This window comes from Micromonospora sp. URMC 106 (assembly GCF_051386395.1).
Lineage (GTDB): Bacteria > Actinomycetota > Actinomycetes > Mycobacteriales > Micromonosporaceae > Micromonospora.
Genome location: NZ_JBPQTP010000046.1, coordinates 1 through 48,619 on the forward strand (window position 1 = coordinate 1; position 48,619 = coordinate 48,619).

General features: G+C 73.6%; 33 protein-coding genes, 2 tRNA genes and 3 pseudogenes. 8 read left to right on the top strand and 30 right to left on the bottom strand.

Going from position 1 to position 48,619, the window contains the following annotated elements:
- Positions 1–57: 57 nt before the first annotated feature.
- The 3 genes from ACSNOB_RS16275 to ACSNOB_RS16285 all read right to left on the bottom strand — a co-directional run bounded on the left by ACSNOB_RS16275 (position 58) and on the right by ACSNOB_RS16285 (position 3,993).
- Complete coding sequence (locus tag ACSNOB_RS16275; RefSeq protein ID WP_436687403.1) at positions 58–987, bottom strand: LLM class F420-dependent oxidoreductase; 930 nt, start codon at positions 985–987, stop codon at positions 58–60.
- A gap of 106 nt (positions 988–1,093) precedes the next feature.
- A complete protein-coding gene (locus tag ACSNOB_RS16280; protein WP_393103029.1) occupies positions 1,094–1,756 on the bottom strand; it encodes a response regulator in 663 nt (220 codons plus the stop codon).
- The gene (locus tag ACSNOB_RS16285) at positions 1,753–3,993 is read right to left on the bottom strand and encodes a sensor histidine kinase (protein WP_436687404.1); all 2,241 of its coding nucleotides are present in this window, start codon (positions 3,991–3,993) and stop codon (positions 1,753–1,755) included. Before ACSNOB_RS16285 ends, ACSNOB_RS16280 begins: the two co-directional genes overlap by 4 nt.
- 196 nt (positions 3,994–4,189) lie before the next feature.
- On the opposite strand from ACSNOB_RS16285, the gene ACSNOB_RS16290 reads away from it, so the two are divergent.
- Complete coding sequence (locus tag ACSNOB_RS16290; RefSeq protein ID WP_436687405.1) at positions 4,190–5,359, top strand: acyl-CoA dehydrogenase family protein; 1,170 nt, start codon at positions 4,190–4,192, stop codon at positions 5,357–5,359.
- Between the two features lie 82 nt (positions 5,360–5,441).
- Here the strand turns inward: ACSNOB_RS16290 and ACSNOB_RS16295 are convergent, their stop codons facing one another.
- Positions 5,442–6,479, bottom strand: a complete 1,038-nt coding sequence (locus ACSNOB_RS16295; RefSeq protein WP_436687406.1) for a hypothetical protein — start codon at positions 6,477–6,479, stop codon at positions 5,442–5,444.
- Complete coding sequence (locus ACSNOB_RS16300; protein ID WP_436687407.1) at positions 6,479–6,748, bottom strand: hypothetical protein; 270 nt, start codon at positions 6,746–6,748, stop codon at positions 6,479–6,481. The genes ACSNOB_RS16295 and ACSNOB_RS16300 overlap by 1 nt, the downstream gene beginning before the upstream one ends.
- A gap of 562 nt (positions 6,749–7,310) precedes the next feature.
- Between ACSNOB_RS16300 and ACSNOB_RS16305 the strand changes: the two genes are divergently transcribed.
- Entirely contained in the window at positions 7,311–8,198 is an 888-nt protein-coding gene (locus ACSNOB_RS16305; RefSeq protein ID WP_436687408.1) for a MerR family transcriptional regulator, read from the top strand.
- A gap of 115 nt (positions 8,199–8,313) precedes the next feature.
- Positions 8,314–10,575, top strand: coding sequence for a DUF4153 domain-containing protein (locus tag ACSNOB_RS16310; RefSeq protein WP_436687409.1), 2,262 nt, complete (start codon positions 8,314–8,316; stop codon positions 10,573–10,575).
- A gap of 141 nt (positions 10,576–10,716) precedes the next feature.
- Here ACSNOB_RS16310 and ACSNOB_RS16315 read toward each other — a convergent pair.
- The 5 genes and pseudogenes from ACSNOB_RS16315 to ACSNOB_RS16335 all read right to left on the bottom strand — a co-directional run.
- Positions 10,717–10,863 (bottom strand): annotated as a pseudogene (locus ACSNOB_RS16315) (helix-turn-helix domain-containing protein); the annotation flags it as partial.
- 819 nt (positions 10,864–11,682) lie between these two features.
- Positions 11,683–13,284: a LamG domain-containing protein gene (locus tag ACSNOB_RS16320; protein ID WP_436687410.1), complete on the bottom strand. Its 1,602-nt coding sequence runs from the start codon at positions 13,282–13,284 to the stop codon at positions 11,683–11,685.
- 594 nt (positions 13,285–13,878) lie between these two features.
- Positions 13,879–14,391 carry a hypothetical protein gene (locus ACSNOB_RS16325; protein WP_436687411.1) on the bottom strand — a complete coding sequence of 171 codons (513 nt, stop codon included), beginning with the start codon at positions 14,389–14,391 and terminating at the stop codon, positions 13,879–13,881.
- 213 nt (positions 14,392–14,604) lie between these two features.
- Positions 14,605–15,435, bottom strand: a complete 831-nt coding sequence (locus ACSNOB_RS16330) for a protein phosphatase 2C domain-containing protein (protein ID WP_436687412.1) — start codon at positions 15,433–15,435, stop codon at positions 14,605–14,607.
- Positions 15,435–15,908, bottom strand: coding sequence for a hypothetical protein (locus ACSNOB_RS16335; RefSeq protein ID WP_436687413.1), 474 nt, complete (start codon positions 15,906–15,908; stop codon positions 15,435–15,437). Before ACSNOB_RS16335 ends, ACSNOB_RS16330 begins: the two co-directional genes overlap by 1 nt.
- A gap of 125 nt (positions 15,909–16,033) precedes the next feature.
- Between ACSNOB_RS16335 and ACSNOB_RS16340 the strand changes: the two are divergent.
- Positions 16,034–16,561 (top strand): annotated as a pseudogene (locus ACSNOB_RS16340) (site-specific integrase); the annotation flags it as partial.
- A gap of 14 nt (positions 16,562–16,575) precedes the next feature.
- Here the strand turns inward: ACSNOB_RS16340 and ACSNOB_RS16345 are convergent.
- The 4 genes and pseudogenes from ACSNOB_RS16345 to ACSNOB_RS16360 form a co-directional block, all read right to left on the bottom strand.
- A tRNA-Ile gene (locus tag ACSNOB_RS16345) sits at positions 16,576–16,652 on the bottom strand.
- Between the two features lie 204 nt (positions 16,653–16,856).
- Positions 16,857–17,134 (bottom strand): annotated as a pseudogene (locus ACSNOB_RS16350) (FAD-dependent oxidoreductase); the annotation flags it as partial.
- Positions 17,135–17,147: 13 nt separating this feature from the next.
- A complete protein-coding gene (locus tag ACSNOB_RS16355) occupies positions 17,148–19,268 on the bottom strand; it encodes an MMPL family transporter (protein ID WP_436687414.1) in 2,121 nt (706 codons plus the stop codon).
- 182 nt (positions 19,269–19,450) lie between these two features.
- Positions 19,451–19,523: transfer RNA gene (locus ACSNOB_RS16360), tRNA-Asn, on the bottom strand.
- Positions 19,524–19,793: 270 nt separating this feature from the next.
- On the opposite strand from ACSNOB_RS16360, the gene ACSNOB_RS16365 reads away from it, so the two are divergent.
- The 4 genes from ACSNOB_RS16365 to ACSNOB_RS16380 all read left to right on the top strand — a co-directional run bounded on the left by ACSNOB_RS16365 (position 19,794) and on the right by ACSNOB_RS16380 (position 26,268).
- Complete coding sequence (locus tag ACSNOB_RS16365; RefSeq protein ID WP_436687415.1) at positions 19,794–20,171, top strand: hypothetical protein; 378 nt, start codon at positions 19,794–19,796, stop codon at positions 20,169–20,171.
- A gap of 281 nt (positions 20,172–20,452) precedes the next feature.
- Positions 20,453–23,782, top strand: coding sequence for a ThuA domain-containing protein (locus ACSNOB_RS16370; protein ID WP_436687416.1), 3,330 nt, complete (start codon positions 20,453–20,455; stop codon positions 23,780–23,782).
- A gap of 136 nt (positions 23,783–23,918) precedes the next feature.
- A complete protein-coding gene (locus tag ACSNOB_RS16375) occupies positions 23,919–24,977 on the top strand; it encodes a sugar phosphate isomerase/epimerase family protein (RefSeq protein WP_436687417.1) in 1,059 nt (352 codons plus the stop codon).
- Between the two features lie 106 nt (positions 24,978–25,083).
- Positions 25,084–26,268, top strand: a complete 1,185-nt coding sequence (locus tag ACSNOB_RS16380; RefSeq protein WP_436687418.1) for an ROK family protein — start codon at positions 25,084–25,086, stop codon at positions 26,266–26,268.
- A 36-nt stretch (positions 26,269–26,304) separates the two neighbouring features.
- Here ACSNOB_RS16380 and ACSNOB_RS16385 read toward each other — a convergent pair whose 3' ends face one another.
- The 16 genes from ACSNOB_RS16385 to ACSNOB_RS16460 form a co-directional block, all read right to left on the bottom strand.
- On the bottom strand, positions 26,305–27,312 hold the full coding sequence (locus tag ACSNOB_RS16385; protein ID WP_436687419.1) for a sugar phosphate isomerase/epimerase family protein: 1,008 nt from the start codon (positions 27,310–27,312) through the stop codon (positions 26,305–26,307).
- Between the two features lie 325 nt (positions 27,313–27,637).
- A complete protein-coding gene (locus tag ACSNOB_RS16390; RefSeq protein ID WP_436687420.1) occupies positions 27,638–29,749 on the bottom strand; it encodes a ThuA domain-containing protein in 2,112 nt (703 codons plus the stop codon).
- A 53-nt stretch (positions 29,750–29,802) separates the two neighbouring features.
- Positions 29,803–32,664 carry a PQQ-dependent sugar dehydrogenase gene (locus ACSNOB_RS16395; RefSeq protein WP_436687421.1) on the bottom strand — a complete coding sequence of 954 codons (2,862 nt, stop codon included), beginning with the start codon at positions 32,662–32,664 and terminating at the stop codon, positions 29,803–29,805.
- Between the two features lie 298 nt (positions 32,665–32,962).
- Entirely contained in the window at positions 32,963–34,030 is a 1,068-nt protein-coding gene (locus ACSNOB_RS16400) for a polyprenyl synthetase family protein (RefSeq protein ID WP_436687422.1), read from the bottom strand.
- A complete protein-coding gene (locus ACSNOB_RS16405) occupies positions 34,027–35,445 on the bottom strand; it encodes an alkaline phosphatase family protein (RefSeq protein ID WP_436687423.1) in 1,419 nt (472 codons plus the stop codon). Before ACSNOB_RS16405 ends, ACSNOB_RS16400 begins: the two co-directional genes overlap by 4 nt.
- Before the next feature lie 55 nt (positions 35,446–35,500).
- Positions 35,501–36,703, bottom strand: coding sequence for a metabolite traffic protein EboE (gene eboE, locus ACSNOB_RS16410; RefSeq protein WP_436687424.1), 1,203 nt, complete (start codon positions 36,701–36,703; stop codon positions 35,501–35,503).
- Complete coding sequence (locus tag ACSNOB_RS16415) at positions 36,703–37,569, bottom strand: TatD family hydrolase (protein WP_436687425.1); 867 nt, start codon at positions 37,567–37,569, stop codon at positions 36,703–36,705. The genes eboE and ACSNOB_RS16415 overlap by 1 nt, the downstream gene beginning before the upstream one ends.
- Positions 37,569–38,189: an EboA domain-containing protein gene (locus ACSNOB_RS16420; protein ID WP_436687426.1), complete on the bottom strand. Its 621-nt coding sequence runs from the start codon at positions 38,187–38,189 to the stop codon at positions 37,569–37,571. Before ACSNOB_RS16420 ends, ACSNOB_RS16415 begins: the two co-directional genes overlap by 1 nt.
- A 38-nt stretch (positions 38,190–38,227) precedes the next feature.
- Positions 38,228–39,172: a sugar phosphate isomerase/epimerase family protein gene (locus tag ACSNOB_RS16425; RefSeq protein WP_436687427.1), complete on the bottom strand. Its 945-nt coding sequence runs from the start codon at positions 39,170–39,172 to the stop codon at positions 38,228–38,230.
- The gene (locus ACSNOB_RS16430) at positions 39,169–40,095 is read right to left on the bottom strand and encodes an SCO3242 family prenyltransferase (RefSeq protein ID WP_436687428.1); all 927 of its coding nucleotides are present in this window, start codon (positions 40,093–40,095) and stop codon (positions 39,169–39,171) included. The genes ACSNOB_RS16425 and ACSNOB_RS16430 overlap by 4 nt, the downstream gene beginning before the upstream one ends.
- Positions 40,079–41,242 carry an inositol-3-phosphate synthase gene (locus tag ACSNOB_RS16435; protein ID WP_436687429.1) on the bottom strand — a complete coding sequence of 388 codons (1,164 nt, stop codon included), beginning with the start codon at positions 41,240–41,242 and terminating at the stop codon, positions 40,079–40,081. The genes ACSNOB_RS16430 and ACSNOB_RS16435 overlap by 17 nt, the downstream gene beginning before the upstream one ends.
- Before the next feature lie 479 nt (positions 41,243–41,721).
- Positions 41,722–42,927 carry a Gfo/Idh/MocA family protein gene (locus ACSNOB_RS16440; RefSeq protein ID WP_436687433.1) on the bottom strand — a complete coding sequence of 402 codons (1,206 nt, stop codon included), beginning with the start codon at positions 42,925–42,927 and terminating at the stop codon, positions 41,722–41,724.
- 53 nt (positions 42,928–42,980) lie between these two features.
- Complete coding sequence (locus ACSNOB_RS16445; RefSeq protein WP_393102980.1) at positions 42,981–44,036, bottom strand: substrate-binding domain-containing protein; 1,056 nt, start codon at positions 44,034–44,036, stop codon at positions 42,981–42,983.
- Positions 44,037–44,202: 166 nt separating this feature from the next.
- On the bottom strand, positions 44,203–45,324 hold the full coding sequence (locus ACSNOB_RS16450) for an ABC transporter permease (RefSeq protein WP_436687430.1): 1,122 nt from the start codon (positions 45,322–45,324) through the stop codon (positions 44,203–44,205).
- A gap of 76 nt (positions 45,325–45,400) precedes the next feature.
- Positions 45,401–46,990, bottom strand: coding sequence for a sugar ABC transporter ATP-binding protein (locus tag ACSNOB_RS16455; protein ID WP_436687431.1), 1,590 nt, complete (start codon positions 46,988–46,990; stop codon positions 45,401–45,403).
- Positions 46,991–47,066: 76 nt separating this feature from the next.
- On the bottom strand, positions 47,067–48,245 hold the full coding sequence (locus tag ACSNOB_RS16460) for an ROK family protein (protein WP_436687432.1): 1,179 nt from the start codon (positions 48,243–48,245) through the stop codon (positions 47,067–47,069).
- Positions 48,246–48,619 lie beyond the last annotated feature (374 nt).

Below are 48,619 nucleotides of genomic sequence, written 5' to 3' on the forward strand. Positions count from 1 at the left end.
GGCGGGGCGGGCGGCCGGGTCTGCGCCTGACGTCCCGTCCGGGCCGGCCGCCGCGGCTCAGAGCTGGGGCATCACCTCGGCCGCGACCAGCTCCAGGTGGTCCAGGTCGGCCAGGTCGAGCACCTGGAGGTAGAGCCGCTCGCTACCGATCTCCGCGTACCGGCCGATCTTGTCGACGACCTCGGCGGGGGTGCCGGCGAGGCCGTTGGCGCGCAGCTCGTCGGGCTCCCGGCCGATGGCCGCCGCCCGCCGGGCCACCTCGGCGTCGTCCCGGCCGCAGCAGAGCACCAGGGCGTTGGACCAGCACAGCTCGCCCGGATCCCGGCCGGCCTGGGCGCAGGCGGCCCGGACCCGCCCGAACTGGGCGGCCGAGTCCTCCACCGAGGCGAACGGCAGGTTGAACTCGTCGGCGTAGCGGGCGGCCAGGCGGGGCGTGCGCCTCGGGCCCATGCCGCCGAGCAGGATCGGCGGGCGCGGGTCCTGCACCGGCTTCGGCAGGGCCGGCGAGTCGCTGACCGGGTAGTACGTCCCGGCGAAGTCGAAGGTCCTGCCCGGCGGCGTCGCCCAGAGCCCGGTGATGACCGCGAGCTGTTCCTCCAGCCGGTCGAAGCGCTCCCCCAGCGACGGGAAGGGAATCCCGTACGCGGTGTGCTCCTCGGCGTACCAGCCGGTGCCGATGCCCAGCTCCACCCGGCCGCCGCTCATCTGGTCGACCTGCGCCACGGTGATGGCGAGCGGGCCGGGCAGCCGGAAGGTGGCGGCGGTCATCAGCGTGCCCAGCCGGATGCGCCGGGTGTCCCGCGCCAGGCCGGCGAGGGTGGTCCAGGCGTCCGTCGGGCCGGGGTCGCCGCTCACCGAGCCCATCTTCAGGTAGTGGTCGGAGCGGAAGAAGGCGCCGTAGCCGGCGTCCTCCGCGCAGCGGGCCACGGCGAGCAGGTCGTCGTAGGTCGCGCCCTGCTGGGGTTCGGTGAAGATCCGCAGTTCCATGCCACCGAGCATAGGGAGGCGGCCCGGCCGCCGCCGCGGCTCGCCCCGCCCGCGCCCGGTCGGCCGAGGCGGGGGCGCGGGCGACCCCGCCTCGGCAGGGCCGGCCTCACAACTGGCCGAGGCCGGCCTGCCGGGCACGCTGGATGGCCTGGCCGCGGTCGGCGACCTGGAGCTTGGTGAGCACGTTGGACAGGTGGTTGCGGACGGTCTTCGGGCTGAGCGTCAGCCGCCGCGCGATCACCACGTTGCTCAGCCCCTGCGCGACCAGGTCGAGCACCTCGCGCTCCCGGTCGGTCAGCTCGGGGAAGGGCACCGGGCCGGCGGCGCGCGCCCCGGCCAGGAAGCCCACCGCCCGGGCGGCGACCGCCGGGCCGAGCAGCACCTCGCCGTTGGCCACCGCCCGGACGGCCCGTTCCACCTCCCCCGGCGCGGCCCCCTTGAGCAGGTAGCCGCGGGCCCCGGCGCGCAGCGCCGCGAAGACCGAGTCGTCGTCGTCCAGCATCGTCACCACGAGCACCCCGATCCCGGGGTGCCGGCCGACGATCTCCCGGGTGGCCTCCACCCCGGACCGGCCGCCCAGGTGCAGATCCATGATCATCACGTCCGGGCGCAGCGTGTCGGCCACCCGCAGGGCCGCGTCGGCGTCGGCGGCCTCGCCGACCACCCGCAGGCCGGCGGTGCTCGCGAGCAGGGCGGTCATGCCGAGGCGGAACACCGGGTGGTCGTCGACCACCGCGACCCGGATCGCCCCGTCGTCCGTCCCGGTCACGACGCGACCCCCGCCGCCCGACGCGCGGCCCCGACCTGGAGGTCTCCCCCGCGCCGGTCGTCCCCGACGCCCACGTCGTCGCCCGCCCGGACGGGTGCCGTCCCCACCGGCGGCGACGGCGCGCACCCCGGCGCCGGTGACACGGCCTCCGGTGGCCACGGGGTGTGCTCCGGGGGCGGCCCCGCCGGGGCTGGCAGGGCGCACCGGTCGGCCGGCACCCGGACGGTGACCAGGGTGCCGCCGGCCGGCCCCGGGCCGACCGTGCACGCCCCGTCGACCCCCTCGGCCCGCTCGCGCATCGACAGCATGCCGACACCGGGTGACGCCCCCGGCGGGATGCCGGCCCCGTCGTCGGCGACGGTGACCGTCAGACCCGCGTCGTCCCGGGTCAGCGCGATGCGGCAGGTCCGGGCGGCGGCGTGCCGGTGGGCGTTGCGCAGCGCCTCGGCCACGATGCCGTACACGGCGGTGGCCACCGGCTCGGGCAGCGGCAGCGGGGCCGCCTCGACCTCGACCAGGAGCGGCCCGCCCTCGTACCGCCGGGCCAGCTCGTGCACGGCCGGCACCAGGCCCCGCTCGCCCAGCACCGGCGGCAGCAGGCCCCGGGCCAGGTCGCGGACCTGCTCGACGCTCTGGTCCATCTCCTCGCGCAGCCGGTCCAGCAGCCGGCCGGCCGCGTCCGGGTCGACGGTGAGCAGGTTCCGGGCGGCCTGCACGCCGAGCGCCACCCCGGCCAGCGCCGGCCCGAGGCCGTCGTGCAGGTCCCGGCGCAGCTTGCGTCGCTCGGAGTCGCGGGCCACGGCCAGCCGGGCCCGGGAGGCGGCCAGCGCACCGCTGGTCGCGGCGAGGCTCGCCGCGGAGGAGACCAGCGGCACCAGGTCCAGCAGCGCGGCCCGGGTACGCCCGTCCAGCCGCTCCCCCGCCCGGGCCCACGCGGTGAGGCGGCCCACCTCGCGCTCGCCCCGGCGCAGCGGCAGCACCAGCGGCGCGCCGGGCGGACCGGCCGACTCGGCGCGCGCGGAGCAGCCCTCCGGCCCGTCCACCTCGATGACGCAGGCGCCGAGGCGCAGCAGGTCGGTCAGGCTGCCCGCCACGCCGGTGAGCACGTCGGCCGCGTCCTCGGTCGCGCTGATCCGGTGCCCGACGCGGCGCACCACGCGCAGCGGCTCGGCCGCCGCGCCGTGGATCAGCCGGTCCACCCAGCGCTGCACCCGGAGCCGGCCCGGCTGCACGCCGATCGCGACCAGCGCCGTGACCAGCACCCCGGGCACCGCCGGGGTGGCCGGCAGCAGCGCGTCCAGCACCGAGACCCCCAGCACGTACGCGGCGACCAGCAGGAACGTCATCAGGAACCAGACCAGGGTGCGGCGGACCGCGATCTCGATGCCCCACAGCCGCTGCCGGAGCACCACCGCCAGCACGGCGGCCGGGAAGAACGCCTGCGAGGCGAGCATCGCCACGGGAGCCGCCTCGTCGGGCACCGGCCGGGCCCAGCCCTCCGGGAGGGCCACCGGGGCGAAGCTCAGGGCGAGCAGCAGCGTGCCGACGGCCAGCCAGCCCAGCCCGACCCGCTCGACGGGCCCGCCCCGGCGGCGGCGGGCCGCGACCCCGGCGGCGGTCAGCAGTCCGAGCACGGGGACGGCCACCAGCAGGGCCGGCTGCACCCGCTCGATGAACCCCGCCCACCCCGCGCTGGCGATCCGCAGCGGCGCGCCCGACCCGCTCGCGTCCGGCCCGGGCCAGGTGAGCTGGAACAGCACGTAGCCGGCGACGACCACCGCGCCGGCCAGCACCGCCACCCGGGCGGCCCGCGGCAGTCGCCCCTCCCGGACCAGCCAGGGCAGCACCACGATCAGCGAGAGCATCCCCGGCGCCCAGGCCCAGTGCAGGGCGGAGGTGAGCAGCACCGGGTCCGGCAGCCCGGGATGCACCCGGAGCAGGTCGACGTACTGGGCGCTGAGCGCGCTGAACCCGCCGCCGAGCCCGGTCGCGGCGAGCAGCCAGGCGACCGGATGCCCCCGGCGCAGCAGGATCAGCCAGGCGACCACGCCGTAGACGGCGCAGTCGGTGAAGTCGACCAGGAAGTAGAGCTGGGACAGCCCCCACGGCCGGCGGGCGAGCACCCAGCAGGCGGCGGTCGCGACGAACAGCAGCGCGCACCCGACGAGGACGACCCAGGCCGCGACCGGGTACCGGCGGTCGCCGAGGGTCGTCGTCGCTGGGGGTTGGACCGACATGCCGAGAATCCTGGCAGCCGCGGGGGCAGTTGGTGATCCCCCGACGTTCCAGTGCGAATGTCGGTCCGGCGACAGTCGCCCAGGGCGCGGCCTCGCGCGCCGGGCGGATGTCCCGGGCACCCGGTGCCGGTGTCCCTGGCCCCCGGGTCGCCGGCCGGTCCACCGTGGAGGTGAGCGACGACGCGAGGAGGAACCCATGGAGGACCAGCACCGGGACCGGCTGATCGGGGCGGTGGACGCGCTGCTCCCGGAGGTGTCCCGCCGGGCCGGGGAGATCGAGGCGGCGCGCGGGCTCCCCGCCGACCTGCTCGACGGGCTCCGGGCGGCCGGCTGCTTCCGGATGTTCGTCCCCCGCAGCCACGGCGGGTACGAGGCGGACCTGCGCACCGGGCTGCGGTTGCTGGAGACGCTGGCCCGGGCGGACGGCTCGACCGGGTGGACGGTGATGATCGGCGCGGAGACGCCGCACCTGCTGGCGATGCTGCCCCGCGACCGGTTCGACAAGCTCTACGCCGACGGGCCGGACGTGGTGGTCGCGGGCGGGTTCGCCCCGCAGGGGCGGGCCGAGCTGGCCGACGGCGGCTTCCAGGTCACCGGCCGGTGGGCGTACGCGAGCGGCGTCCGGCACGCCGACTGGATCTTCGGCAACTGCGTGCTGACCGGCGACGGCGAGCCACTGCCCGGGCCGGCGGGGACGCCGCCGGAGGTGCGCTCGATGCTCTTCCCGGCCTCGCGGTTCACCGTGCACGACACCTGGCACGCGCTGGGCCTGCGCGGCACCGGCAGCCACGACGTGGAGGTGGCGTCCGCCTTCTGCCCGGCGGAGGAGAGCTTCGACCTGTTCACCGGCGCGCCCTGCGTGCCGGGGCCGGGCTTCGTGGCGCCGCTGGTCCACTTCGTCCTGCACCTGGGCGCGGTGGCGGTCGGCATCGCGCAGGGCGCGCTGGACGACATGGTCGCGCTGCTCGACGGCGGCCGGCAGCGGCTCTACGCCCGGCAGTCGCTGGCCGACTCGCCCGCCTTCCGCCTCCAGCTCGGCCGCGCCGACCTCGACGTACGCGCGGCCCGGGCGCTGCTGCGGGACCTGGCCGACGACCTCTGGGCGGCCTGCGCCACCGACCCGGCGGCCGTCCCCGGGCTGCACCCGCGCATCTCCGCCGCCCTGCCCTGGGTGACCGAGCGGGCCGCCGCCGCGGTCGACACCTGCTACCGGGCGGCCGGCGGCGGGGCGGCCCGGGACTCGTCCCCGCTCCAGCGGCGCTTCCGGGACATCCACACCTTCAGCCAGCACGCGGCGGCGGCCGAGGGCTGGCTCGGCAACAACGGCGCCCGGGTGCTCGGCCGGCCGGTGGAGCTGGCCTACTGACGCCGGGGACCCGCGCGAGAGGTGCGAGCCACTGTCGAGCGTGCCGGCGGCGCCGGGTCGGGCCCCGACGCCGCCGGAGCGTTCAGACGTACGGCCGGGTGGCGTACGCGGCCCGCAGCGCGGCCAGCCCGGTCGACTTCGGCGACAGCGTGCCCCAGCCGGAGTTGAAGTAGTTGGTCCGCGCGATCCGGGGCCCCCGCTCGGCGTTGAGCTGGGCGATGGCGGCCGGCACGGTGGCGATCCACGCCGCCTGGTCCGGCACCTCGGCCACCCGTACGCCCCACTCGGCGATGATCACCGGTCGGGAGAGCGCGACCGGCCCGAGGTCGGCCACCGCCCAGTCCTTCGTCCGGCGGAACCGGGCCAGCGCCGTGTGGGTGGGGCTGGTCGCGTACGCGTTCCACTGCAGGAAGTCGAGCCTGGCCATCAGCGCCTCCGGGTGGGTGCGCTGGAAGCAGGCCCGGTCGAAGCCGCCCACCCCCACGGAGAAGGTGGTGTCGGCGGGCAACTGGCGGGCCCGGAACCAGTTCACGATGTACGTCATCGCCTGCACCGCGCGGGCGTCCGACTGCGCCCACGTGTAGGTGACGCCGGACTCGGTGGTGCCGAACTCGTGGTCGGTGTCCAGCTCGGAGGCGAGCTGGATGTTCACCCCGAACCCGAGGGTGCGGTACTGGGACAGGGCGCGGGCGAACAGCCCGTCGCAGTGCCCGGCCAGGACCTGGCTGTAGCCGTACGCCCGGGGCCAGCTCGTGCCCGGTCGCTGCTGGATGGTCATCGCGGGCGCCGGGACGGTGTGGGCGACGCCGTCCACGGTGAAGGTCTGCGGCCCGGCGTTGGGCGCGCCGTAGTGCTTCAGCTCCAGCACCATGTTCATCCGCACCCCCGCCCGGCCCAGGGTGACCAGCCACGGTCGCTGGTAGCCGGGGAAGGTGTAGCCGTCGGCGAAGCTGCGGTACTGGGTCAGCGAGCGGAAGTTCCCGCCGGCCATGTCCGCCGTCGGGTCCGCGCCGCCGGAGAGGTAGTAGCCGCCCAGCACGGGCGGGGCGATCGTGTAGTCGGCGGTGGCGGTGGCGGTGCGCCCGCCGTTGTCGCGCACGGTGACGGTGACCCGGGGCATCACGCCACCGCCCGGTAGACGGCGACCGAGCCGTTGTCCGACAACCTGGTCCAGGTGCGGCCGGAGCTGTCGGTGACGGTGACGGTGAGCGGGTCGATGACGGCGGTGACCTTGACCGGGGCGCTGCTGTTGCCCTGCGCGTCGGTGACCACGATCGTGACGGTCACCGGCTTCGTGTCGGCGTCGCCGTAGGTGACCGTCAGGGTCATCTGGTCGCCGGGAGAGTAGGTCGAGGCGTTCAGGGACGCGGTCGCGGTGGGAGCGGCCATGGCCGGCTCCTCTCGTGCTCGGTTGCCGGACCGGGCGGCTCGTGGCCACGGTCGGGGCCCGGCGGGGAGGATGGGTCTGGCGACGACCGGTCCGCCGGCACGCGACGGCGCGGCCGGGGACCGGTTCCGGGGTACGGCTCGTCGGTCGCGCTCGTCTCGGGGTTGCGCGGCTCGACACGGTGTGACGTCGGTGTCGGTGCGGCGCACCGGCCCGGGCGCCCGGATCGGTGGGCTGGCGGAGCGCGGCCTCGCGGTGCGCGGCCGGCCGGCGCTGCGCTACGCCGGGGCCGTCGCGGGGCCGGGCTCGGTGATGGCGGCGTCAGCGGGGACGGTGCTGTCCCCGCCGGGCCCGAGGAATGGGATGTGGCCCGCCATCCTTACGCCTCTCACCTGCTACAACAGTGCGTCGCGGAGGCGGCCGGCGTCCTGTCGGCTACCCGACACCGTCGCGTCGAGCTGGTCGCGTGCCGGCCCGGCCAGGCCCCGCCACCGGCCACCCGGACGAACGGACCCGCGATCGTCACTTGCCTCTGTCCCTGGGGCATACGCCAGACTCGCGCGCATGCACGACCTGATAACCATCGGTGAGTTGTCGCGGCAGACGTCGCTGAGCCAGAAGGCGCTGCGTCTCTACCACGCCCGGGGGCTGCTGCGGCCGGCCCGCACCGACGAGCGCACCGGCTTTCGTTACTACGGTCGCGGGGAGATCGCCCGTTCCCGCCGGATCGCGCTGCTGCGGGCCATCGGCATGCCGCTGGAGCAGGTCGCCCACGTCCTCGACGCCCCTGACGGCCGGAGCGCGGCCGAGCGGGTGGCGAGCTACTGGCGGCGGCGCCAACAGCTGCACCACTCCCACGCGTCGCTCGTGGCACACCTTCAGGAGGAACTCATGACCGGCTCCGGGACCACCTTCCACCTGAGGCACCGCGCCGTCCCGCGGCACAAGGTCGTCAGCATCCACGGCCACGCCGACGCCGCCACGCTGCCCACCTTCGTCCCCGAGGCGTGCGAGGAGTTGTTCGCCCTGCTCCGGGCGGAGGAGCTACCGCTGACCGGACCGCTCTTCGTCGCCTTCCACAGCCTGGTGTCCGAGGACTCGGACGGAGCGGTGGAGGTGTGCGCACCCACCGAGGGCAGCGTGGAGCCCCACGGACGGATCGGTGTCCGGCTCGAGCCGGCCCGCGCGGAGGTCTTCGTGTCGCTACCCTCCGCCCTTGCCACGTACCCCGCTGTCCTCGCCGCCCACGACGCCGTCTCGGGCTGGTTGCAGCGCAACGGGTCGCCCCTGAGCGGGCCGGCCCGGGAGATCTCGTACCCCGGTGCCCGAGATCCCGCCACCGGGGAGCTGACCACGGACGTGGCCTACCCCCACGTCTGCGGCGGCGCCTGCGCCACCCTGCCCACGGCCGCCTGGCCCGACGACCGCTGGACCGAGCGGCAACGGGCCTGAGCCGCCGATCCCGCCGGCGACGCGTCGTGCGGGGCGACTCACGGAGCGTCAGCCGGGCGGCGACGGGATCAGGATCGGTCGTACAGTGTGCGGACCATTCGATCGAGGAGGGTCCGTGACCCAGCCGCCCCCGGTGCCGGGATCCCCGGAGACGACCGGCGTGCCCGCGAGCCCCGGCGGCGAGAGCCTCGGGACCGCGACGCCGTACCTGCTCGTCATGCCGCCCACCGACGGGGCACCGCCCCCCATGGTGTGGCCCGGCCCGGAGGGCGCGCCCGCCTGGGCGATCCCGGTCAGCATCCCGGCGGGCACACGCGGGTACGCCGTGTTCATCCCGTTGCTCCCGTCCGCCGCGCCGACACCACCGGACGCCGCCACCGACCCGGCAACCGCCGCGCCGACGCCGCCGGGCCCGGCCACCGACGTGACGGCCGCCGCGCCGACACCGCCGGGCCCGGCCACCGACCCGACGGCCGCCGCGCCGGCGGGTGCGGGCGCCCGCCCGGCGGCCGTGCCGAGGCAGGCGGACGGGAAGGCCAGCCCGGGCCCGACGGCCACGGCGGACGCGGTGACCGGGCAGGCACCACCGCCCGCCGGGGCGCCACCCGACGCGCGGTCGGCGCAGCCGTCCCCGGCCGGAGCCCCGGCGCCCTCCCCCACCGACGCCGCGCCGCCGTCCGCCGCCGCGCCGCCCGACCCGGGCACGTCGCCACCACCCGCCACCGCGGCGGCACCCGCCGCCCCGCGAACCGTCGCCGCGCCGGCAACCGTCGCCGCGCCGCCGCCGGGCGTCGGTCCCCACCCGGCGCCGTACCTGACGGGCACGCCGGTCACGTCGCCCATGCCGTACCGCGGCTACCAGCCGCCACCGGTCCGGCCCTCGTTCCTCCAGACGCGGTGGCCGGGCCCGAAGGCGGCCCGCGACCGGTCCGTGCCGGCCGCCGTCCTCGCCGGAGCGCTGGGGCTGGCGTGCTTCGTGCCGCTCACCCGCACCGGCATCGGCTGGTTCCTGGGCTGGCTCACCCTGACCGTCGCGGTGGTCGTCGCGGTCCGCCGCACCGGCGCCGACCTGCCGCGCGCCGAACGGTGGGTCCGCGCCGGCTGGGCGGTGGCCGCGCTGGCGCTGCTCTCGGTCCTGGCCTTCCGCAACGCCTGGTGGCTGGTGACGTTCTGCGTCCTCGGCGCGCTCGGCTGCGCGACCCTCGCGATCGTGGGCGGGCGACTCGTACGCTCGATCCTGTTCAGCCTGGTGGCGGCGCCGTTCGCGGCGCTGCGTGGGCTGCCGTGGGTGGGCGGGCACCTCCAGGCCCCCGCGAACCCGGGCCTGGCCCGCCGCGTCGTCGGGTCGGCCGCGGCCACGGTGGCCGCGCTGGTCGTCTTCGGCGCGCTCCTCTCGTCGGCCGACGGCGCCTTCTCCGTGGTGCTCGGCGGGCTCATCCCGGAGGTCAACGCCGGCGCGGGGTTCGCCTGGCTCTTCCTCGCCGCCATCGGTGGGCTGAGCGCGGTCGCCGCCGTCTACACGCTGGCCGCTCCCCCCGACCTGTCGACGGTGGACCGGCCCGGCACGCGCCGCCTCGGCGTCGTGGAGTGGGCACCGTTGATCAGCGCGCTCACGCTGCTGTTCGGCGGTTTCGTGGCGGTGCAGTTCACCGTCCTGTTCGGCGGGGAACGGCACGTGCTGCGCACCGCGGGCCTCAGCTACGCCGAGTACGCGCGCAGCGGGTTCTGGCAGCTCGTCGTCGTCACGATGCTGACGCTGGGGGTGCTCGCCGGCGTGGCCCGGTGGGCGCGGCGGGAGCGACCGGTCGAGCGCCACCTGCTGCGGGTCCTGCTCGGCCTGCTCAGCGCGTTCGGCTTCGTCGTCGTGGTGTCGGCGCTGTCGCGGATGTACACGTACCAGAAGGCCTACAGCTTCACCGGGGAGCGGCTCTTCGTGATGGCGTTCGAGCTGCTGCTCGGCACCGTCTTCCTCATGATCCTGGTGGCCGGGATCCGGTGGCGGGGCGGGTGGATCCCCCGGCTGACCGTGGCGCTCGCCGTGGCGATGCTGCTGAGCCTGGCCGTGCTCAACCCTGAGGACTACGCGGCCCGCCGCAACATCGCCCGCTACGAGCAGACGGGCAAGATCGACGCCTGGTACCTGCGGGCGCTCTCGGCCGACGCGACGCCGGCCCTGGCCGGCCTGCCCGACCCGGTGCGCCGCTGCACGCTGAGCTGGATCGCCGACGACCTCGACGAGCCGGATCCCTGGTACGCCTGGAACCTGGGCCGGGTGCGGGCCCGCGAGGCGCTCGACCGGGCCGGGCCGGGCGCGGTCGGCGGCCGGCGCGACTGCAAGGCCGCCGACCAGTTCGACCTGCCCAAGAGCCGCCGGTGACGGACCCGGTGCCCCCGCCCGGGCGGGGGCACCGGGTCGCACCGGTCACCAGGGCTCGGGGATGTTGACTGCCGCGCAGCGCCGGGTGCCGGGGACCGGCTGGTAGCAGGCGGACGCCTCCAGGTTGCTCGTCAGGTCGGCACGGTAGCGGTCCGCCCACCGCTTCGCCGTGGTCGGACTGACCTGGAACCGCTCAGCTGCCCGCCGCAACGGCCAGCCGTCATCGACCACGCAGTGGGCAAGACGCAGACGGCGCCTTCCGTCAGGGGGTGCGTTAGCGTGTGGCACGAGAACCTCCGGGACGATGTGGAACCTCGACAAGCTCCACCTCACCCGGAGGTCCTCACCTATTTCAAGATCCCGGACGCGTCACCAACGTCCATGGACAGAACAACTAGACCTTCCCCCTGAGCGATCCACTCGATGGCTCCTCAGTCTCGCGTCGCTGGCCCGGTTGCTGTCCCCACGGGGACGACCCGTGACGCGCTCGCACTCCGACCAGCATTACGAAAAAGTCGGCTGACCAGGGGTTCTGCGTGGTGGGGCGGGCGGGACTCGAACCCGCGACCGAGGGATTATGAGATCAAATTGCCCGTCCCGTCGACCTGGGCGCATGGCGGTCTAGCAGCGGAAACGCCTCTCGGCATCTCTCACCACTCCCCACTGCCCGTCGACCTCTTGCGGACTGGATGCGGACTGCTCGCTGCCCCGAGGCGGCGAGTTCGCCCGCCCCTGCCTTGCAAAGATCATGACTGCTGTCGGCCGGCGTCGGTCACTGCCGCTGACCTGCTCGACGTGTCGCCCGCCGTCGCCCTCGGACCGCCTTCGTCAGTGGGCTTGGCTGTACGGATGGCTGTACAGCCACCTGGTGATCCGTAGATTCCCAAGAGCGGGCCACAACCGTTCGGCAAGGTTCGACTCCCCCTGGTCCTTGCGATTTCCGCAACTCGATCGGTCCGGTCTCGTCCGGCTCAGCTCGCCCCGGTGGCTCCCACCTGTGGCTCCCAAACCTGTCCCTGGGGACCCTGGTCGCCGCTGGTCTGGCGCGGAACGCGGCCCAGAGGGAGCCTTCCGCGCCAGGCCCGGCGTGGGTCGTCAAGCGTCGGTTCAGAGAGTCTGCTCGGTGAAGAGGCGCTGCACGTCCGCCTCGCTCAGCACGCCCTGGTACACGCCGAGGTCATCGACCTGTCCGTACAGCCATCCGTCGGGTCCTGCGGGTGTGGTCGACCGGCCGACCAGGAGGGCACCCGGCGCCTGTCGGGGCTGCCAGGCGGCGTTCAGTCCGACTGCCCCGGCCGCCGTCCCGTCCACGTAGAGCCGCGCCTGCCGGTGCGTGGCGTCGAGGACCGCCACGAGGTGGTGCCACTGGCCGACGGCAGTCGCCGGTGCGGTCGCGTAGGTGGTGGCGGAGTCGTCAACCCCGGCGGCCACTGTGAACACCCACTGGCCACCGTTGTTCGGCTCGTAGGCGACGCGGAAGGCGCTACGGTCCACATCGTCCTGCGACAGGACCGTCTGCGCGCCCTGAGCCGGGTCCAGGCGCACCCAGGTCGAGACCGTGAACGACTGGTCGGTGCGGAGCACGGGTCCGTCCTGCCACACCGGGTTCTGCGGCTCGCCCAGGTTGGTCTGGGTGCGGGCGTGCTCCCGGGTCGCCTCGCCGTAGTGCGGGTCAGACGGATCGTCGATCCAGTGGGTGCCGTCGAGCGCGAGGGCGCTGCTGCCCCGGTGGCCGTCGGACGCGATGAAAGCGCCCTGGGTGAGGGCGAGCTGGCGTCCGAAGGCGGTGGAGTCAGGTGCGGAGCAGAGGGTCGGGTCGAGGTTCTCCTCGTAGCACGGGGTCGCCGCCTCGAAGTTCCATCCCCCGACCTGCCATGGCTGCAGCAGACCCGGCTCGTTGAACCCTCCGGAGTCCGGGTCGGAGGCGAGCCAGCCGGTGAAGTCCTTGCCGACCAGCACTCGGTCGTACGCCCGGACGTTGGCCAGGTTGCCCTGCCACCAGGTGGTGTCACCGCGGCCCAGCCGGACCTCGCCGGACGGGTCGTTGACTGCGGTCACGTTGCCCACCGTCGCCTCCGCCACTCCGTCCACCCAGAGGGTGAGCGTCCGTGCGGTGACATCGTGCACGACCGCCAGGTGCGTCCAGAGCCCGATCTGGGGTGCCGACGTCGACCGAGCGATGGACACCTTGCCGCCATTGCCGGTCTTCGACGGCATCTGGACCTGCCACCGGTTGCTGGTCTTGTCATAGCCGACGGAGAGGGTGGCCTGGCCGGCGCTGGCCTTGCTGGCGAAGACCCGGCTGACGGACGTGTCGGTGAGCCGCACCCAGGCAGCGAGAGAGAAGGTCCCGGCGGTGTTCAGGGCCGAGGGTGACGCCGACAGGGACGACGAGGTGCCGTCGAAGGCCGCCGTCTGGCCACCGACAAACCGGGCGTCGTCCTGCCAGGAGATGCCCGAGCCGGTCAGCGGGGTGTCGCCGCCAACCGCTGGCTGCCCATCGGCGAGTCCCTGCGCCTGGGTTATCCCCGGATATGCCTCCAACCCCCACATCGCCGTCGCCGGGGACGGCCGGTCGAGGGTGGTGGCGCGGGGCTTTGCGTCCGCCGTGGTGGCTGCGGCAAGGGGTAGCAGCGCGGCGGTGAAGGCCACGGCCAGGCGCAGTGCGGCCTTGCGGGCAGGGCCGAAGAAGTAAATGTGGTTAGTCATTGCACCTTCCCCCGTGAAGATTGTGGAGAGGAGCGGCTAGGAATGACGATCATCTAGCCGAGTCGCCGGGACAGTGTCACAGGACGGCCGGCGGACCGCTACCCCCTATCGGTGCTGTAGGCCCGACCATAGCGGGTGGCAGCGAAAGCGGATCTCCTCGTCCGGCAGTCGTAGATCTTCCGGCCTCCCCGGACGGGGACAAGGTGGAGCGCCTCACCAGCCGAACGACCTTGGTCCCGTCCGGGGAGGCCGGTAGCCCTTGTGGTGCCCGGCGAGGGGATTCGCCGCCGATCTCTGAGGAGGGTCGGGGTTCGGGGCGGAGCCCCCGAGGTCTTCATGGTCCTGTCGTCCGTCAGTGTGGCCGGCCGGCCCGGCCGATGCCGGCCGGAGGTCGCCAGCAGGCCGGGGCCGGGCCGCCGCGGCCCGCTTGCGGGCCGCCTTGATCTGATAGAGCGCAATTCGGCAACCTGCGACGCGGCGCTATTGTCCTCCGTCGGCTGATGCGCGACACGCGTCCGCCACCTGATCTGCGACACCTCAGCGCGCTGATCGCGGCATGAGCGGGTCCTAGTTACGCCTCGCGGCTGCGAGAGATTAGGTCTGACGGGTCTGACTGATCAGCGCTTGCCTGAGCGCATTGAGGATCCGTCGGCTGAACGGGCTTTCGGCGTCTGGCGTCACCACCGTCACGAGTGACAGGCCAGCGCTGATCAACGTCGCCGAGTGCGGCTCGAATCCGAATCCGGACCGGCCATATGGGTCCTCGTTGACCTGGATCTGAACCGTGGTCTGACCGGCTGGTTGGTAGAGCAACGCGAATGGTCCCTCGTCGTGCTCCATGAGCGAGTAGCCGACCTCGTCCCAACGCTGCTCCATCTGGGCGTCACGGGCGACGAGCACCTCGCCAGTGCCAGCGGGTACATCGTTACGCGAGGTCTGCCAGGGCCGGAACACGCCGTCGGCAACTTCGCTCACCGCAACCAGCATGTCGGGCCACCGGCGATCGAGGACGTCCAGCATCGCCCGGATGCCGGCATCGACGGGTGCGCCGGTCACGATGACCGTGTCGTGCCCTGTAATCATCACGCTCCGCCCGCCGTGGATCATCGTTTACTTCGTCGCTACACGAACGGTGTCAGGTCACTTGCACCTTCGCCCGCAGGCCATGATCTCACCGGGCCTGCGAACAGACATCAGCAGTTCGGCATGACGGGGCGTTGCCTCGGCGGCCATCCTGTCGCCCCTGACTTGCGGGATCTGTCGCACATCACTTGGCGGAGCTGCGTCGCACATCAGCTGTCGGATCACAGCGACGCGGCGCTATGCGTCGAGCAGTTGGGGGCAGTAGGCGGCGGTTGCGTCGTCGTGGGTCTTGCCACGGGGCCAGCGGTCGCCTTGCGGGTCGGAGTCTTCTGCGGCACGGACGCGGCGGATCAGCTCGGCTGGGCCGTGGTCGTGCAGGATCGCCAGTAGGCCGGTCCAGTCGGTGAGTCCGAAGCGGTCGGTAAGGCGGCTTGCTCCGTCGCTGAGCAGTGCTGCGGCTGTCACGTCCTTGATCGGTCGGCGTCCCACGATCGCCTCGTGGGCAGCGCGGGAGTCGGCGGCGGCGACCCAAAATCCGCCGGGCTTGTTGCGGTAGGCGCGGAGGGCTTGGACGTAGTCGCGGCGGGCCTGGTCGTGCTCGGGTGTGCCGTTGAGAAGGTTGTCCATCGCGGCGCGGTAGTGCCGGCCGACGTGTGCCTCGCGGTCGTCGCTGATGACAAGCGGCGCGTCGTTGGCTTGGTCGAGCACGAGCACAGAATCGGCAAGCACCAGGTACTCCAGATGGTCCCGGTTGCGCCGAAGCATGATGACCGTCGCGGACGGCGTGCCGGGCTCGTCAAGCTGGCAGGTGTCCTCATGCAGGGCGGCCGTGTGGCTGATCGCCTCGGCGAGGATGGCGGGCAGCTCTTGGTCGCTGTCGTCAGCGAGGCCGGCGAGCAGTGCGCCCCCGAGGTGGCGGGTGTACCAGGCGACGCCGTGCGAGCAGCGGGAAGTGGTGCCGGACAGGCCGGCGCCGTCGAGCAGGACGACACCGCTGGGCGTCGCCGCGGTGAAGTCCTCGTTGGGTTGGCCGGGCTTGGCTGGGCTGGTCGCCATGGTGACATGCATCAGTTGTCCTCCAGCCGGTGAAGTGGCGTCAGTAGCTCGACCTGGCGCGGCTCGCGGGTGTCGGGGTCGTACTCGGTGCCGACCAGCACGGAGAAGTGCCCAGTCTTGACCTCGTTGTACAGCTCGCCGATCCGGGTGCAGAGCAGCTGGACGACCCCGAGCGAACCGGGCGGGTGGATGCCGGTGAAGACGAGCATTGAGCCCTGCCGGTCCGGTCGCGGTAGGCGGCCGAGGTACGCCACGTCCCAGCTGCGCGGCGGCTCCTGGTCTTGCCCGGAGCGGTACGCGGTGCCGGTCGTGCGGTCAACCAGAGTCCACCGGCCGTCGCTGGCACGCTCGAACTGCAAGGCGGGGTCCTGCGCGAGCACCTGGGCGACGTGCTCAGAGATGCGCGGACCAGAGATGACTACGAGGTTGGGACGGTTGAGGTCGATCTCGCCGCCGATGGGGATGGACTCGAAGGACGGTTCCAAGCCGAGGCTGCGCGCCAGATCGCCAAGTCGCTGGGAGCCCGTCACGTCCTCGATCGCGACAACCGGGCGCGACCTGATCGCCTCCTGCTTCAGCGGGGTAATGATCTGCCGCGCTTCGAGTCCGCCGGGTGGACCTGGTGAAACGCCGTCTGCTGGTGGCGGAGTCGGTGACCGAGGTCAACGGTCGGGCGGTGTTCGGCACGCCGAAGACGCACCACCGGCGGTCGGTGCCGCTCCCCCGGTTCCTGGTCGAGCCGATCGCCGCGCAGATCGCCGGCCGGGCTGGTGACGAGCTGGTGTTCACCTCCCCGGCGGGCGAGGTGCTGCGCAACAACAACTTCCGTCGCCGCGTCTTCGACCGGGCTGCGGAGTCGGTCGGACTTACGGGCCTGACACCCCACGAGCTGCGACACACGGCGGCCAGTCTCGCGGTGGCCGAGGGCGCCAACGTCAAGGCGGTGCAGCGGATGCTCGGGCACGCCTCGGCGGCAATGACGCTGGACGTGTACGCGGACCTCTTCGAGGACGACCTGGACCAGGTGGCGGACCGCCTCGACCGGGCGGCGGGTCGTGCTGCTGCGGACTCAGTGCGGACCGAGGGCGTGGGTCCGAACCTCGATGCGGTGCGTCCGGGTCGTCGGCAGCATGGCTGACCTGGGAGAACGGCTGGTGGGGCGGGCGGGACTCGAACCCGCGACCGAGGGATTATGAGTCCCCTGCTCTAACCGGCTGAGCTACCGCCCCGGCACCGCGCCGGATCCTATCCCGCCCGGTCGATCACCGGCCAGCACGAACCGACGCTTCGCTCATCGGCATCGTCGGTGCGGCAGCACGATGGGCAACGCGAGGATAACAGCGAGCAGTCGTCCCGACGCGCCCGCACCCGCCAGCCGCAGGCGTCGAACGTCGAGTCGGCGCCGTCGGCGGCGGCGCGTAGCGGGGGCAGGATCAGCCGGCGCGCAGCTTCGGTAGGACGGCACCGGCGGCGCGCCGGCCGCTGGCCAGCGCGCCCTGGATCGAGGGGGTGTCCCGGTGGTCGCCGGCCACGAAGAGGCCCTGCCCCAGCGCCACCGGCTTGCGCAGCCGCCCTGCGGCGGCGGCGCGGCCGGCAGCGTGTCCCGGGTCGACACCGTGGTCAGGTGGGTCCAATCCGCCGTGGACCGTCCGTAGAGCCGGGTCAGCTCGGCCCGCACGGTCGCCTCGGGCGGGGCCGACGGGCCGACCACGACCACGTCGGTCTCAACGCGCATGTCGCGCCTCCCGCTCACCGTTCGTCCGGGACAGCCGGCCCGGCCACCAGATCTTCGGGCCGATGTCGTACGACAGGGCGGGCACCAGCAGCGAGCGGACGACCACGGTGTCGAGCAGCACCCCGACCGCGACCGCCACGCCCAGCTCGACCAGCACCACCAGCGGCAGTACGGCGAGCGCGGAGAAGGTCGCGGCGAGCACGACCCCGGCGGAGGTGATCACGCCGCCGGTGACGGCGAGGCCGGTCAGCACGCCGGCGCGGGCGCCCCGCCTGGCCGACTCCTCGCGGACCCGGCTCATCAGGAAGATGTTGTAGTCGATGCCGAGGGCGACCAGGAAGACGAAGGCGAAGAGCGGGAACGAGGCGTCCACGCCGGGGAAGTCGAAGACGTACCGGAAGATCAGCGCGCAGAGGCCGAGGGTGGCGGCGAAGCTGAGCAGCACGGTCGCGATCAGCAGGAGCGGCGCCACGAGCGCCCGCAGCAGCAGGGCCAGGATGACCGCGATCACCACCAGCACAACGGGGATGATCACGTTCCGGTCCCGCGTCGAGGCGTCGGACGTGTCCACGTTGATCGCGGTGAAGCCGCCGACCACGGAGCCCGAACCGGGCACCGCGTGCACCGCCCGCCGCAGCTCGCGGACGGTCCGCTCGGCCCCGTCGCTGTCCGGCGGGTCGGCGAGCGTCGCCTGCAGTTGCACCGTGCCGTCCACGACCTTCGGCGGGGCGTTCGGATCGGGCGGGCCGGTTGGTTCGCCGGTGACCGGCCGCACGGCGGCCACCCCCGGCACGCTTTGGGCGACCTCGGCGACCTGCCGCGCGGTCTGCTGGGTGGTGAAGATGGTGGCCGGGCTGCCGGTGCCGGCCGGGTAGTGCCGGGCGATCACCTCCTGGCCGGCGACCGAGTCGGTGCGCTCGGTGAACAGGTCGGACTGGCCGAGCGTGGTCGCGCCGAGCTGGGTCAGACCCAACGCTAGCGCGGCCAGGGCGAGGGTGGTGAGCATCCAGACGGGCCGGGCCCGCCGGGCGACGAAGCCGGCGATCCGGCTCCAGATGCCGTGCTCGGTGCGCGGGTCGGCCTGGTCGAGCCGGGGCCGGCGCGGCCAGAACGCCCACCGCCCGCCGAGCACGAGCAGGGCGGGCAGGAAGGTGAGCATGACCAGCAGGGTCGCGGCGATGCCGATGGCGGCGACCGGGCCGAGCGCCCGGTTGGAGTTCAGGCTGGACAGCAGCAGGCAGAGCAGGCTGAGGATCACCGTGCCGCCGGAGGCGATGATCGCCGGCGCGGCGCCCTTCCACGCCGCCCGCATCGCGTCCCAGGGGCGCTCGTGCCGGTGCAGTTCCTCGCGGTAGCGGGCGACCAGCAGCAGCGCGTAGTCGGTGCCGGCACCGAAGACGAGCACGGTGAGGATGCCCTGCGCCTGCCCGTTGAGCTTGATGACGTCGGCGTCGGCGAGCAGGTACACGAAGACGGCGGCGAGCGCGAAGGACATCCCGGCGGCGAGCAGCGGGAAGATCCACAGGACCGGGCTGCGGTAGACGACGAGCAGGATGACCAGCACCACGCAGAGCGTGACGATCAGCAGGGTGCCGTCGATGGCGGAGAAGACCTCGATCAGGTCGGCGAGCAGGCCGGCGGGGCCGGCCACGTCCACGGTGAGCCCGTCGCGGTCGCCGCCGGCGAGGTCGCGCAGTTCCCCGACGACCGTGCCGATCCGTTCGCCGTCGGCGTCGTCGATCGGCACCACCACCTGCAGGGCCTGCCCGTCCTCGCTGGGGATCGGCGGCGGCAGCGGCCCGACGACCCCGGGCACCCGGGCGAACCGGGCGGCGTCGGCGGTCGCCCGCTGGGTGTCGGTCGCGGTGATGCCGGTGGCGCGTTCGTAGACCACCAGGGCCGGGGTGGTCTGCCGATCGACGAACCGTCCGGCCAGCTCCTGCGCCCGGGTCGCCTCCGCGTCGGTGGGCAGGAACGAGGCGTTGTCGTTCGTCGCGACCTCGCCGAGCCTGCCGGAGAACGGCCCGGCGACCGCCCCGACGACCAGCCACGCGAGCACGAGCGCCACGGCGGCGAGCGTGATCCTGCCGTGGCCACCTCTTCCGGGCATCCGCACCCACCCCAAGAATCGACGCATCGATCGACGCAGAGGGGAGTTCAGGACGACCCCGTCCATCCTGCCGGTCGGGAGCGCCCGCGGTGGCCGAAACGGGACCGCCCGCGCCCTCGGCCACCGGGCGGATACGACGGCGAACGCCCGCCGGCGGGGCCGACGGGCGTCAGGTGTGGAAGCTCCCCCGTTTGGACTCGAACCAAAAACCTGCCGGTTAACAGCCGGCTGCTCTGCCAATTGAGCTACGGGGGACCGCTGTGCGTCCGGTGCGGATCTCTCCGCGCCGTGCGACGGGGACAAGAGTACAGGACTCAGGGGGGTCGTGGTCCAGGGGGTTACCCCTGCGACCCGTGCCCCGTCGACACGACAATAAACCAGACAAATCGTCATCACGGCACAAGGAGGCATGAGCGGAGAGCAGGATGGGTAGTTAGCTGCGGACAGAGGACACAGGCGCGATTTGGTCGCCACCGGCGGGGTAAGCCGCCGGACGACGGCGCGTCAGGTACGGAAGGAGCCGCCATGCGCGGAAAGATCATGTTTCTTGGCGGGCTGGCTGCGGGATTCGTCCTGGGCGCCCGTGCCGGTCGGGAGAAGTACGAGGAGCTGGTGATCCGGGGCCGCAAGGTGCTCGACCACCCGACCGTCCAGGAGGCGGCCGGTGTCGCGCAGGCCCAGGCGACCCGCCTCTACAGCGAGGGCAAGGACAAGCTCGGCCAGTCGAAGCTGGGCGAGAAGCTGGGCACCAACGGCAACAAGCAGGAGCTGACCGCCGCCGACGACGCGTTCGCCGGCACCCCGGCCACGGTGGGGGCGAAGACGAGCACCGGGTCGTCGTCGGCCACCACCACGCCCCGCAACAAGCCGTCCAGCTCGGGCACGAACGCCAGCACCCTCTGATCGCACCTTCGAGCGGGCCGGTCGCCACCTGGCGGCCGGCCCGTCTGCGTGCGTCCGCAGGGCATCACGACCACACCGCGGCCCGCCCGGTCGCCACTTTCGCCGCGTTGGAACGAAAGTTCGCCCGATCCCGCCAAAACTTCTGCCGCCAACCTCTTCTCTTTGCTCCGAGGCGCAAATATCGTCTCGCGTAGAACCTGGCCAGGCTCTTGGTACTCCCCGCGACCTCCTCAGCGACGTCCCGGCGCTGAGGCGGACCCGCCCGACCAGAGCGAGGTTCGATGCGCAGACCGATCGGCCGAAGGGCCGCCACCTACCTCAGCCTTCTCACCCTCGTCGGCGCGACGCTCGTCGCGACGGCCCAACAACAGCCGGCACCGGCGCTCGCCGCACCGGCACCGACCAGCAACGGCATCGAGTACAAGGTCCTCGTCTTCACCCGGTCCGCCGGTGGCAGCCACACCGCCACCGCCGCCGGCGTCGACGCGATCCGGCAGCTCGGCAACGACCGACGCTTCACCGTCGAGGTCACCGACGACGCCCGCAAGTTCGACGAGGCGCACCTCAAGCAGTTCCGCGCCGTGGTGTTCCTGAACACCTCCGGCGACGTCCTCACCGACGGCCAGCAGGCCGCGTTCGAGCGGTACTACCGCGACGGCGGCGGCTTCGTCGGCGTCCACTCCGCGATCGAGGCGGAGCCCGGCTGGTCCTTCCTGGACAACGTGCTCGGCACCCGCGCCGTGGGCGCCGCGTCGGCGCCGGCCCAGGCCACGATCACCGTCGCCGACCGGGTGCACCCGGCCTCGGCGACGCTGCCGGAGCGCTGGACGCACACCGACCGCTGGTACAACTTCGCGGCCAACGTCCGGGGCGTCTCGCACGTCCTGGCCACCGTCGACGAGAAGACGTACGCCGGCGGGTCGATGGGCTTCGACCACCCGGTCACCTGGTGCAAGGACCACCAGGGCGGCCGGTCCTTCTACACCGGACTCGGCGCGACGCCGGAGAGCTACGGCAGCACCGACCTGCGGGCGCACCTCGGCGGCGCCATCCAGTGGGCGGCCGGCGTGACCACCGGCGACTGCGGCGCCACCGTGCTGGCCAACTACCAGATGGAGGTCATCGGGGCGCAGCCGAACGTCAACGAGCCGATCGGCTTCGACGTGCTGCCCGACGGCCGGGTGATCCAGACCGACCGTCGCGGCGGCGTACGCCTGCACGACCCGGAGAGCAACGAGACCACCGTGCTGGCCCAGATCCCGGTCTACACCCACAGCGAGGACGGCATGTACGGCCCCGCGATCGACCGGGAGTTCGCCACCAACCGGTGGGTCTACCTCTTCTACGCGCCCCCGCTGGACACCCCCACCGGAGGCGCGCCGACCACCAGCACCGACCCGGCGGCCTGGGACCGGTGGAAGGGGTACTTCCAGCTCTCCCGGTACAAGTTCGTCGACGGCGAGACGCCCTCGCTGGACCTGGCCTCGGAGCAGAAGATCCTCCAGGTGCCGGTCGACCGGGGCGCCTGCTGCCACGTGGCCGGCGACATCGCCTTCGACTCGAAGAACAACCTCTGGTTGGTCACCGGCGACGACACCCCGGCCGGCGGCGGCGGGTCCGGCGGCTTCTCGCCGCACAACGACTCGGTGAGCGCCACCGGCGTGTACCAGGCGCCCTTCGTGGACGCCCGGCGCAGCTCCGCCAACACCAACGACCTGCGCGGCAAGGTGCTGCGCATCTCGGTGCGACCGGACGGCAGCTACACGGTGCCGGAGGGCAACCTCTTCCCGGAGGCGCAGGACACCGGCGACCGGACCCGGCCGGAAATCTACGCGATGGGCCTGCGGAACCCGTTCCGGATCACCCTCGACGCCGACGACGTCGCCTACGTCACCGACTACTCCCCCGACTCCTCGACCGCGGCGGTCGGCCGGGGGCCGGCGGGCACCGGACGAATGATGGTGGTCGACAAGCCGGCGAACTACGGCTGGCCGATGTGCGTGCAGCCGAACCTGCCGTACATCGAGATGAACTGGACCACCAGCCCGATCTCCCCGGTCGCGCCCTTCGACTGCGCGGCGCCGCGGAACACCTCGCGGCACAACACCGGCCTGACCGAGCTGCCGGCGGTGGAGAAGTCCGAGCTCTGGTACTCGTTCCAGGCGCCGACGCCGTGCCCGGAGTCCTACCTGTCCACCCCGACGCAGACCTGCCCGGTGCTCTTCCCCGAACTCGGCACCGGCGGCGTCGGGCCGCACGGCGCGGCGAAGTACGACTTCGACCCGGAGCTGAGGTCGGAGACGAAGTTCCCCGCGTACTTCGACGACGCGATCTTCTTCGGCGAGTTCACCCGGGACACGCTCAAGGAGGTCCGGCTCGACGGCCAGGGCGACATCCTGAAGATCAACAACGTGCTGAACTGCGGGCAGGCGCCGACCACGCCCGCGAAGCCGTTCCTCTGCGACAACCCGATGGACATGAAGTGGGGCCCCGACGGCAACTTCTACCTGCTGACGTACGGCGACGGGTTCTTCAACGTCAACCCGGACGCGGCGATGCTCAGGTTCAGCTACGTCAAGGGCCTGCGGGCGCCGAACGCGGTGCTGACGGCGACCCCGACCAACGGGAGGGCGCCGCTGACCGTCGCCTTCTCCAGCGAGGGCTCGAAGGACCCCGACCCGGCGGACTCCATCTCGTTCGCCTGGGACTTCGACGGCAACGGCACGACCGACTCCGTCGACCCGAACCCGACGCACACGTACACCGCCAACGGGGTGTACACCGCGCGCCTGACGGTGACCGACTCCAGCGGCAAGAGCGCGTCGGCCAACACCACGATCACGGTGGGCAACACCGCGCCGACCGTCACCGTCCAGACCCCGATCGAGGGCGGCTTCTTCGACTGGGGCGACGGCATCCCGTGGTCGGTGACCGTCACCGACCCCGAGGACGGGCCGGTGGACTGCGCCAAGGTCGAGGTGACCTTCGTGCTCGGTCACGACCAGCACGGCCACGGCGAGGCCAACCAGTTCGGCTGCTCCGGCGTGCTGCCCACCGAGGCCGACGACGCCTCCCACGGCGGCTACATCTACGGGGTGGTCAGCGCCTCCTACACCGACCGCGGCGCGAACGGGCAACCGGCGCTGACCACGGTGGACCAGCAGATCATCCAGGCCAAGCGACAGGAGGTCGAGTTCGCCGCCGACCAGTCCGGCACCACCGTGGGCACCAGCGCCGACACCGGGGGCGGGCAGCAGCGCGGCAGCCTCGACCCGGGCGACTGGATCGCGGTGAACAACACGGTGAACCTGCGGAACATGCAGTCGGTCACCCTGCGCACCTCCGGCGGCAGCGCGGCGACCGCCGGGCAGCCCCGCTTCGCCGTCCAGTTGCGGCTGGACTCGCCCACCGGCCCGCTGCTGACCACCGCGACGGTCAACGCGACCAGCGGCAACAACGCCTTCACCAGCACCACCGTGCCGATCACCGACCCGGGCGGCAGCCACCGGCTCTACCTGGTCTTCGCCACCGTTCCCGGCGGCCCGGCCAGCGGCTTCGGCAACCTCAACTGGATCGAGTTCGCCGGCCAGGGCATCGGCGTCGCGCCCTAGCCGCCCGTGGTCGGCCGCCGCGCGGCGGCCGGCCACGGCGGATCCGCCGGTGCCGGGCCACCGCCGGTGGCCCGGCACCGGATCCACCACCCACCGCACCGAGAGGCAGCAGCACATGAACGACAGTCAGCACGCAATGAGCCGTCGCCGCATGCTCGGCGCCCTCGCCGGCGTCGCCGGCGCGGCGGCCGTCGGCGCCACCGGACTCGCGACCGCCGCCGGCGCCAACGGCAACGGCAACGGCCTGCTCGTCCCGGCCGGCAAGCGCGGCATCATCCTCTACAGCGTCCGGGACCGGATCGGCGCCGCCCCGGACACCAGCGGAGTGCCGTACGGCTTCGAGCGGGTGCTCGCGCGGCTCGCCGAGATCGGCTACAAGGAGGTGGAGTTCGCCGGCTACAACCAGCACACCTCCATCCTCGGCCGGCAGATCACCGCCGCGGAGATCCGCAAGATCCTGGACGACAACGGGCTGCGGGCCAACGGCTCGCACACCTCCATCCCGAGCGTCCTCAACCCCACCACCCTGGCCGCGTTCGAGCAGCAGCTCGACGTCGCCGAGACGCTGGGCATGACGCACATCGGCACCGGCAGCGACCCGACCGGCAGCAACTACAAGGCCGACTGGGACGCCGCCGCCGAGCGGTGGAACACCCTGGGCGAGCTGGCCGCCGCCCGCGGACTGAAGCTGTACACGCACAACCACGACGCGGCGTACAACTTCCTGCTCGACAGCGGCCCGCTGGACGCCCTGGGCCGGCCGACCCGGTCCTCCGGGGTCCGGAAGCTGGAGTACTTCATCGGGCTCACCGACCCGGCGTACGTGTGGTTCGAGATGGACATCTACTGGGCGCACGTGGCCCGGCACCGGTTCCGCAGCTACACCGACCCGGACGGCGTGACGCGGACCGACGTCTTCGACCCGCTGGCGACGGTGGCGGCCCAGCCGATCCGCTTCCCGCTGTTCCACGCCAAGGACGGCGCGTTCAACCCGGCCAGCAGCGCGGGGTACGAGATGGTGCCGCTCGGCCAGGGCGACATCGACTACGGCGGGTTCTTCGCCAACATGGGTGCGAAGGGCTACCACAACCCGATGTGGGAGCAGGACAACGCGCCGGGCGGCGCCGCCGACCCCGGCCGCTCCCTGCGGTACGCGGAGATCAGTTTCCAGCACATGTCGGGTCTGCGGGGCTGACGGACCCGGCACGCGCCGGGGGCCGCGCCGGGACGACCGGCGCGGCCCCCTCGCGCCACACGGCGGTAACAGCGCCGTGGAAGACTCGGGCCGGGAGGTGGTGGCGATGGTCCTCGTCCGGCCTGAGAACGCGTACCAGGCGCGGCTCGTCCGGCTGCTGCGCGACGACGGCCCCCGCTCGCGCGTGGAACTGGGCGACGCGGTGGGTCTGTCCCGGTCGAAGCTGGCCGCGGAGGTGGACCGGCTGGTCGAGCGGGGCCTGGTCGAGAACGCCGGCCCGGCGGCGTCGCGCGGGGGCCGGCGGTCCTCGCTGCTGCGCGTCGCCGGCGGCCTGCGCTTCGCCGGCGTCGTCGTCGGCACGGACCGGATCACCGTCACGGTGACCGACGGCGAGTTGAGCGTGCTGGCCGAGGTCCACGAGCCGATCGACGTCCGGCTCGGGCCGGAGCCGGTGCTCGGCCGGGCCGTCGAGCTGGTCGGGAAGCTCCAGGCCGAGCTGGGCCTGGCCCAGCTCACCGGGGTCGGCGTGGGCCTGCCGGGGCCGGTCGACTTCCCCGAGGGCATCCCGGTCTCGCCGGCGGCCATGCCGGGCTGGCACCGGTACCCGGTGCGCGAGGCGTTCGCCGCCGAGCTGGGCTGCCCCACCCTGGTCGACAACGACGCGAACGTGATGGCGCTCGGCGAGAAGCACGCCGGGATCGGGCGCACCTTCGACGACTTCCTCTACGTCAAGCTCGGCAGCGCGATCGGCTGCGGGCTGGTGCTCGGCGGCGCGCCCTACCGGGGCGCGACGAGCAGCGCCGGCGACATCGCCCACCTGCCGCTCACCGAGGACGGGCCGAGCTGCGTCTGCGGCGAGACCGGCTGCCTGGAGGCGTACTGCGGCGACAGCGGGCTGGTCGGCGCGGCGCTCGTCGCGGCGCGCGCGGGCCGGTCGACGGCGCTGGCGGGCCGGCTGGCCGAGGCCGGCGCCCTCACCGTGGCCGACGTCGCCGCGGCGGCGGGCGCGGGCGACGCCGCCGTGCAGGCCCTGGCCCGGGAGGCGGCCCGCCGCCTGGGTCAGGTGCTGGTCGGCCTGGTGAGCTTCTTCAACCCGGGCATCGTCATCATCGGGGGCGCCCCGGCCGGGCTGGGCCACACGCTGCTGGCCGAGATCCGCGGTGTGGTCTACCGCCGATCCGCGCCGCTGGCCACCGGCACCATGCCGATCGTGCTGTCGGACCTCGACGACCGCGCCGGCGTGGTGGGCGCGGCGCGGCTGGTCAGCGAGCACGTCTTCGCGGCCGGCTGACGGGGGCCGACCGGCGGCCGGCCCCCGGTGCGGGCCTCAGTCCTTGCTGCTGAACGCGGCGTCGAAGGCCGCGGCCGGGGCGTCGAAGGCGAGCCGGCGGACGAACTGCAACGCCTCCGGGGCGCCGACGAGACGGTCCATGCCGGCGTCCTCCCACTCGATCGAGATCGGGCCGGCGTAGCCGATCGCGTTCAACGCCCGGAAGCAGTCCTCCCAGGGCACGTCGCCGTGCCCGGTGGAGACGAAGTCCCAGCCGCGCCGCATGTCCGCCCACGGCAGGTGCGAGGCGAGCCGGCCCCGCCGCCCGTCCCCGGTGCGCACCTTCGCGTCCTTGCAGTCGACGTGGTAGATCCGGTCGGCGAAGTCGAAGATGAAGTTCACCGGGTCCAGTTCCTGCCAGACGAAGTGCGACGGGTCCCAGTTCAGCCCGAACGCGGGCCGGTGCCCGACCGCCTCCAGCGTCCGCTTCGTCGTCCAGTAGTCGTACGCGATCTCGCTCGGGTGCACCTCGTGGGCGAAGCGCACCCCCATCTCGTCGAAGACGTCGAGGATCGGGTTCCACCGGTCGGCGAAGTCCTGGTAGCCCCGCTCGATCATCGACGGCGGCACCGGCGGGAACATCGCCAGGGTGTGCCAGATCGAGGACCCGGTGAAGCCGACGACGGTGTCGACGCCCAGTTTCGCCGCCGCCCGGGCGGTGTCCTTGATCTCCTCGGCGGCCCGGCGGCGCACCCCCTCGGGCTCGCCGTCGCCCCAGATCCGGGCGGGCAGGATGCCCTGGTGCCGCTCGTCGATCGGGTGGTCGCAGACGGCCTGGCCGACCAGGTGGTTGGAGATCGCGTAGACCTTCAGGTTGTGCTTGGCCAGGGTCTCCCGCTTGCGGTCGACGTACGAGTCGTCGGCGAGGGCCTTGTCGACCTCGAAGTGGTCGCCCCAGCAGGCGATCTCCAGCCCGTCGTAGCCCCACTCGGAGGCGAGCCGGCAGACCTCGTCGAACGGAAGGTCGGCCCACTGGCCGGTGAAGAGCGTGATGGGTCGCGCCATGGTGCTTCTCCCCTGTGGTGATGGGGATTCCGGTGGATGTGCGGGGCCGGGGCGAGGGTGACCGGGCGGGCCGGTGCGCGGCGGGCCACGGCGGGACACCGGCGGGTGCGCGCGCACCTGGAACCGCCGGGTTGCGCCTCCCGCCGGTCACCGGCAACCGCCACGGTCGCCGCCCCCACTCTAAAACCGCCGGGCCCCCCACGAAACCCCTCCGCCCCGCTCCCCGCGATCTTGCACTCTCCGCCCCCGGTTCACGGCCTTCGTCCGGGATGCCGGGGCACGAACTGCACGATCGCGGGGAGGATCGGGAGGGTGGAGCCGGGGGTCAGGGCAGGGTCCACTTCTGGTTGGCGCCGGTGTGGCAGGTCCACAGGTGCACGGCCTGGCCGTCGGCCGGGTTGTTGCCCGAGACGTCCAGGCACTTGCCCGACTGGGGGTTCCTCACCGTCCCGTCCGGCTGCGCTGACCAGTTCTGCGCGCCCGTACCGTTGCACGTCCACAACTGGATCTTCGTACCGTCGGCCGAGCCGCCACCGGAGACGTCCAGGCACTTGCCCAACGCCCTGACCGTCGAGTTCGGCGTCACCGTCCAGGTCTGCGCCGCGCTGCCGTTACAGGTGTTGATCTGGATCTGGGTGCCGTCGGCCGTGGCGGCGTTGCGCACGTCCAGGCACTTGCCGCCCAGACCCTTGATCGGGCCGGTGCCGGTGCCGCCGCCACTGGACCTCACCAGGGTGAAGTCGTCCACGTCGAAGAGCCCCGAGCCCGACCCGGTGAAGGTCAGGTAGAGGTTCCGGGTGCCGGTCGGCACTCCGGCGAGGGTGGTGGTGACGTCGGCGAAGGTGGTCCAGCTCCCGGTGTTCGGCACCGCGACGGAGCCGAGCACGGCGCCGGTGGTGGAGCCCGTACGCACCTGGATGGTGCCGCCGGAGCCGCCGGAGACGACCCGCGCCCGGAACGACGTCACGCCGGTCAGGTCCACCCCGTCGTACGCGGCCCAGTCGCCCGGGTCGATGTAGCCGAGGGTCTGGCCGCCGTTCGCGCCCGCCTTGGCGAACGGGGTGACCCCGCTGCCCGAGCTGAACGCCTCCGCCTGGACGGTGGTGTTCCCGCCCGGCGGGGTGACGCCGAGTTCCTTGATCCGGATGTTGCGGAACGACGCGTCGTCGCCGGTGCCGTGGTTCTGGAGTCCGACGTGTCCGGCGAGCGAGCGGGCCGGGTCGGTGTTGGTGAAGTCGTTGATCTTCACCCCGTTCAGGAAGACCTGGAGCCGCTCGCCCTCGACGAGCAGCTCGTAGGTGTTCCACTCCCCCGGCGGGTTGAGCGCGGCGTCGCGGGCGGCGAGGTCGGCGGACTTGAAGGTGTAGACCGCGCCGGTGGTGCGGTCGGCCGCGTCGGTGGCGTCGATCTGCACCTCGTAGCCGTTGTTCACCGCCGACCAGGGGTCGCTGGAGGCCGGGAAACCGATGAAGACCCCGGAGTTGTCGTCGCCGGCGAGCCGCCAGTCCAGCTTGAGCGAGTAGTTGGTGAACTGCTTGGCGCTGTACCAGTACAGGCCCATCCCGCCGACCGAGGTCAGGGTGGCGTCGGCGTTGCTGAAGCTGCCCGGGCCGGCCTGCGACCAGCCGGTGGTCGAGCCGTTGTAGAGGGTGGTGTAGCCGGTCTCCGGCCGGCAGTCGGCCTTGCTGCGGCCGGCCGCGTAACGGATGCCGCCGAGCAGGTGCGCCCGGAAGGCCGGCTCGGCGTACGACGCCTGGGTGTGCCCGCCGCCGGTGTAGAAGGCCCGGCCGCCGCTGTGGGTCTTGCACCACGAGTGCGGGTGGTCGGCGCCCATCGAGCCGCCCGAGTACGACGACTCGTCGAGGGTGGCCAGCACCCGGGCGGTGGAGCGGGCGTTGGTCTGGTAGTTGTACCACTCGTCGGTGCGGGTCCAGGTCTGCGGCAGGTGCGCGGTGGCCGCGTGCCCCCGGTGCTCCACCTTCACGTTGGCCTGCTGGATGTGCGGGTGCGAGGCGAAGTACGCCCCGACCAGGTTGCCGTAGAAGGACCAGCCGTACTCGGTGTCGGCGGCGGCGTGCACGCCGACGAAGCCACCGCCGGAGCCGATGTACGACTCGAAGGCGCCCTGCTGGGCGGCGTCGAGCACGTCGCCGGTGGTGTTCAGGAAGACGACCGCCTCGTACCGGGCCAGGTTGGCGGTGGTGAACTGGGCGGCGTCCTCGGTGGCGGTGACGGTGAAGTTGTTCGCCGCGCCGAGGTCGCGGATGGCCTGGGTGCCGACCGCGATGGAGTCGTGCCGGAAGCCGGCGGTCTTCGAGAAGACCAGCACGTCGTACGGGGCGTCGGCGGCGCTGGCGGGGGTGGCCGGGGTGGTGCAGGCGAGGACGGCGAGGACGGCGGTGGCCGCGCCGAGGACGGGTCGGAGGAGTCTGCGCATGTCGCTCTCCAATGCCGGGGTGGGGAGGGGCGCCTCGGCCCCTCCCCGTCAGGTCAGGGCAGGGTCCACTTCTGGTTGGCGCCTGTGTGGCAGGCCCACAGGTGCACGGCCTGGCCGTCGGCCGGGTTGTTGCCCGAGACGTCCAGGCACTTGCCCGACTGGGGGTTCCTCACCGTCCCGTCCGGCTGCGCCGACCAGTTCTGCGCGCCCGTACCGTTGCACGTCCACAACTGGATCTTCGTACCGTCGGCCGAGCCGCCACCGGAGACGTCCAGACACTTGCCCAACGCCCTGACCGTCGAGTTCGGCGTCACCGTCCAGGTCTGCGCCGCGCTGCCGTTACAGCCGTAGATCTGGATCTGGGTGCCGTCGGCCGTGGCGGCGTTGCGCACGTCCAGGCACTTGCCGCCCAGCCCGACGACCGGGCCGGTCCGCACCGCGCTGGTGGCGAAAGTGAACGAGTCCACGTCGTAGAGCGCGCCGGTGCCGGAGCCGGCGAAGGTCAGGTAGAGCGTGGTGGTGCCGGCCGGCGCCCCGGCGATGCTGCCGCTGACCGTGGTGAACGTGTCCCAGGCTCCGGTGACCGGGACGGTCGCGGAGCCGAGCACGGTGCCGGTGGCCGAGCCGGCCCGCACCTGCAGGGTGCCGCCGGAGCCGGCCGAGGAGACCCGCGCGCTGAACGAGGTCGCGTCGGTGAGCCGGTACGGCTCGAACGCGATCCAGTCGCCGTTGTTGATGTCGCCGACCGTCTTGCCGCCCTCGGCGGTGGCCTTGTCGAAGGTCCCGACGCCGGAGGAGGTCTTGAAGTGCTCCGCCTGCCGCTTGCGCGGCTGGAGGGTGTGCTGCTTGTGGGTGGTCAGCCCGCCCGCGTCGGTGTACTCGGCGTCGAAGATGGCGAAGATGTTCGCCGCGTCGTCGTGCTCGCCGTCGACGGGGATGGTGATCGAGCCCGAGCAGCCGGTCTTCGAGGTGATCTGGTGGCCGTGGCTGTCGTGGCCCAGCACGTAGGTCATCTTGACCTTGGTGCAGTCGATGGCGCCGTCCTCCGGGTCCGTCACCGTGATGCTGAACGGCACGGTGTCGCCGTAGCTGAACAGCTGGCCGTTGGCCGGGCTGGTGATGGTGACCGTGGGGGCGGTGTTGCCGACCCCGATCTGCACGTTCGCCGTGCCGGTGGCGCCCTGCGGGTCGCGGACGGTCAGCGTCACCTGGTAGGTGCCGTTGGCGGTGTACGTCTTGCTCGGGTTCGCCGCCGTCGAGGTGGTGCCGTCGCCGAAGTTCCAGGAGTACGTCAGCGCGCCGCCCTCCGGGTCGGTCGACCCGGCCGAGGAGAAGTTCACGGTCAGCGGGGCCGCGCCGGAGGTCTTGTCAGCCGCGGCGACGGCGGTCGGCGCGCGGTTGCCGCCGGCGATGTGGTCGTAGCGGTAGAGCGCCGAGTTGGCGTCGCCGTTGAAGTAGCCGGTGCCGTAGTCGAGGACGTAGAGCGCCCCCTCCGGCCCGAACGCCATGTCCATGACCTGCTTGCCGTTCCACGGGAACGTGTCGATGCCACCCGGCGAGCCGTCGGCGGTGAGGTGGATCGGCTTGACCCAGCCCCGGCCGAGTTCCCCGGCGAAGAACTGCCCGTCGAAGGACTGCGGGAACTTGGTGGTGGAGTTCAGCGCGGCGTCGTAGCGGTAGACGGGGCCGGCCATCGGCGACTCGGAGCCGCCGCCGAACTCGGGCGGGCTGCCGGCGTCGCCGGCGTACCGGATCCAGGCCGGCTTCGCCCCCGGCAGGGTGGTCAGGCCGGTGTTGCGGAACGAGTTGTTGGTCGGCCCGCCGGCGCAGTTGTACTTCGCACCGGCGGTGCCGGCGGCGAAGTCCCACTCGGCGTACGTCTCGGTGGCGGTGTTGGTGCCGGTGCAGTACGGCCAGCCGTAGTTGCCGGGGCCGGTGACCCGGTTGAACTCGACCTGGCCGCTGGGGCCGCGGGCGCTGGTGGTGCCGGCGTCCGGGCCGTAGTCGCCGACGTAGACGATGCCGGTGGCCCGGTCGACGCTCATCCGGAACGGGTTGCGGAAGCCCATCGCGTAGATCTCGGGGCGGGTCTTCGGGTCCGAGTCGACGAACATGTTCCCGGCCGGGATCGAGTACGTGCCGTTGGCGTTCACCTTGATCCGCAGGATCTTGCCGCGCAGGTCGTTGGTGTTGGCCGCGCTGCGCTGCGCGTCGTACGCGGGGTTGCGGTTGGTGCGCTCGTCGATCGGGGCGTACCCGGCCGAGTCGAACGGGTTGGTGTCGTCGCCGGTGGAGAGGTAGAGGTTGCCGGCGGCGTCGAAGTCGATGTCGCCGCCGACGTGGCAGCACATGCCCCGGTCGGCGGGCACGTCGAGGATGTCGACCCTGCTGCCGGTGTTGATGGTGAAGTCGGCGTTGAGGGTGAACCGGGATAGCCGGTTGACGCCCTGCCAGGCCGAGAAGTCGCTGCCGGTCGCCGGCGCGTCGCCCGCCGGGGTGGCGAGTGGCGGCGCGTAGTAGAGGTAGACGTGCCGGTTGGTGGCGAAGTTGGGGTCGACCCCGACGCCCTGCAAGCCCTCCTCGTCGTGCGTGTAGACCGGTAGCGTGCCGATCACGGAGGTGGTGCCGGCGGAGTCCGTACGCCGGACGGTGCCGTTGCGGGCGGTGTGCAGCACCGACCGGTCCGGCAGCACCGCGATCGTCATGGGCTCGCCGACCTCGGCGACGCCCTTGGCGAGGGTGACCTGCTGGAAGTCGGTGCCGACGATGGGGTGGGCCTGGGCGGGGGTGGGGCCGCCGAGCGCGGCCGGGCCGGCGCCGAGGGCGACCGTGCCGGCGGTGGCGACCAGCAGCAGCGCCGAGCCGGCGGAGAACCGCCGTCTGGCCCGGTGGGTGGGGGCGTCCTTCGTGGACATCGTTGTGCCGTCCCTTCCTGACGAGTGACTGCCAGGGCGGGCGCGCGCCGTCGCGCCGGGTGCCGTAGCGGGGATGCGATCGGCCCGCCGGGTGCCGTCCCCGGCCGGCCGCGACCTGCGAGGGATGGAGGCCACCGCTCGGAGGTCACCAGTCGATGGGTTCCCGCGCCGCCGGTTCACCTCGACGAAACAACTTCGATGGCACGACATTAAATGGCGTTCATCGATGTGTCTATACCTTCCGCCTACGTGACCCGAACTTTCGTCGATCTCGCCAAAAGCCCCTCGTGGGCGCCGCTCAGAGCGGACGGTCGACAGCCTGGGCGGCGAGGGCGGCGAGGGCGGCCCGGGCCTCGGGCGTCACGGGGGCGTCCGCCAGGGCTGTCAGGGCGGCGTCGGCGCGTACCCGGATCATCTGTTCGATCCGCGCGCGGGCGCCGGTGCGCTCGATGATGCCCCGCAGCTCGGCCGCCCCGTCGGCGTCCAGCGCCGGGTTGCCGAACAGCTCCCGCAGCCTGGCGGCCTGCGCCCGGTCGGCGGCGGCGCGGGTCAGCGCCATCATCACCGTCGGCTTGCCCTCCCGCAGGTCGTCCAGGACCGACTTGCCGGTGACCGCCGGATCGCCGAAGACCCCCAGCACGTCGTCGCGGAGCTGGAACGCGTCGCCCAGCGGGTCACCGAACTCGGCCAGCGCGTCGACGAGCCCCGGGCCCGCCCCGGCCAGCGTCGCCCCGATCTGCAACGGCCGGGTGACCGTGTAGCGGGCCGCCTTCATCCGGATCACGGTCAGCGCGCTGGCCACCGAGCCGTCGCCCACCCCGGAGACCAGGTCCAGGTACTCCCCCGCGATCACCTCGGTGCGCATCAGGGCGAAGACCGCGTACCCCCGGTGCACCCGCTCGGCGCTCAGCCCGCACTCGTGGAACATCTGGTCCGACCAGGCCGCGCAGAGGTCGCCGCAGAGCAGCGCGGTGTTGCGCCCGTACGCCTCCGGGTCGCCGCGCCAGGACGAGCGGGCGTGCAGGTCGGCGAAGAGCCGGTGCACCGACGGCTCGCCCCGGCGGCGGTCGCTGCGGTCGAGGATGTCGTCGTGGATCAGCGCGAACGCGTGGAACAGCTCCAGCGCGGCGGCGGCGACCACGATCGGGGTGCCGTCGACGCCGCCGGCGGCCCGCCACCCCCAGTAGCAGAAGAGCGGGCGCAGCCGCTTGCCGCCGGCCAGCACGAAGCGGTGCAGCGCGGTGAAAACGCCCCGGGGCGCGCCGTCCGGCCACTGCGGGTCCTGCCGGTCGAGGAAGGCCGCCAACTCGGCGTCGATGCGGGCCCGCAACCCGCTCACGTCGGTCGGCGCGACGGTGACGGTCACGACGCCGCCCCCGGTCGCCCGGCCGCCGGCGGCGGGGCCAGCCCCGCCAGCTCCAGCAGCAGGGCCTTCACCTCCGTCGCGGCGACCCGGTCCCGGACGGCGGACGGGTCGGAGCAGAGCAGCACCGGCCCGTCGGCCGGGTCGGCCGGCAGGCGCCCGTGCGACCCGCGCACCGCCCGGGCGCCGGCGTCCAGCCCGACCACGCTCATCAGGTAGCGCATCCCGAGCTTCTTGCGGGCCAGCGCCACGGCGGCCCGCCGCTTCGCCGCGCCCGGGGCGGCCGGGTCGAAGAACAGCTCGGCCGGGTCGTAGCCCGGCTTGCGATGGATCTCCACGAGCCGGGCGAAGTCCGGCGCCCGGGCGTCGTCGAGCCAGTAGTAGTAGGTGAACCAGGCGTCCGGCTCGGCCACCAGCACCAGCTCACCGGCGCGCGGGTGGTCCAGCCCGTGCGCGGCCTTGCCGTCGCCGTCGAGCACCTCGGCCACCCCGGGCAGCCCGGCGCAGAGCTTCGCCACCGCCGGCACGTCGGCCGGGTCGCGCACGTAGACGTGCGCGACCTGGTGGTCGGCCACCGCGAAGGCCCGCGAGGTCCACGGGTCGAGGTACTCCATCCCGGCCTGGGTGTGCACCCGCAGCAGCCCCTCGGCGCGCAGCAGCCGGTTGACGTCGACCGGGCGGGAGACGTCGGTGATGCCGTACTCGGAGAGGACCACCACGGTCGCGTCCCGTGCCCGGGCGGCGTCCAACAGCGGCCCGAGCACCCCGTCCAGCTCGGCCGCCGCCGCGGCGGCCCGGGGCGACGAGGCGCCGAAGCGTTGCAGGTCGTAGTCGAGGTGCGGCACGTAGACGAGGGTCAGGTCCGGGGACTGCTCGGCGAGGATCCGCTCGGCGGCCCGGCAGATCCACGCCGACGACGCCAACCCGGCGCCCGGCCCCCAGTAGCTGAACAGCGGGAAGGTGCCCAGCCGGTCGGTGAGCGCGTCGTGCAGCGCCGGTGGGTCGGTGTAGCAGTCCGGCTCCTTGCGCCCGTCGGCGTGGTAGACGGGGCGCGGGGTGACCGTCCAGTCCACGTCCGCGCCCATCGCGTACCACCAGCAGACGTTGGCGACGGTGTAGCCCGGCTCGGCCCGGCGGGCGGCCTGCCAGAGCCGCTCGCCGCCGACGAGGGCGTGGTGCTGCCGCCAGAGCAGCACCTCGCCGAGGTCGCGGAAGTACCAGCCGTTGCCGACGATGCCGTGCCCGGCCGGGAGCGCCCCGGTGAGGAAGGTCGACTGCACCGAGCAGGTCACCGCGGGCAGCACCGTGCCCAGCTCCGCCCGGAAGCCGGCGTCGGCGACCGCGCGCAGCCTCGGCATGTGCGCCAGCAGGCGCGGGGTCAGCCCCACCACGTCCAGCACCACCAGCCGCCGGCTCATGTCGGCACCTCGCTCCGCTCGGCGCTGGATCGACGACCCACTCGCGCACGCCCGCTCATCGCCGTACCCCCGTCGCCGCCGGGCTCGGACGGCCCGCCGGCGCCAGGCCGAGGGCGACCAGCTCGGCGCGGGCGAAGGCCAGTTCGGCGGCGATGCCGGCGGCCAGCTCCGCGTCGGTGCGCGGGCGCCGCGCGGCCGGCAGCACCCCCCAGGTGTACGTCTCCACGTCGAGGTGGTCACAGCCCGCCTCGGGCCCGGAGTAGAGCGCCGCCAGCGCGGCGCGCAGCACCGGCAGGGTGGAGCCGAGCGGTGGTTCGGGCGGGGCGTGCAGCGGCACGTGGTAGTGCACCCGCCACGGCCCGGGCAGCCGGGCGTCCAGCGCGACGTCCAGGTCGTCGGCGGCGTGGGCCGGGTCGGCCGGGTCGGCCGCGCCCGCGCAGCCGGCGGCGCGGGTCTGGTGCAGGAAGCGCGGCTCGACCCACGGGCGCAGCGCCGTCGTCGCCCCGGGCGGCGCCTCGATGGCGGCCGACACCTGCACCTTCACCACCGGCAGGCCGGCCGCCCGCAGCCGGCGCAGCGCGTCGGCCGGCTCCTCCCAGGCACAGGCGAGGTGCGCCAGGTCGAGGCAGATCCCGAGCCGCTCGGTGTCCACGCCGCGCAACAGCGCGGTGGCCTGCCCGGTGCTCTCCACCACGCAGCCCGGCTCCGGCTCGAAGCCGACCCGGACCGGCCGGCCGGTGTCCCGCTCGACGGCCGCGAGACCGGCCGCGAGCTGGTCGAGCCGGCGGCGGGCGGCGTCGGCGCGGCCGGCGTCCCAGGGCCGCCGCCAGGCCAGCGGCAGGGTGGAGACCGAGCCCCGGGCCGCGTCGTCGGGCAGCAGGTCGGCCAGCACCCGGGCCAGGTCCAGCGTGTACGCGAGCCGCTCGCCGGTGGTCCAGTCCGGGTGGTAGACGTCGCCCTTGACCACCGGCGCCTGGAAGGCCGCGTACGGGAAGCCGTTGAGGGTGACCACCTCCAGCCCGCGCGCGGTCAGCTCGGCGCGCAGCCGGCGACGGGTGCCGGGGTCGGCGGCCAGCGCGGCGGCCACCGGAGCGGCCAGCCACAGTCCGAGGCCGAGCAGGTCCGCGCCGAGCCCCTCGCGGACGGGCACGGCGTACGTGTCCAACTGGCGGAGGACGCCGGCGAGGTCGTCGGCCGGGTGCACGTTGGTGCAGTAGCCGAGGTGGACCGTGTCCCCGCCGGCGTGTCGCAGCCGCATCAGCTGCCGCCCCGCAGGATCGAGTTGCCGGCGTAGCTGCCGGTCGGCGGGTCCAGCTCGGCGAGGTCCAGGTCGGCCAGGTCGAGCCGTCCCGACTGGCCGTAGAACTCGACCGGGTTGCGCCAGAGCACCCGGTCGACGTCGTCGTCGGAGAAGCCGGCGAGCAGCATGGCCTCCCCGGTGGCCCGGGTGAGCAGCGGGTCCGAGCGCCCCCAGTCGGCCGCCGAGTTGACCAGCATCCGCTCGGTCCCGTACGCCCGCAGCAGCTCCACCATCCGCGGCGGGGACATCTTCGTGTCCGGATAGATCGAGAAGCCCAGCCAGCAACCGGTGTCGCGGACCAGCTTCACCGTCACCTCGTTGAGGTGGTCGAGCACCACCCGGCCCGGCTCGATGCCGGACTCCGCGACCACGGCGAGGCTCCGCTCGACGCCCCGGGCCTTGTCCCGGTGCGGGGTATGCACCAGGGCCGGCAGGTCGTGCGCGACGGCCAGGGCGAGCTGGGCGGCGAACGCCTCGTCCTCCTCGGGCGTCATCGAGTCGTAGCCGATCTCGCCGACCGCCACCACACCGTCCTTGTCCAGGTAGCGCGGCAGCAGGTCGAGCACCGGGCGGCAGCGCGGGTCGTTGGCCTCCTTCGGGTTGAGCGCCACCGTGGCGTGGTGGCGGATCCCGAACTGCCCGGCCCGGAACGGCTCCCAGCCGATCAGGGAGTCGAAGTAGTCGGCGAACGAGGCGGCGCTGGTGCGGGGCTGGCCCAGCCAGAACGCCGGCTCCACCACCGCGCGGACACCGGCGGCGGCCATCCGCTCGTAGTCGTCCGTGGTCCGCGAGGTCATGTGGATGTGCGGGTCGAAGATGCGCATCACGCCTCCCTGGCGGTGATCGGTGCGGAGCCGGAGGTGAGCCGGTCGAGCAGCGCGACGGCGTCGGCGGGCATGGCGCGGCCGGCGGCCTGCCGCTCCGCGGCCAGCCCGGCGAGCATCGCGGCGAGTTCACCGTCGGCACGGGCGTCGAGGTCGTGCACCACGGCCAGCGGCACGCCCGTGAACACGCACTTGAGGACCGCCTGCCGCCAGGCGGCGGGGTCGAGGTGCCGGGCGTACGGGCCGAGGGCGGCGGCGAGCAGCCGGGTGTCGTTGGTGCGGATCGCGTCGTGCAGCAGCGGCGCCCCGGCCGCGCCGATGGGCAGCAGCGGCAGGGCCTTGAGCACGGCCCGCTTCTCGGCGGCGTCGCCGTGCCGGTAGCGGGCCTCGGCGTGCGCGGCGTGGTCGGTGGGCAGCGCGGTCAGCAGCAGCGCCCGGGCCGCCTCGTCGGCGCTCCAGCCGGGCAGCCCGGGCAGGTCGTGGCGGCCACAGCGCCGGCCGGCGGCCGGGAAGAACCGGCCGATCGCCGCCGGTTCCGCCGCCACCGCCCGCACCGCCGCGTCGAGCCATTCGGGATCGGGCACGCCCCGCAGGGCGGCCCGCAGTGAATCCGGTGTCATCCCGTCTCCTCTCTCGTGCTGCTGCCCGGTGGCTGCCGTCACCGTCGTCGTCGCGCTGCCTCCCTCGCGGCGGCGCGCAGGAAGTCGAGCGAGCGGGCGGCGACGGCGGGGGCGGCGTGCGAGTGCCGGGGCAGCTCCACGGCGACCAGTCCCCGGTAGCCGGCGTCGGTGAGGGCGCGCAGCACCGGCGGGAAGTCGATCTCCCCCGCACCGAACTCCAGGTGCTCGTGCACGCCCCGGCGCATGTCGTCGATCTGCACGTTGACCAGGTGCGGAGCCACCTCGTGCACGCACTCGGGGACCGGCCGCGGCTCCAGGCAGCGGCAGTGTCCGATGTCGAGGGTGATGCCGAAGCGGGCCGGGTCGCCGAGCGCGCCGCGCAGCCGCCGCCAGCCGGCGATGTCCTCGACCAGCATGCCCGGCTCCGGCTCGAAGCCCAGGGTCACCCCCGCCGCGTCGGCGGCGTCGACCACCTTGGCACAGCCGGCGACCAGCCGGTCCCAGGCGGTCGCCGGCGCGACGGTGGCGGGGCGTACCCCGGCCCAGAAGGAGACGGCCTCCGCGCCCAGGTCGGCGCCGACGCGCACGGCCCGGCGGAGGAACTCGACGCGCCGCGCCGGGTCGTCGTGCAGCAGCGTCGGGGCGTGCTTGTGCCAGGGGTCGAGCAGGTACCGCGCGCCGGTCTCGACGACCACGGCGAGGCCGAGCGCCCCGAGACGGCGGGCGACGGCGGCCACCCGCCCGGCCAGCCCGGGCGCGAACGGGTCGAGGTGGTCGTGGTCCAGGGTGAGCGCGACGCCCTGGTAGCCCAGGTCGGCGACGACCGCGAGCGCGTCGTCGAGCCGGTGGTTGGCGAACCCGTTCGTCCCGTAGCCGAACCGCGGCGTCGTGGGGTGCGGCGGCGGGTCCGGGCGCGCCGGCGCGGGACGTTGCGGCGGCGGGTCCGCGCGCGCCGGCTCGACAGAGGGCGGCGGGGTGGTCATGTCGGGGAGACCTTCCGGGCCAGCCGGGCGCCCAGGGGCGCGGCCGCCGCCACCGCCAGCCCGAGCAGCCCGGCCCCGGCGCGCGCGGCCAGGGCCCCCTGCAACGCGGGCAGGCCGGTGATCCCGGCCCCCACCGCCGCCCGCACCCGGCCGGGGGAGGGCTCGGCCACCACCCGGGCCTGGGCCGCCCCGTAGCGGGCCGCGTACCAGCCGGCCAGCAGCGCCGGCAGCGCGGCGGCCGTCGACCGGCTGGCGCGGCCGAGCGTCACGCGGGTGGTGGAGCGGGGGTGGCGGTGCGGACCCGCCGGGGCCGGGCGTGCCGCAGCGGTGGCGGCGCTCGCGGCGACCAGGGCGGTGCCGGCGAGGGTACGCAGTGGCAGCGCGGCGTCGGCGCCGGTGACCTCCCGGCGGGACAGCGCGGTGACCGTCCACGTGTGCGCGGCCACGGTGACCGCCGCCGGCAGCGCCCGCAGCACCCGTCCGCCGGTGGCGCCGAGGAGGACGTCCAGCCCCCGGCAGGCGGCCATCACGGCCGGTCCGGCGGCGGTGTTCTTCGCCGCCAGGTCGTACCCCCAGACGGCGGCGGCGAGCGGGACCGCGACCGTGGCGGCGCGCCGGCCCCCGGCGGCGGCGGCCACCGCGACCCCGGCGGCGGTGAGGCCGGCGGCGAGGCCGAGCGCCGTCCCGGGGGCGATCCGGCCGCTGGGGATGGGCCGCTCGGGGCGTTCGACGGCGTCCAGTCGCCGGTCGGCCCAGTCGTTGGCGGCCATCCCCGCCCAGTAGAGCAGCACGGACGCGCCGGCCAGGGCGGGCGTGCGCCGGCCCAGCGCCCCGGCCGCGGCGGCCCCGGCGACGACGTCCCCGGGCACCGAGAGCGCGGCCGGCGCCCGGACCAGCTCCGCGAGGTCAGTGACGCGGGGCATCGGCACCTCCCCCGGCGTGCAGCCGGCGGGCGAAGTCGCAGAGCCGGTTCCACTGCTCGGACAGCGAGTGGGTCGCCGTGTCGAGCGGATCCTTGAAGAAGAAGGCGAGGTCGGCCAGGGGACCGGCGTGGCCGGCGGCGTGCGCGGCGGCGGTGAGCCGGGCCAGGTCCAGCACCAGGGGCGCGGCGAGCGCGGAGTCGCAGCCGTGCCAGGTGAACTCCATCCGCATCCCGGTGCCGAGGAAGCCAGCGAAGGTGACCAGGTCCCAGGCGGTCTTGAAGTCGCCCAGCGCCTCGACGTACTCGATCCGGGTGCCGCCCTGCGGCAGGTAGCCGAGCGTCTCGCCGAGCACCCGCTGCTTGCTCTCCACCTTGGCCGCGTTGGCGGCCGGGTCGGCCAGCGTGGCGCCGTCGCCGCCGCCGAGCAGGTTGACCCCCGACCAGGAGCGCACCGCCAGGTGCCGCATCGCGAACATCGGGGCGAGCACCGACTTGACCAGGGTCTCGCCGGTCTTGCCGTCGTGCCCGGCGTACGGGATTCCGCGCTGGGCGGCCAGCGCGGCCAGGGCGGGCAGCCGCAGCCCGGTGGACGGGGTGAAGTCGACGTACGGGCAGCCCGCCCGCACCGCCGCGTACGCGTAGAGCGAGCTGGGCGGCAGCACCTCGTCGGGTCCGGCGAGCGCGGTGGGCAACGCGTCCGGGTCGGCGTGCGCCGGGTGCCGGCGGGCGGCCGGTTCGGTGGCCGAGACGTTGACCACGACCACCCGGTCCAGCCGGTGCCGGCTCCGGAACTCGGTGAGGTCGCGTACGGTCGCGGCGGCCCGGTCGGCCTGGGTGCCGCCGGCGGGGGCCGGGCGGAGCGCGCGCTCGACGGCGGCCAGTTCGTCGGTGAGGGCGGCGACCAGCCGGGCGGGCAGCACTCCGGCGGCGGCGAGGGCCTCGGCGCGCTTTGCCAGCGGGGTGGTCGCGACGTCGTGTCCGCCGAAGACCAGGTCGGTGAAGGCCGGCAGGGCGGGCCCGCGCAGGTCGGGCAGCTCGGTGACGCAACCGGTCGGGCCGGCGAGCCCGGCCCGCAGGGCGAGCGCCCCGACGACGCTGGTGGTCGCGACCGAGCCGCGCGCCCCCACCAGCCAGACACCCGTACGCATGGTGCTCCTTCCCGTCAGGAGGAACCAGCCGTGCATTGAGTTACATAGATATCAGAAGTTTGTTCGGAATGATATGGATCTGTGCGGATGGGCCCCGTCCGCCGGCCGCCCCGGGGGAGCCGACCGGACCGGCGACGAAGTCGGCGGCGACGACGCCGGCCCGGTTCCCGGTGCGGTTACGGACGGACGGGGCTGGCAGGCAGGGTCGGTCGGCGTCTCGCCCCTGCCTCCCCCGCATCCGCCGGTCGGGACGACGGCGCGCCCCGACCGGACGTCGTGGTGGACACGCGCCCGGCGGGTCGCCGGGTGGTGGCGGTCCTCCGGTGCGACCGGGGAATCCCGGTCCGGCCGCACCGGACGACCGTCCTGCTCGTGCGCCACCGGGCCGCGGCCCGGCTGCACGTCCTCCGGCACCGGCCTCGTCCCGACCGCGGGGCGCAACCGCGGCCGGTCCCTCGCCGGTCGGCGCCGGAGGTGGCTCAGGCGGCGACCGTGGCCAGCGCCGGTTCCACCTCGGTCCACGAGGAACCGAGTTCCGCCGACCGGGTCACCGCGTCCAGCACCAACTGGACCTGCAACGCGTCGGCGAAGGAGGGGGCCGGGTCGGTGCCGGTGGCGACCGCCTCGACGAAGTCCCGCATCTGGTGGGTGAAGGAGTGCTCATAGCCGATGATGTGCCCGGGCGGCCACCAGGCGGACATGTACGGGTGCTCGCCCTCGGTCACCAGGATGCGGCTGAAGCCCTGCTCGGCGGTCGGCCGCGTCGCGTCGTAGAACTCCAGCTCGTTGAGGCGCTCCAGGTCGAAGACGACGGTGCCGAGCGAACCGTTGATCTCCACCCGCAGGGAGTTCTTGCGTCCGGTGGCGAACCGGCTCGCCTCGTACGTGGCCAGCACGCCGCCGTCGAGCCGGGCCACGAAGACCGCCGCGTCGTCGACGGTGACCGCGCCGGTGGCGGGGCGGTGCCCGTCGGCGCCGTGGCCGTCGACCGCGGCCCCGTCCACCGTGGCCGCCAGCCCGCTCGACCCGGCCGGCAGCGGCCGCTCCTTGACGAAGGTCTCGGTGACCGCGCTGACCCCGGTGATCCGCCGGCCGGTGACGTACTGGGTCAGGTCGATGATGTGCGCGCCGATGTCGCCGAGCGCGCCGGAGCCCGCCCTGTCCCGCTGCAACCGCCAGACCAGCGGGAACTGCGGATCCACGATCCAGTCCTGCAGGTACGTCGCCCGGACGTGCCGGATCACCCCGAGCCGCCCGTCGGCGACGAGCTGCCGCATCATCGTGACCGCGGGCACCCGTCGGTAGTTGAACCCGCACATCGACCGCACCCCCGCGGCCTGCGCGGTGGCCGCCGCGGCGGCCATCGCCCGGGCCTCGGCGACCGTGTTGGCCAACGGCTTCTCGCACAGCACGTGCTTGCCGGCGGCCAACGCGGCGAGGGCGATCTCGGCGTGGCTGTCCCCGGGTGTGCAGACGTCGACCACGTCGATGTCGTCCCGGGCGACCAGGTCGCGCCAGTCGGTCGTGTACGCCTCCCAGCCGAGCCGGTCGGCGGCGTCGGCCACCTTCCCGGCGTCCCGGCCGCAGATCAGCGCCATCCGGGCCCGCGCCGGCAGGTCGTACACCCGGTTCACGGTGCGCCACGCCTGCGAGTGCGCGGCGCCCATGAACGCGTAGCCGACCATGCCGACCCGCAGTTGCCTGTCTTTCGTGGACAAGGTGGGTCTCCCCCCGTGTGTCAGAACCCGAGCTTGAGGTAGTTGCCCGCGTTCTCCTTGGTGATCGTCTCGGAGGCGAGGATGATCTCCTTGGGCACCTGGAGTTCCACCAGGTCGGACATGCCCTTGCCCTGGGCGATCAGCCGGGCCAGGGAGATGGCCGAGGATGCCATCGACGGGCTGTAGGTCACGGTCGCCTTCAGCACCGTGTTGTCGGCCTGGATGTCCTCCATCGCCTTCTTCGAGCCGGCGCCGCCGACCATGAAGAACTCCTTGCGGTTGGCCTGGCTCACCGCGGCCAGCACGCCGATGCCCTGGTCGTCGTCGTGGTTCCAGACCGCGTCGATCTTCGGCAGGGCCTGGAGCAGCTGCGCCGCCTCCTGCTGCCCGGAGTCGGCCGTGAACCGGGCCGCCCGGCGGTTCGCGACCTTGAAGCCGTTCGCCGTGAGGGTGTCGACGAAGCCCTTCGACCGCTCCTGGGTCAGCTCCAGCTCGTCCATGCCGGCGATCTCACCGATGATCGGGTTGCTGATGCCCTTGGCCTTGAACTGCGCGACCATGTAGGTGGCGGCGGCCACGCCCATGCCGTAGTTGTCGCCCTTGATCTGGAGCCGGTACGCCCGTGCGTCGGGGAAGGCCCGGTCCAGGTTGACCACCGGGATGCCGGCCTTCATCGCCTCCAGGCCGAACGCGTTGAGCTCCTTGCCGTCGTGCGGCAGCAGCACGATCACGTCCGGCTTCTGCGAGATCAGCGTGGACAGCGCGGCCCGCTGGGCTGCCGCGTCGGCGCCGGCCTCGACCGTCTTGAAGTCCACGTCGGAGTACGCGCCGGCCTGCGCCTTGGCGTTGTTGGTGATGGCGGCGATCCAGCCGTGGTCGGCGGCCGGCGCGGAGAAGCCGATCGTCACCCGCTTGCCGGGCTCGCTGTTGCCGCCGGGCGCGCCCGCCGCCTTGGTCTGCGCCTCGGTCGGCTGGGCCTCGTTGCTGGTGCAGCCGGCGAGGAGCACGCCGGCGCCGACGGCGGCCCCGCCGAAGAGCAGCCGGCGGCGCGACACGTCGCGACTGTGCTGGGTCATGACGACCTCCTGGGTTCGCGGTGGTGGAGGGAATTCGCGGTGCGAGGGCGGGAAGAGGGCGTGCGGGGTCCGGCCACCGTCGCTCGGGTGGCCTGGACGCCGCGCGGTGCGGGTGCTGGTCGGTGCGGGTGCTGCGCGGTGCGGGTGCTGGTCGGTGCGGTGCGGGTCAGGTGGTGGTGAGCCGGTTGCGGCCCAGGAACTGCGTGAGGCTGCGGAACTGGACCTGCTGGACCAGGACGGCGGCGACGATGATGCCGCCCTTGACCATGTTCTGGGCCTCGGTGGAGAGACCGTTGATGGCGAAGAGGTTGGTGATGGTGGCGAAGATGACCACCCCGAGCAGGGAACCGATGATGGTGCCCCGCCCGCCGCTGAGCAGCGTGCCGCCGATGATCGCGGCGGCGATCGCGTCCAGCTCGTAGAGGTTCGCCATCGCCGCCTGGGCCGAGTTGGCCTGGGCGGTGAGCATGATGGCGGCGATGCCGCAGCAGAGGCCGGAGAGCGCGTAGAGCAGCACGGTGTGCCGCTTGACGTTGATGCCGGCGAGCCGGGCCGCCTCCGGGTTGCCGCCGACGGCGACCGTACGGCGGCCGAAGGTGGTGCGGTTGAGCAGCACCCACCCGGCGGCGACCACGGCGGCGAGGATGTAGACCAGCAGCGGGATGCCGAGAAGGCTGTTGCTGGCCAGGCCGTTGATGAACGTGTTGTCCGACACCTGGGTCTGCTTGTCGGAGATCTCGGCGGCCAGGCCCCGGGCGGCCACCAGCATCGCCAGGGTGGCGATGAAGGGCACCAGCCGGCCGTACGAGATGAGCAGCCCGTTGACCAGGCCGACCGCCAGCCCGACGGTGAGGGCGCTGAAGATCATGCCGCCGGCGCCGTAGCTCTGGGTGGCCACCGTGGTGCACCAGACCCCGGCCAGCGCGACGATCGCGCCGACGGAGAGGTCGATGCCGCCACCGATGATCACGAAGGTCATCCCGACGGTGACCACGCCGACCACGGCGGCGAGCTTCAGGATGCTCAGGACGTTGTCCCACACCCAGTCCGGGTCGGAGTACAGGTCGGAGCGGGTGAGCGCGCCGATGACGATGAGCGCCACCAGCACGCCGATCAGGCCGAGGTTGCGCCGGGCGCCCTCGCCGCCGTCGCCCCGCCACCAGGAGAGTCGGCCGGCGGTGGAGACCTTCGCGACGGCCGCGGTCTCCGCCGGGTCCACCGGCGGCGACTGCGCCGGCAGTTGCGCCGCCCGGTGCGGCGCCGCGGTGGACGTAGGAAGCTCGCTCATGCCGCCACCTCGCTCCGCTCGGAGTCAGCAGGAGCCTCTACCGCACTGCACAGATGATTCGCTCGCTGACGCTCGCTCATGCCGGTGCGCCTTCCATCAGGGACCCCGCCATGACGAGGTCGAGCACGGTGTTCTCGTCGAGTTCGCCGGCCGGGGCCTCGCGGACGACCCGCCCCTCCCGCATGACCAGCACCCGGTCGGCCAGGCCGAGCACCTCGGGGACCTCGCTGGAGACCAGCAGCACCCCGACGCCGCGGGCGGCCAGCCCCCGGATGACCTGGTAGAGCTCCGCCCTGGCGCCGACGTCGACACCCCGGGTGGGCTCGTCGAGCAGCAGCAGCTTCGTGTCGCCGAGCAGCCAGCGCCCGACCACCACCTTCTGCTGGTTGCCGCCGGAGAGGGTGCGCACCGGCCGGCGGACGTCGCGGGGGCGCAGCTCCAGGCTCTCGGCGATCCGGTCCGCCTCGGCCCGCTCGCGGCCGACGTCGGTGAAGCCGGCGCGGGCGTAGCGGCCGAAGGTGGCCAGGGTGACGTTGCGGTAGATCGGCTCGCCGAGCAGCAGCGCCTGGCTCTTGCGCTCCTCGGGAGCCATCCCCATGCCGGCCTTCACGGCCGCGCCGACGCTGCCGGGGCGCAGCGCCCTGCCGGCCATCCGCACCGAGCCGGCCTCGGGGCGGCGCGCGCCGTAGATGGTCTCCAGCAGCTCCGATCGGCCCGAGCCGACCAGCCCGGCGATGCCCACGATCTCGCCGGCGCGGACGCTGAGCGACACGTCGGCGAACTCCCCGGCCCGGGTCAGCCCCTCGACCGTGAGCAGCTCCGCGCCGCCGGCCGCCTCGGCCGGGCGGTCCGGGAAGACGTACTCGATGCTGCGGCCGGTCATCCGGCTGACCAGCTCGCGGGTCGGGGTGTCGCGGGCCGGCAGGTTCGCCGCCGTGGTGCGGCCGTCCTTGAGTACGGTGACCCGGTCGCCGATCTCGCGGATCTCCTCCAGCCGGTGCGAGATGTAGATGACGGCGATGCCCTGGGCGGTCAGCTCGCGGATGATCCGGAACAGGTTGCCCACCTCGTCGTGGGCCAGCACAGCGCTCGGCTCGTCCATGATGATCAGCCGTGCCTCGTGGGAGAGCGCGCGGGCCATGCTGACCACCTGCTTGCCGGCGGCCGGCAGGGCGCGGACCATCCGCCCGGGCGGGATCTCGGCGTGCCCCAGCCGCCCGAGGATCTGCCGGGTACGCCGGGCCATGTGACCCCGGCGGACGAAGCCGAACCGACGCGGCTCGTGGCCGAGGAAGGTGTTCTCCGCGACCGACAGGTCCTCGACCAGGTCGAGTTCCTGGTAGATCGTGGCGATGCCGGCGCGCATGGCGGCCTGCGGGTTGGCGAAGGACGCCGGCTCGCCGCGCCACTGCACCAGCCCGGAGTCGGGGCGGTGCACCCCGGCCAGCACCTTGATCAGGGTGGACTTGCCGGCGCCGTTCTGCCCGAGCAGGCAGTGCACCTCGCCGGCGCGCACCTCGAGCTGCACGCCGTCCAGGGCGCGTACGCCGGGGAAGGTCTTGACCACGTCGGTGAGGCGCAGGACCACCTCGCCGGCGACGGCGTCGGCGGGGGCCTCGACCAGCGGAGCGGGTGCCACGGCGGCCTCCTCGGGTTGGTTGCTCATGCCGGCACTCCGCTTCGCTCCGCGCCGCCATGAGGCACCACGGCACCGCGCCGACGACTCGCTCGCTGACACTCGCTCATGACGCCTCCGCGAAGGCAACGTCGCTGGCCAGGACGGCGGCGCCGGCGACGCCGGCGCGGGGCCCCAGCTCGGACAGGACGACCGGAAGGTTGCCGGTGGCCAGGGGCAGCGACCGGCGGTAGACCACGCTGCGGATCTCGGCCAGCAGGATGTGCCCGAGCTGGGCCAGCCCGCCGCCGATCACGATCATCGACGGGTTGGTGAAGCTGACCAGCCCGGCCAGGACCCCGCCGACCCGCCGCCCCCCGTCGCGGATGAGCTGGATGCAGGTGACGTCCCCCTCGCCGGCGCCCTCGGCGACGTCCCGGGCGGTCACCGCGCCCCGGGCGGTGAGCCGCTCGGCCAGTGCGGGCGAGGCGCCGCTGCGCGCCGTGGCGGTCGCCTCCTTCGCCAGCGCGGCTCCGCTGAACAGCGCCTCCAGGCAGCCGACGTTGCCGCACGAGCACATCGGGCCGTGCGAGTCGACCTGGATGTGGCCGATGTCCCCGGCGCAGCCGTCGGTGCCCCGGTAGACCTCGCCGCTGAGGTAGATCCCGCACCCTATTCCGGTGCCGATCTTGACGAAGAGGAAGTCGTCCACCGAGTGGGCGACCCCGCCGTGCCGCTCGCCGATCGCCATGATGTTGACGTCGTTGTCGACCACCGCCGGGCAGCCGTGCTCGCGGGTGAGCAGCTCGCGCACCGGGAACCGGTCCCAGCCCGGCATGATCGGCGGGGAGACCGGGACGCCGTCGCGGAAGCTGACCGGGCCGGGCACGCCGATGCCGACGGCGTCGAGCCGCTCGTAGGCGCCGTCGACCCTGGCCTTGTGCAGCAGCTCGTTGACCCGCTGGAGGGTCACCTTCGGGCCGGTGCGGATGTCGGCCGCCTCGGCGTACGCGGCGACCGGCTCCAGGCGGCCGTTGACCACCTCGACGTCGATCGAGCTGGCGCCGAGGTCGACGGCGGCGAACCGCAGGTGGGGGCTCAGCTCCACGAGGGTGGAGCGGCGACCGCCCCGGGAGGCGGCCAGCCCCGCCTCGGCGACGTAGCCGAGGCCGACGAGCCGCTCCAGCTCGGCCAGCAGCCGGGGGCGGGGCATCTGCAACCGGTCGCCCAGCTCGGCCCGGGACGCCGCCCCCTCGTCGCGGAGCAACCGCAACAGCTGGAGGTGCAGGGGGTCGACCGTCCGCACCGGACTCACCTCTTCACGGGGCTCGTTCACATCGACGTATCGCCGATGTGTTGTGTCCGACACAGTAGGAGCCTTCTGCGCCGCCTGTCCATACCTTCGGCAGATCCGACGCCAACTTTTGTCAGATCCAGCAAAAGCCCTCTCGCGCCCCAGCGCCCCTTACCTCTACCCACCCCCGCGATCTTGCAGTTCCTGCCCCAGCCAAATGCCACATCAGGGGTGATAGACGGCAATACTGAGGGCCGAAAGTGCAAGATCGCGGGGCAGGACGCGGGACCGGCCTGGGCGAGATGCGGGACGGGCGTGACCGGGGCGGCCTGGGCGAGGCGCGCGGCGGGGCCGGGCTGGGCGAGGTGCGGGGTCGGGCTGGGCGA

Excerpts from the sequence above, each read along its gene's own strand:
- ACSNOB_RS16275 (WP_436687403.1), bottom strand. The coding sequence starts at position 987 with ATGGAACTGCGGATCTTCACCGAACCCCAGCAGGGCGCGACCTACGAC.
- ACSNOB_RS16285 (WP_436687404.1), bottom strand. The coding sequence starts at position 3,993 with ATGTCGGTCCAACCCCCAGCGACGACGACCCTCGGCGACCGCCGGTAC.
- ACSNOB_RS16290 (WP_436687405.1), top strand. The coding sequence starts at position 4,190 with ATGGAGGACCAGCACCGGGACCGGCTGATCGGGGCGGTGGACGCGCTG.
- ACSNOB_RS16295 (WP_436687406.1), bottom strand. The coding sequence starts at position 6,479 with ATGCCCCGGGTCACCGTCACCGTGCGCGACAACGGCGGGCGCACCGCC.
- ACSNOB_RS16300 (WP_436687407.1), bottom strand. The coding sequence starts at position 6,748 with ATGGCCGCTCCCACCGCGACCGCGTCCCTGAACGCCTCGACCTACTCT.
- ACSNOB_RS16305 (WP_436687408.1), top strand. The coding sequence starts at position 7,311 with ATGCACGACCTGATAACCATCGGTGAGTTGTCGCGGCAGACGTCGCTG.
- ACSNOB_RS16320 (WP_436687410.1), bottom strand. The coding sequence starts at position 13,284 with ATGACTAACCACATTTACTTCTTCGGCCCTGCCCGCAAGGCCGCACTG.
- ACSNOB_RS16325 (WP_436687411.1), bottom strand. The coding sequence starts at position 14,391 with ATGATCCACGGCGGGCGGAGCGTGATGATTACAGGGCACGACACGGTC.
- ACSNOB_RS16330 (WP_436687412.1), bottom strand. The coding sequence starts at position 15,435 with ATGCATGTCACCATGGCGACCAGCCCAGCCAAGCCCGGCCAACCCAAC.
- ACSNOB_RS16355 (WP_436687414.1), bottom strand. The coding sequence starts at position 19,268 with ATGCCCGGAAGAGGTGGCCACGGCAGGATCACGCTCGCCGCCGTGGCG.
- ACSNOB_RS16365 (WP_436687415.1), top strand. The coding sequence starts at position 19,794 with ATGCGCGGAAAGATCATGTTTCTTGGCGGGCTGGCTGCGGGATTCGTC.
- ACSNOB_RS16370 (WP_436687416.1), top strand. The coding sequence starts at position 20,453 with ATGCGCAGACCGATCGGCCGAAGGGCCGCCACCTACCTCAGCCTTCTC.
- ACSNOB_RS16375 (WP_436687417.1), top strand. The coding sequence starts at position 23,919 with ATGAGCCGTCGCCGCATGCTCGGCGCCCTCGCCGGCGTCGCCGGCGCG.
- ACSNOB_RS16380 (WP_436687418.1), top strand. The coding sequence starts at position 25,084 with ATGGTCCTCGTCCGGCCTGAGAACGCGTACCAGGCGCGGCTCGTCCGG.
- ACSNOB_RS16385 (WP_436687419.1), bottom strand. The coding sequence starts at position 27,312 with ATGGCGCGACCCATCACGCTCTTCACCGGCCAGTGGGCCGACCTTCCG.
- ACSNOB_RS16390 (WP_436687420.1), bottom strand. The coding sequence starts at position 29,749 with ATGCGCAGACTCCTCCGACCCGTCCTCGGCGCGGCCACCGCCGTCCTC.
- ACSNOB_RS16395 (WP_436687421.1), bottom strand. The coding sequence starts at position 32,664 with ATGTCCACGAAGGACGCCCCCACCCACCGGGCCAGACGGCGGTTCTCC.
- ACSNOB_RS16405 (WP_436687423.1), bottom strand. The coding sequence starts at position 35,445 with ATGAGCCGGCGGCTGGTGGTGCTGGACGTGGTGGGGCTGACCCCGCGC.
- eboE (WP_436687424.1), bottom strand. The coding sequence starts at position 36,703 with ATGCGGCTGCGACACGCCGGCGGGGACACGGTCCACCTCGGCTACTGC.
- ACSNOB_RS16415 (WP_436687425.1), bottom strand. The coding sequence starts at position 37,569 with ATGCGCATCTTCGACCCGCACATCCACATGACCTCGCGGACCACGGAC.
- ACSNOB_RS16420 (WP_436687426.1), bottom strand. The coding sequence starts at position 38,189 with ATGACACCGGATTCACTGCGGGCCGCCCTGCGGGGCGTGCCCGATCCC.
- ACSNOB_RS16425 (WP_436687427.1), bottom strand. The coding sequence starts at position 39,172 with ATGACCACCCCGCCGCCCTCTGTCGAGCCGGCGCGCGCGGACCCGCCG.
- ACSNOB_RS16430 (WP_436687428.1), bottom strand. The coding sequence starts at position 40,095 with ATGCCCCGCGTCACTGACCTCGCGGAGCTGGTCCGGGCGCCGGCCGCG.
- ACSNOB_RS16435 (WP_436687429.1), bottom strand. The coding sequence starts at position 41,242 with ATGCGTACGGGTGTCTGGCTGGTGGGGGCGCGCGGCTCGGTCGCGACC.
- ACSNOB_RS16440 (WP_436687433.1), bottom strand. The coding sequence starts at position 42,927 with ATGGTCGGCTACGCGTTCATGGGCGCCGCGCACTCGCAGGCGTGGCGC.
- ACSNOB_RS16445 (WP_393102980.1), bottom strand. The coding sequence starts at position 44,036 with ATGACCCAGCACAGTCGCGACGTGTCGCGCCGCCGGCTGCTCTTCGGC.
- ACSNOB_RS16450 (WP_436687430.1), bottom strand. The coding sequence starts at position 45,324 with ATGAGCGAGCTTCCTACGTCCACCGCGGCGCCGCACCGGGCGGCGCAA.
- ACSNOB_RS16455 (WP_436687431.1), bottom strand. The coding sequence starts at position 46,990 with ATGAGCAACCAACCCGAGGAGGCCGCCGTGGCACCCGCTCCGCTGGTC.